Genomic DNA, 57,072 nt, shown 5'->3' on the forward strand with positions numbered 1-57,072 from the left:
CTTGTGGGTTTCACCGGCTCGACCGAAGTCGGCAAGATCTTGATGCGGCAAGCTGCTGGCACGGTCAAGAAAGTGGCGCTCGAACTGGGCGGCAATGCGCCCTTCATTGTCTTTGACGACGCCGATATCGATGCGGCCGTGGAGGGCGCCATGCTCTCCAAATTCCGCAATATGGGCCAGACCTGCGTCTGCACCAACCGCATCTATGTGCAGGACAAGGTGCATGACGCCTTTGTCGCCAAATTGGTGGAACGGGTCCGCGCCTTGAAGGTTGGCGACGGTTTTACCGAAGGCGTCGTGCAGGGGCCGCTGATCACCGAGGACGCCGTCACCAAGGTCGAGACCCACATAGCCGACGCTGTCGCCAAGGGCGCTTCGATTGCGCTGGGCGGAAAACGGCATGCGCTGGGTGGCACCTTCTTTGAGCCTACAGTGCTGACCGGGGTCACCGCGTCATCGCAGCTGGCGCAGGAAGAAACCTTCGGGCCTCTCGCTCCGGTCTTCCGCTTTTCGAACGAAGACGACGTCATCGCCGCCGCCAATGCCACCGAAACCGGCCTTGCCGCCTATTTCTACTCCCAAAACGCCGCCCGCCTGTTCCGGGTCATGGAGCGCCTGGAATACGGCATGGTCGGCGTCAATACCGGCCTGATCTCCACCGAACTCGCCCCCTTCGGCGGCGTCAAGGAAAGCGGGAATTCCCGCGAGGGCTCATCCCATGGCATCCTGGAATTCACCGAACTCAAATATGCCTGCATCGGCGGACTGGGCTAGTTAGTCAGGAGCCGACGCCGCCAGACGCAGCGTCGGCTCCATTGATCGGTGCGCTCGGACTAGAGCGCATCTTGTGGAGTGCGATTGATCGCAGCCGCGCGATACGATCGCACATAGGCGCGCACCTTGGATTCCATCCAGTTGTAGATTCGCGCGAAGACGATGCCGAATGCGATTGCCGCAAACAGGGCAATCCACGGCTTGGGGCCGTGAAATATCCGGGTGATCAGCGAATTGACCTGGAAATGGCTGAGATACATGAACATCGACGCGCCAGCGATCTCACCGACGATCGCCTTGACCGGCGCAGGAACCGAAATTTCGGGCACGAACAGCACCAGGGCCGTACCGCCCAGGATGTAGGCGCTGGCCGAACTCATGCCGTGATGCATGAACACCGCAACGGCAATGATCGCCATGGCAATGAGGCGGTCCTGCATGTCACGCGCGCTTGCCATCAGCATGCCGGCGCCTATCGTCCACAGATACCAGATCGGCGTGCGATGGTAGAGATAGTTGGTGTCCCAGACCTGATCAACCATCCAGCTGACCACCATCGCCACAACGATGAGCGCGGTGCAGGTCATCATCGGTCGCGCTCGCAAAACGTCCCGAATTTTGGGGATCGCTAGCAGTGCGGCAATGACCAGCAGCAGCTGCATGTAGATCTCGGCGAAATAGTAATAGGCGATATGGTACTGGCTTGGGTCGAACCAGTTGGATATCAGCAGCGGTGGCATCAGTTCGAAGGTCCTGGCCAGCAGCTGCATAGCGAAAATGACCATCACTGTCGGGATGGCAACGCGCAGAACGGTCCCGAAAATCGTATTGACCTTGCCGGTTCGGCTGATTTCGGGCCACTGGAAACGCATGACGCTGTAGCCGGCCAGCATGAACAGGAAATAGGCCGCACCCCAGGTGCTGCTGTAAACAAATGTATCAAGGTGCAGCGCGACGATGCAGATCATGAAGAATGCGCGCGTCAATGTGGCGGACTCCAACAAGCGCCACGACGATCCGCCATCGACCGCCCTGATCTTTTCCAGTTGCGCGACGGTCAGCCCCTCCCACCCGCTGGGAAGCGGGCCAAAGCGATCCTCAAATCCTAGCGAAAACTGGATGTAGCTGAGCGAGTCCCCGCCCATGGTCTCGAAGCTGTCGTCCGGGCCGATGTCTTCTCCGGGAAAGAATTTCTGGAAGAATGACAGCACATCGTCTGCTCCCGATTCAGGAACTGGATCGACAATGCCAGCCGCCGCGGCGGCATCACGCTGCTGGGCGAATGCCTCGGTGAGCAGGCGACGCAATGGCTTGCCGGTGGCAGTGCGTGGAATTGTCGCCATGACCTGAACGTGCAGGGCATCGCCCGCGTTCACCCCAAGCTCGCTCAGGGCTTCAACTGAAGCGTCACGGAGCCGGTTCTCGGAGAGATCTGCCGACTCGGCCGCAACGAGAACGCCTTCTCCGCGCAGCGCATCTGGCACCTTGGCCACGACGATCCTGCCGCCGAGCCCCAGAAGCCCGCCAATCCGCGCCTCGAGCATGTCGGGATTGATCTTGATGCCACCGCTATTGATGAGGTCGTCCGCTCGGCCATCGTAATACAGGTAGCCGTCACTGATGTGGCCGAGGTCGCTGGTTTCCAGCCAGCCATCCGGGCTGGCCAGGTCCACGAGCTGATCGGCATCGACGCGCCAGCGCGCGACATGGGGGCCGCGAATTTGGATCCGCCCTTTTGGGGATATCTCGATCTCGGTCTTGCCGACGGCGCGGCCGACCGATTCCAGAAGGTCATCCGGGACGTCCGAGATCTGCAGGAAGGTGCTGCGGGACGCCTCGGTGAGGCCATAGTGCTGAACAATCCGGGCATTGGGAAAAAGCGCGCGCACCGCACTTTTCTCAGCGGCCGACATGTACTGCGAACCGATCTCCAGCCAGCGCAGGTTCTTGCCGGCATCGGCAAGCACGGTCGGCGTCTGCAGCACAATTCGCAGAAGCGTCGGCACCGCAGACAGGGCGTTGACCTCCCCTGACTTGAGCATTCGGGCCAGCTCATGCGGATCGAAGCCGCGGGGCGGCACATAGCATTGGCCGCCTGCCGCACTGACAGCACGGACGCGGCCGATGCCGAAACTGTAGGTGACAGGCACGCCGACATATTCGCGGACCTCGGAGGTCAGACCCATCTGGTCGATAATCCGCTCTGCCGCATCGGCGAGATTGGAATATGTGAGGACGATACCCTTTGGCATGCCCTCGGTGCCGGAGGTGTAAGTGACCTGAGCGGGGCGGTCCTCGTGGATCAGGGGGTGGTTCGCAGTGAACCAGCCGCTGCCTTCATCGGGGACAATACAGTTCTCGATGGTTATGCCGGTCAAGGCCGCGGCGAACGCCTCGTCCGGAACGTTGACCAGTGGCTCTCGCGCCGCGTTGAGCGCAAATACATGCTCGATGTAGGAAAGTGAGTTCCGCGTAACGAGCGCGGTGGCCGTCAACTTGGCATGTGTCACTTTTTATCACTCTTTACTGACAGCCCGAAGGCTAAGTCAAATCAGCGTAGCACCAGACGCGCCGCCCATCCAAGACGTCGACTAAGAAATCACAGTTGATTGTTAATTGGCGCGGGCCGGCAAGCAAAGCCGGAGAATTGCCGGGCAATAAATGATGCCGTTCCGCGCCCCGCGCATCTCTGGTGATCGGGCCGGAAACTGCGGTTCCATCCTTTGAGCTTAATCGAATTTTTCGCGTGGGGCAGGCTGGTACTGGTCGGCGTACCGGGCCTCGCATAACGGGTGTGGAATTTCGCGTGCCCCGGAAATCCGGCGGCACCTGCTATTGGTGATCCTGCCTCCGGTCTGGACGCCGGGCTGCCGCGCCGGGCCGGTGCCAATCCCGGCCCAGGTGAGAACGCCGTGCGTATGGACCACAAGACAAAGCGTCCGCCTCAGGTCGAAGCGGACGCTTTCGCTGTGACGCATGGGCTGGCGGTCGCCGTCAGCTGGGCAGGCAGGCCGGACCGGCGGGTTCAAAGGACTTGTAGGTCAGGATGAATTCGCGGTGCCCCAGCGCCTCGGACTTGGTCTGGGCCCCGGCGGCGACGGACTGGATCAACTCGAAAATCTCGGCCCCGACCTCATCGAGGCTGGCAGCGCCTTCCAGAATGCGGCCGGCATCGACGTCCATGTCGTCTTCCATCCGCCGATAGGTGTCTGGATTGGCGCAGACCTTGATGACCGGGGCAATCGCGGAGCCGACCACCGAACCACGGCCGGTGACGAACAGCGTCATATGGCTGCCCGAGGCGATCAGCTCGACGATTTCGGCGGTGTCGGAGATATTGGGGAAGCCGTAGCGGACCTCGCCATCAGGAACCACGTCCATCAGATAGAGCCCGCCACGCGGCGGCACGGTGCCCGGCTTGACGATGCCCGAGATGGGCGATGAGCCCGACTTGGCATAGGCGCCCATCGATTTCTCCTCGATGGTGGACAGACCGCCATCGGCATTGCCGGGAGCAAAGCTGCCATAGCCCAGGGTGGCGTAATAGGTCGCGGCCTTGGCCACCGATGCGCGCAGCTCGTCGCCCAGCTCCGGCGTGACGGCGCGGCTGGCCATGATCTCTTCGCAACCGATCAGTTCGCCGGTTTCCTCGAAGATGCAGGTAGCGCCGGCCGATACCAAGGTGTCGAAGGCGCGGCCAACAGCCGGATTGCCGGTGAGGCCGCTGGTGCCATCGGAGCCGCCGCAGACAGTGCCGATGATCAATTCTTCCACGGCCATCGGCACCGTGGGCGCATCACGCAGCGCCGCGAGCTGTTCCTGAACCCAGGCCTGGCCGGCCTTGATGGTCTTGAGCGAGCCGCCGTCATTTTGAATGGTGAGCGTGTGTACGGGCCGGCCGCTCTTTTCGACGATATCGGCGAGCGAGAACTTGTTGAAGCTCTCGCAGCCGAGCGACAGCAGCAGCACCGCCCCGATATTGGGGTGGGTGCAGAGCTTTTCCATCATCTGCTGCGCATAGGCATTCGGGTAGCAGCCCGGAAAGCCGATCAGATGCACGTCGCCATCGCGGGCCGATGCTACGATTTCGCGGCTGACATGGTGGGCGCATTCGACCAGATAGGCGACGGCCACCACATTGCGGATGCCCTTGCGTCCGTCCGCGCGCGGATATCCGCGCATTGGTGAGCTCATGGCTTGGCCTCCGTGGTGGGTTTGGCGATCACATGGGTGGCCGTGTAGTCGCTCTTGATATTGTGGATATGCACCGAATCCCCGATGGCGATGGCCTGGGTGGCCGAGCCGATCGGGGCACCGTATTTGAGGATTTTCTCGCCGGTGCGGATCGCCTGCCGGGCGATCTTGTGGCCGCGGTCGAGCCGGGCGGCGAGCGTCACCGGATGATCCCCGACGACAACGGCTTCGCCGGCCGGGATCGGTTCGCGGGCAACCAGAATATTGTCCTGGGGCGAGAGCAGCAGCAGACGGGGGTCGGTCATGCCAGCTCCTTACATCACGCCGAACGTGCGGAAGGCCTCGGTGGCGCTCATGCCGTTCTTGATGGCCTCTGCGACCTGGTTCTCGGTGCTGACCTTTTCCAGGGCCTTGGTGACGACCTCATCGACGATTGCAGCCGGGATGATCAGCACGCCCTCGTCATCGCCATAGACCAGGTCGCCCGGATTGATGGTGATGCCGCCGATTTCAATGGTGGTGCGATAGTCGATCACCTTGCCGCGCGGTCCCTGATCCTGGGCGTAGACGCCGCGGCAGAAGGTGGGGAAACCCAGGGCCTGGATTTCGCCGACGTCACGCACATAGCCATCCAGCACAGCGCCAGCAGCCTTGAGGTGAGTGGCGCGGGTCGACATCAGCCCGCCCCAGATGGCGTAGTTCAGCGAAGCGCCGGTGGCGATGTAGATTTCGCCTTCCTTGAGATCGTCCAGTGCTTCCAGCATCAGCCCGAACGGCTTGTGCGCGAGCGGACCGGCCGAAGTATCGAGGCCCATGCTGAATACGTCAGCCTCCAGCACCGGCATGGCGCGCCCGGCAATGCGGGTGCCTAGCTCCAGAGGGGCGAGACCGGCCGGCAGGAACTGCTTGCGATAGCCCAGTACATCCAGGATGTCGCCCACCACGGCAGTGAACAGATCCTGCTTGAGAATACGGATGGTCTCCGCCTCGGTACGAATAGTCATGGTCAAATTTCCGTCGGTACTAGCTGCCGCTCGACAGCAGCAGGGAGATTTCGGGGACATAGGTGATGAGCAAGAGGCCGATGACCAGCGCTGCATAAAGGCCCAGCGACTGGCGGGTGAATTCGGCGACGTTGACCTTGGTGATGTTGCAGACCACCAGCATCACAGTGCCGATCGGCGGTGTGAGAGTGCCAACCGAGAGGTTGACGATGAGAATAATGCCGAAATGGACGGGGTCGATCCCCATGGCCAGAACGGTCGGCATCAGCAAGGGCACCAGCACGATCATCAGCGCCGTGCCTTCCAGGAGGCACCCGAGCCCCAGAAACAGGACATTGAGCAGCAGCAGGAACAGGTACTTGTTGTCGCTGATGGCGACGATGCTGGCGGCGAGGGACTGGCCAACCTGCTCGAGCGAGAACACCCAGGCCAGGGCCGAGCTGGCCATGATGATCAACATGACCGACGCCGTCGACTTGGCGGTTTCGACCAGCGCATTGCCCACATGGGACAGCCGCATTTCGCGATAGACGATGAAGCCGATGAAGATCACGAAGGCCACGGCAAAGGCACCGGCCTCGGTGGGGGTGAAGATATTGGCGCGGATGCCGCCGATAACAGCGAACACCAGCAATACCGCCGGCCAGGCCGAGAACAGGGTGGCGCCGACTTCAGCGCTTTTGGGCCAGCTGGTGCGGGTCGGCTTGTAGCCACGGCGCACCGAAATCCAGTAGGTGGCGATCAGCAGCAGCACGGCCAGCATCAGGCCGGGCAGAATGCCGGCCATGAACATGCGGCCCACCGAGACGTTGGCGAGCAGGGCATAGATGATCAGCGCGATGCCGGGCGGGATGATCGGGGTGATCAGCGAACCAAAGGCGGTGACCGCCGCTGCGAAGCCGCGATCATAACCCTGCTTTTCCATTTCCGGCACCATCATGCGCGCGGTCATGGCAGCATCGGCAAGGTTGGAGGCGCTGAGGCCGCCCATCAGGGTCGAGAGCATTACGTTTGCCATGGCCATGCCGCCGCGGAAGCGGCCGACCAGCAGGTCTGCAACGCTGAGCATGCGGCGCGCAATGCCGGTATGGCCCATCAGGGTGCCGAGCAGGATGAAGAACGGGATCGCCAGCAGCGAGACGTTCTGCGTCGGGCTGATCAGGCGCTGAATGGCGATGGTGATGGGGACCTGATTGAAGAACAGGAAATAGACCAGCACGGCCACAAGAATGGCAATGTAGAGGCGCATATTGAGGGCAATAAGCGCCAGCATGACGAGAATTACGGTGGTCAGGGTCATTCTGCGTCGTCCTTGGCGAGGGCGCGGAAGCCCTTGATGGCGTCGATCAGCATGTAGAAGGCGATGCCGACGGCCCCTACGGGAATGGCGATATCGATCCAGAGCCAGGAAATGCGCAGGATGGAGGTGACCTTGAACTGCACCGACAGCGCCAGTTGCAGACCGATCCATCCGACATAGAGAATGACAGCGACCGAGACGAGGCCGACAACGGCGTTGACGAGAAGGCGTGCCCGCCGGGGCAGGGCATCGGTCACAAGCGAGATGGAAAGATGCTGGCCGTCGCGTTCGGCGGCGATGGCGCCAATCATCACGATCCAGATCAACAGCATGCCGCTGACTTCTTCAGACCAGTGAACGGGCTGTCCGACCGCGTAGCGCATGATCACCGCGTAGTTGGCGATGCCAACCAGCACCAGCAGCGGAATGGCCGCCAGCCAGTTGATCGGCTTTTCTAGGAACTTCATTGTCGTCTCCGGAACAGCAACCGACCCGACTGGGGCGCGCAGCTTGGGGGATGCGGCGGGCAGGGCGCCCGCCGCGCACGAATTACTGGATTTCGGCCTGGATCAGGTCGTAAAGGCCAGGGGTCCATTCCGGGAACTCGGAGTAGACCTTCATGCTCAGTTCCTTGAAGGGTGCGGTGTCGACTTCGATGACTTCGACCCCGGCAGCCTTCATTTCGTCGACCATCTTGGCGTCCAGATCGGTGATGAGCTTCTGGCTGTAAAGGCCGGCTTCGTAAGCCGTTTCCTGGATCAGTGCTGCATCTTCAGGCGCCAGCGTCGAGAAATAGGCCTCGCCGCCGATGAACATCGCCGTATTGGTCAGGTAGTTGATCATCGAGAGGTACTTGGCCTCTTCGTGGAACTTCTGGCCGTAAAGCACGGCAATCGGGTTTTCCACGCCGTCGATCACGCCCTGCGCCAGGGCGCCAAAGGTTTCGCCCAGCGGCATTGGGGTCGCGGTTGCGCCCATCGCCTCAAGAATCTTGATCTGCATGATGTTATTGGGAACGCGGATCTTCATGCCCTGCAGGTCGGCAGGGGTGCGAACCGGCTTGGTGGTGATCAGTTGGCGCACGCCATAGAGCAGGTTCGGCATCACGATCCGCACGCCCTTGGCGCGCAGGGCTTCGTCCTTGGCCTTGAACCACTCGCCGTCATAGATGGCGAACAGCTTTGCCGGATCATCGGTCAGATAGGGCCCGAACAGCACGCCCAGGTCGGGCTCGTAATCGGCGAGGAAGCCGACATCGCTGATCTGCACCACGTTGAGACCGGCAATGGCCTGCTCGGTCACGTCGGCCTTGGAGCCCATCTGCGAGCTGGGATAGAGCTCCAGCGCGATGCGGCCGCCGCTCTTTTCGGCAACCAGGTCTTTCCAGTAATTGGCGACGATATCGACCGGCTCGCCTGGATTGTTTTCATAGGCCACGCGCAGCTTGACGTCCTGAGCAGCAGCACCGGTGATGCCCAGGGCAAGGACGCAGACAGCGACGCTGCCGGCAAGTTTCTTCAACATGTATTCGTTCCTCCAGCTAGATTTTTCGGCAGAATGCCGCGGGCTTAAAACCCGATGACTCCCCCACCGTCGACGACGAGGGTTTGTCCAGTCACATAGGCAGCAGCGGGGGATGCGAGATAAACGCAGGCCCAGCCTATGTCGTCCGGCTGCCCCAAAGTGTTGGTTTGGATGCGGCCAAGGATTTTTGCCTTGCGCGCCGGATCGGCGGCAGTGGCGGCGCGGAACAGATCGGTGTCGATCCAGCCCGGCGCGACGGCATTGACGCGGATGCCTCGTCCGGCGAATTCCGCCGACAGGCCACGCACAATGCCGGTAATGGCGGTTTTTGAGGCGGTGTAGCCCAGCACCATCGGCTGCCCGATAAACGAGGTCATCGAGGCGGTGAAGATCACCGAACCGGTGCCGCGTTCGAGCTGCGGACCGAGCAGGGCGCGGGTCAGTTCCAGCGCGCCGCGCACATGCACGTCGAACACCTGATCGAAATCAGCCATGGTCGACTGCTCGAACGGCTTCTTGACGGTGTTGCCGGCATTATTGACCAGAATATCGATTGGTCCCTGCCGTTCGAGAATTCCGGCGGCCGTTGCCGCAACGCTGTCCACATCGGCAAGGTCGATCGTTTCAGCCACGGCCATGTCGCCGATATCGGCCACGGCGGCGTCCAGTACGTCGCGCCGGCGACCGGCAAGGATGACGCGCGCCCCGGCGCTGGCCATGCAGCGGGCAATGGCGAGGCCGAGGCCCGAACCGCCACCGGTGACAAGCGCTGTCTTTCCCGCCAGACCAAAGGCCTGGCTCCAATTCGGCAGTGTCATGGGGCGGTCCTAGACTTCGATCATGATCTTGAGCGCGTCGGGATGGCTGGCCCAATGGGGCAGCGCCTGATCGGCCTGGGCGAAGGGGAAGGTGCGCGTTACCAGCCCATCAGCGGCGTCGCCCAGCGTTTCGAGATAGGCGATCACAGCCTCGAAATCGGCCATGGTCGCATTGCGCGAGCCCATGATGTCGAGTTCCTTGAGATTGAAGAACCGCGTCTCATAGGTGACCGGGGCCTTGGAATAGCCAACATAGACCACCCGCCCGGCAAAGCCCGCCAGATCGATGGCCTGGGTGAACGTCACCGGCAGGCCGACGGCTTCCACCACCACGTCGGCACCGTCGCCATTGGTCAGCGCCTCGATGCGCTCAGCCACGTTCTCGCTGGAAGCATCAACGGCATGGGCCGCGCCAAAACGGGTGGCGTAGGCGGCCTTGTCGGCGTTGACGTCAATGGCAATCACCCGGGCGCCGCGGGCTGCAGCGGCGACGATAGCGCCCATCCCGATCATGCCACAGCCGATCACAACGACAGTGTCGCCTGCACCTACCGTCCCGCGGGCAACGGCATGAAAACCCACCGAGAGCGGTTCGACTAGCGCCAGATGGCGCGCCGCCAGAGTGTCGTTGGTGATGAGCTTGCCATAGGGCAGCACGATCGACTCGGCGAGCCCACCATCCTGCTGCACGCCCAGCGTCTTGTTGTAGCGGCAGGCATTGGTGCGGCCCTTGCGGCAGGACGAACACGTGCCGCAACTGGTGTAAGGCAGCACGACGACGCGCTGGCCAATGGCGTAACCAGCCGGAACTTCAGGCCCCAGGGCGGCGATCTCTCCGCCAATTTCATGGCCGGGAATGCGCGGCAGGGTGACGAGCGGGTTCAACCCCCGAAAGGTGTTCAGATCGCTGCCGCAGAGGCCGACATGGCGCACGCGCACCAGCACCTCGCCCGGTCCGGGCGTGCGTTCGGCAACGTCGTGCAGGGCGGAGCGCCCTTCGGCTTCGATCATCAACGCTTTCATGGGGCAGGCTCCGTAGTGACAGGCAAGGCCATGTCGCGGGTCATAGTTTCCTCCAGCACCCCTTCGCTATAGCGATAGTGATCGGTGCAGGCGGCGAGCAGTTCGGGATAGGAACGACGCCGCAGGGCGTCGACGATGGAGAGGTGGTTGTCGGCCGACGCAATGTCGTGGCGCGGCACGTGCTTGCCGATCTCCATGTAGAAAACGATGCTCTGGGCGAGGACGCGGTAGAGCTTGCGGATCACCGCATTGCCCGAGGCTTCGACCATCATATTGTGGAAGGCATAGTCGGCCTCGGCTGCCTGCCGGGCCGTCAACGCCCGCTCCATGCGCCGCACCAGATCCTCCAGCTTGTCGATATCGGCGTCGGAAATATTGGTGACGACGGACGGCAGGATCCCGAGCTCGATGATGCGGCGGAACTCCAGCAGGTCCTTGCAGGTGTTCAGGCTGCGGTCGAAATACTGCGCGAAAACGTTGAACGCCACCGCGATGTCTGGGGTGCAGACCCGCGGCCCCCGCTGGGTCTTTTCCACATAGCCATAGGCCTCCAGCACGATCAGGGCTTCGCGCACGGTATTGCGCCCAACCCCGAAACGTTCGGCGAAAAGCCGCTCGTTGGGCAGGTAGTCGCCTGGCTGATATTGCGTCTGGATTTCGGTTTTAAGCGCCTCCAGCACGCTTTGAACCGCCGATACGCGAACCATTCCTCACTCCATGGTCCAACAATGGTACCAATGTGTGGTATGGAAGATGCAAAGCGGTGTCAATGCCCGCTTTGGGCCTGCTCGACACATTATCCACGGGGGAATCTGGGGCCGTGCCCTCGCCGAAAAGCCGGCTGAATGCATCTGGACGCCGGAGAAATCTCTGGCCGTCGATCATGAGCGCGACCGTTTCAACGGACATAAAAAAGGCCTCAGCGAGAGGCTGAGGCCGTCATTCATGCGGTCTGTGGCGCGCTATTCGTGCGCGTCTCAGAGCGAGCTTTTGAACCAATCGACCGTTAACTGGGAGAGCCTGTCGAAGGCGGCCATGTCGCCGGAGAAGATGTTGAACGTGTGATCGGCCCCGGCAATGATCTCCTTCTGCTTGTTCGCCGAGCCAACGGCAGCAAGAATGGTGTCGGTCACAGCGGGCGCGACGACATCATCATTGGCGCCGGCAATCGCCAACACCGCGCCACTGTAACCCGCGAGGTCCTTGGCGAGATCGAGGGCGCGCACTTCATCATACCAGGCCAGCGAACGGTTCAGGGCCGGGCGCCAGTCAAACTCGACGACGGCAAAACCATTCTTCTGCGCCTCGGCATATTCCTCTGGGCTGAAACCGGTCATATCGACCACACCGGCCCAGGTCACGAGGCTGCGCACATCCGGCGTGTGGCTCGCGGTCAGCATCGCGACCAGACCACCCTGGCTCCACCCCAACAGACCCAGTCGGGCATCATCAATTTGCTCAAGCCCACGCATATGGGCGATGACGTCGAGCCCATCCTGCATGCCGCTGCTCGGCGTATATTCAAGATATTCAGCGGGGCTGTCGCCATTTCCGGCGAAGTCGAAGCGGGCGCTGGCGATCCCTGCCGCCGCCAGTTTGGGCGCCAGCAGGTCATAACCCCCACCGGCCTCGTGGCGGTCAGATCCAGTGCCATGGAACATCACGACAAATGGAAACGGTCCATCGCCTTCCGGTAGCGTGATCGTCGCCGGAATCTGGCGGTCCGTTCCCGCGATCATTACTGTCTCATCGGCGGCCTGCGCCAGTGTCGGCAGCGCAAGTAGGGCGATCGATAGTGCCGTGAACATCTTCATTGCAGCCTGTCCCTCAAACAGTTGGATTGCATCGTAAATCTACCTGCTAATCGCCGTCATACAAGCGTGGTCACAAGCCGCCATGGCGCAGCGGCAGGCCGCCCGATTGCTTGAGCGTCGTCAACACGATCTCGGAACGAACCTGACCGATCCGGCCATAGGGCAACAGGTGACGGTGGATGAACTCGGCGAAATGCTCAAGGTCGCGCGCCGTAACATGCAGGACATAGTCGGCGTCGCCCGAAACCGAATAGGCGGCTCGCACCTGCGGAAACGCCTCGAGATAGGTTGCGAAATCCTCGGCCTGGGCCTTGCCGTGTGACGACAGATTAACCCGCACAAAGGCCTCCACCGTAAACCCGAGCTTTGCAGTATTGAGCCGCGCCGTGTAGCCCTCGATATAGCCGGAGGCCTCCAGCGCCGCCTTGCGCCGGGAGCATTGCGAAGCCGACAGATTGACGCGTTCGGCAAGCTGCGCATTGGTCAGCGACCCATCTGCCTGTAGTGCCGACAAGATTGCGTAGTCGAATGCATCCAGCGTGATTTCTTGCATCAAACAGCCCATTCATGCGTCGATTATGCAGATTTCGAGCCAGATGACCGCAGAATGCAAGCCAAATCTGCTCGCCCCAGTGCATCCTCGTTCCATCCTGGAGTAGGATCATATGGGCCCTTACCCGCACGACGCGCCGCCGCCGACCATCAGCGAAGCCAACCCGGCTGGTACCGATGGCTTTGAATTCGTTGAATTCGCCCACCCCCAAGCCGGCAAGCTCGAAACCCTGTTCGAGGCCATGGGCTATGAACTGGTGGCGCGACACCGCAGCAAGGATATTGTCGTCTACCGCCAGGGCGACATCAATTATGTGATCAACCGCGAGCCGGGCACGCACGCTGCCGCCTTCGTGGCCGAGAAGGGCCCTTGCGCCCCCGGCATGGCCTGGCGGGTCGTTGACGCACAGGTCGCGCTCAGGCGGGCGCTCGATCTGGGCGCCAGGGAATATACCGGCAATGGCAAGGCGCTCGACGTGCCCGCCGTCTACGGCATTGGTGGCTCGCTGCTCTACTTCGTCGCTACCTATGGCGCCAAAGGGTCGCCCTATGCGGCGGAGTTCGAATGGACCGGCGCTGTCGATCCCAGGCCCGAGGGCGTCGGTTTCTACTATCTCGATCACCTGACCCACAACGTGATCCGCGGCAACATGGACACCTGGTATCGCTTCTATGCCGACACCTTCAAGTTCCGCGAAATCCGCTATTTCGACATCGCCGGCAAGATGACTGGCCTCACCAGTCGCGCCTTGACGTCGCCCTGCGGCAAAATCCGTATCCCGATCAACGAGAGCGCCGACGACAAGAGCCAGATCGAAGAATATCTGCGCGAGTACAAGGGCGAGGGCATCCAGCACATCGCCGTGGCATCGGAGGATATTTACGCCTCAACTGACGCCATCGCAGCGCGCGGCGTTGAATTTATGCCCGGCCCACCAGACACATATTACGAAATGTCGAAGCGTCGAGTGAAGGGGCATACCGAACCGCTGGACCGGCTGAAGGCGCGCGGCATTCTCATCGATGGCGAAGGCGTCGTCGATGGCGGCACCACGCGCATCCTGCTGCAGATCTTCTCCAAGACCGTGATCGGCCCGATCTTCTTCGAGTTCATCCAGCGCAAGGGTGACGACGGCTTCGGCGAGGGTAACTTCAAGGCCCTGTTTGAGTCGATCGAGGAAGATCAGATTCGTCGTGGCGTGCTCAAATCGGCATGAATCTGGGCTCCGAGACCAGTGAGCCAGACGCGGCGGTGGGCTTTGCCGCCGCCGGTCTGGTAGAGGGTGGGTTACGCATTCTGCAGCTGACAGAGGATGATCAGATCTGGTCGGTGCTGGTCACGCGCCGCAATGGTCAGCTACGGGCCTTCCTCAATGCCTGCCCGCATCAATATCTGCCGCTCGACTTTGCCGGCCCCAATATCCTGAGCGCCGATGGCGCCACGTTGATGTGCTCCATGCATGGGGCGATGTTTGCCATCGAGGACGGGCATTGCGTGACAGGGCCGGCCATGCCCTGCGCGCTGACCGCCGTCGATGTGCTTGAAAAGGATGGCATGGTGCGCCTCGGCGCCATCCGCTGGTAGCCGGAACGGCGGGCCCCCCGCTGCCTATTCTACAACGCCGAGAATCGGGCCAAAGCCACCATGCCAGGACCGGTCATTGCGGCCCATATCCGGGCTGTAGATGCCCACGCCACGGCCACCGTCGAGGAACAGGGCATTGGGGCAAGCCAGTTGATCACGGAACAACCGCGCGAAGTCATGGAAATTGACGCTGGATTCGCTGATGGCAATGCGCACCAGCCCATTCTCGCAAACCCCGACGCCACTGCGCCGGGTTCGATCCGACGAGCCAGCGATAAAGGCCGGATGCAACTGGTTGTCGATGACCAGCATCGGGCCCGATTGCGTCGCCAGTCGCGCAGCGGGCCGCTGTTCGAGAAATGCCTCGGTCGGTAGAACGCCGGCGCCGTTGGCATCGATGAAGAACACGCCATTGGGCTTCTTGAAGAAGTTCGGCACCTTGGCCGGCGGGCCTTCGACGCTGGCGGTGTTGGCGGGGCGCAGCTCCTGCCCATTCTCGATGTAGAGCCCGCTCGGGGAGTAGTCGGGCAGATACATGCCAGCATTCACCCCCAGGCTCAGCGTCCGGCCACCGGCACTGACCGCCTCGGCCACGCTGGAGAAATACCGATGCGGCGCGCCATCGGCATTCTTCCAGAACAGCTGCAGATCATCGACCTGCGGATCGATCGTGCAGACAATATAGCGCTCGCCCTCGAAGGTGTCCGGCGCGCAGAGGCGATCGGCAGCCGCAGCAGGCTGCGGCACCAGCAGCATCGTCACCAGCACCGCCGCAAGGCCCCGCGCGCTGTGGTCAAGAGAGTTCGTCAGCAATGAGCTTTCCTTCATGTCGGCATGCGTCAGCTATTGCGACGGCACTAGCGCCCGATTGCGACCATTTTTGCACCGCCGGGGGACGTCGAGCGAACTCATCGGCTGTCGCGATTGCTCGATCCTGCGCTGAAGTCCGGTGGCGGCTTCCAGCGGATATGGCGGGCAGGGCGCTCGTTCACGTTCTGCTTCATTTCGCTGTGAGGGCGGTGAACTTTTTCCGGCCAGCGACCATATTGGGTCTATCCAAGTTGATGTTTCATCCAAGGTGCCAGCCATGATCCGTCCTGTCGTTCGTGCCGCCAGCCTCTCGCCCAGCAGATCGCTCTGGGCGGCAATCGTGGTTCTGCCCCTGTTGATGGTTGCCGCCTGGAGCGTGTCGGCCCGCGCAGCCGAGGAACCGGTGGTTATTCCCGCGCCGGCGGTCGACATTGCCGATAGCGGGACAAGTGCGGTGGCGGTCTTTGCCGGCGGCTGCTTCTGGGGTGTGCAGGGCGTGTTCCAGCACGTCAAAGGCGTGAGTAATGCGGTTTCGGGCTATTCAGGTGGCGCAGCCGAGACGGCAACCTATCAGCAGACCGGCTCCGGCCAGACCGGCCATGCCGAGACCGTAGAGGTGACCTACGATCCCAGCGTCGTGAGCTATGGCGACCTGCTGCAGATCTATTTTTCGGTGGCCCATAACCCTACGCAGCTGAACTTCCAGGGCCCCGATCACGGCACCCAATATCGTTCGACCATTTTTCCCGTCACCGATGAACAGGCCAAGGTCGCGGCCGATTATATCGCGCAACTGGACGCTGCAAAGCTGTTCTCGGGGCCCATCGTGACCACGATCGAGCCGTTCAAGGCCTTCTATCCTGCCGAGCAGTATCATCAGGATTTTCTGACCCTGAACCCGACCTATCCTTATATCGTCTATAACGACCTGCCCAAGATCGCCGCCCTGCGCGAGCTGTTCCCCAACGAGTATCGCGAGGAGCCGGCGCTGGTCGGCCAGCTCTGATTGAAGCGACCTCCGGCGCCAAATGCACCGGAGGTCGTTTGTCCTAGCGGTTGTCGAAGGCTGTCATCATCCTGATGCCGTCCCGCGTGATGCGGTAAGGCTTGCCGCCCGTTGATGCGATGGCTTTCTTGGCCTTGAGCTGCTTGAACATCGACAGATCGCAATTGGTCATCAGCCAGCCGTCGCGATTGTAGAGTTCAGCATTGAGCAGTTTGCGGTTGTCGTCACGCAGCAGCATGATGCGACCGCCCTGGGCGAGTGCCGTCAGCACCCGGTGTTCCCGTTTGGAGATATTCATTTGAGTTTATCAGCCCGATAGCGGCGGGCGGCGGTCGCGCTGTGACGACTGCAAATCCGGCCCGCGAACAAACGAAATCGACCGCCCGCATCACGCTGGACGGCAGATTGGGTTCATTCCTGCCCCGTCACCGAAGTGTACGGGGCCTCAGCAGGACTCAAATGAATTAGACATAAAGCGTAGCCTTGATTTGCCCGGCCTGTGTAGCGCCGCGCGGGCGGCGATGCCAGAATGGACGACCAGACTTATTGAAATTGCCGTCCTGCCGGTGCAAACCAGCAACAGACATTCTTAGATTGGAAGACGCCGTGACCGCACTCAAGATGCCCGCCCAGTGCACAACCAAGGACGATGTCCGGGTCGAGATCGACCGCATCGATCAGGCCCTGCTCAACCTGTTTGCCGAGCGGCACCGCTACGTGACGCGCATGGCCGAGATCAAGACCGATCCGCACGAGGCGAACGACCCCGCCCGCATCGCCGCGGTGATCGATCGCGTCAGAACCCGGAGTTTGGCTCTTGATCTTGATGAAGATCAGGCCGAACTTGTGTGGCGGACCCTGATCGACTGGAACATCAACTACGAGAAGGGCATCATCGCGGCGCGGCGACGCGCTGACTAGCGAACGGAGTACGGGACATGCCTGGCGTCGTTATTCGCAAAGCCGAAACCGCAGATGCCAGGCGCCTGGCCGATATCTCCTACCGCGCCTGGGAAAGCGGCATCCTGCCGCTTTTGACCGAGCGGCTGGGCATGCGGGAAGCCGAGCAACGCCGCTTGGCCCAGGCAGTTTCCGAAACGCTGGGACGGATCATTGTGGCCGAGGTCGACGGCATTGTCGTCGCCTGGTGCTCGCGGGCAGCCCATCGGGCCTACATTCCTTATCTCTTCGTCATGCCTGAGCTGCAAGGTCATGGCCTGGGCTCGCGCCTGCTGCGCCGCATGGAGACCATGCTGGAGCTGGAGGGCGCCGAGCGGGTGCATCTGGAAACGCCTGCCGATAATGTGCGCGCCGTGCGCTTCTACGAAAAGCAGGGCTATCGCATCCTCGCCATGCGCCCGGACGGTCGCGCGGCCCATGAGCCCTTCATGAGCGTGCGGCTGGAAAAGGTGCTGATGCCCTTTGAAGGCGATATCGACGAGGACTGATGGCTTCCCCGATTATCGTTCGCCCAGCCCGGATTGACGAAGCCGAGGCCCTGGGTGCAATCGGCTTTGATGCCTGGTGTAACAGCGCCTTTGCCGAGCACGACGCCGGCCGGGCCGACCGCGCGGCGCTGCGGGCTGAATTCATCGCCTTCTGCCGGCAATGCCATGCGCGGACCCTGGTTGCCGAACGCGCCGGCGTTCTGTTGGGCTGGGGCGCGCGCGAAAATGACGACTTCCTGATCTCGGATTTGTGGGTCGGTGCCCATGCGCAGGGTCAAGGCGCGGGCGCGGCCTTGCTAGACGCGCTGGAAGTCGGTATCGCCAAGGCAGGATTTGATCATGTCGAACTGGAAACCTATGCCGGCAACACTGGCGCGGTGCGGTTCTACCATCGGCATGGATACCAGACGATCTGGCGCGGGTTGAAGCACTCGCCCAGCCTGAACTACGCATTGGACAAAGTGCGGCTGGCCAAGACACTGGCCGCGCAACCGGACACAGGATTGCCGACAGCATGACCCTTATCGACACTCGCACGCCCAATCCCAAGAGCTTCATCTCCGGTTCGACCGGCGACTGGGAGATCGTCATCGGCATGGAAGTGCACGCCCAGGTGACCAGCGAGAGCAAGTTGTTCTCGGGTTCGTCGACCCAGTTCGGCAATCCGCCCAATGCAAATGTGTCCTTTGTCGATGCTGCCATGCCGGGCATGCTCCCCGTGATCAACGAGGAATGCGTGCGCCAGGCCGTGCGCACCGGCCTCGGCCTCAAGGCGCAGATCAACAAGCGCAGCGTGTTCGACCGCAAGAACTACTTCTATCCCGATCTGCCGCAGGGCTATCAGATCAGCCAGTTCAAGGACCCCATTGTCGGCGAGGGCAAAATCCTGCTCGACATGGGCGAGGATGGCGAGATCGAGATCGGCATCGAGCGCCTGCACCTCGAGCAGGACGCCGGCAAGTCGATCCACGACCAGCACCCGAACATGAGCTTTGTCGATCTGAACCGCTCCGGCGTGGCGCTGATGGAAATCGTCAGCAAGCCCGACCTGCGCTCGTCGGAAGAAGCCAAGACCTATCTGTCCAAGCTGCGCACCATCCTGCGCTATCTCGGCACCTGCGACGGCAATATGGAGCAGGGCTCCATGCGCGCCGACGTCAACGTCTCGGTTCGCCGCCCCGGTGGCGAATTCGGCACCCGCTGCGAAATCAAGAACGTCAACTCCGTGCGCTTTGCCGGGCAGGCGATCGAGTATGAAGCGCGCCGCCAGATCGACATTCTGGAAGACGGCGGCAAGATCGACCAGGAAACCCGCCTGTTCGATCCCAAGCTGGGCGAAACCCGCTCGATGCGCTCCAAGGAAGAAGCCCACGATTATCGCTACTTCCCCGATCCCGACCTGCTGCCGCTGGAGTTCGACCAGGCCTTCATCGATGCGCTGGCCGACAAGCTCCCGGAACTGCCGGACGAGAAGCGCGCTCGCTTCATCGCCGATTACGGCGTCTCGGCCTATGACGCGATGGTGCTGACGCTGGACCGCGAAGCGGCCGATTTCTACGAGACTACCGTCAAGTTCGGTGGCAAGGCGCGGGATGGCAAGCAGGTGGTCAACCTGATCATGGGTGACCTGTCGGCCTATGCCAACACCCAGCAGGTGACCTTCGCCGAGACCCACGTGACGCCCAGCCAGATCGCAGGAATTGCCGATCTGATCGCTGACGGCACGATCTCGACCAAGATCGCCAAGGACGTTCTGGCCCTGATCCTGACCGAGGAAAAGGCTGCCGATCCGGCCGAGCTGGTCGAACGTCGCGGTCTCAAGCAGGTTACCGATCTCGGCGCCATCGAGGCGATCATCGATGAAATCATCGCTGCCAATCCAGATCAGGTCGCCAAGGTCCTGGCTAAGCCAACCATGATCGGCTGGTTTGTCGGTCAGGCCATGAAGGCTTCGGGTGGCAAGGCTAATCCGCAGGCGCTCAACGAATTGATGAAGAAGAAGCTCGGCATCGAATAGCGTAAGCCACGGCCCCACCTGCGCGTTGGTTCAGAGATTGGGGTCGTTGCCCGGCTCGGGCGGCAGTTCCGGCTGGATCGGCGGTTGCGGATCCTCAATGGGCGCCGGATCGTCCGGAAACTCGGCCGGCTGCGGGGTCGGCAGATGCACCGGCATGGGCGGCGCCGGTTCGGGTTGCGGAACAATCTCGGGCTGGCGGCGCGGATCGATATCTGGCTGGGGGCGGTTGGGCTGGTTCATGGGGCACCAACGGATACCGGTCCACCCGGTTCCATAGGGAACCGTGGCGTGTCGCCATCGTTGATGAGGATACTCATGCAGCGAGGGGCACAGATGGCCGTCTTCATCGATCGTGTGATGTTCAACATTCTGGTCAAGGATTTGACCACCAGTGCCGCGTTCTATCGGCAGCTGGCCGATTTTGAGCAGACCTATACCAGCGACTGGTACATCGTCATGACTGCGCCCGGGCTGGCCGGGCTTGAGATCGGGCTGATCGATCAGGTGAGCGAATTCACGCCGCGCTCGGCGGGGGGCATACCCGCAGGCGGCTTCCTGACACTGGTGGTGGACGATGTGTTCGCCGCCTATCAGCGGGCGGGAGAGCTTGGGGTCGAACAGATCGAGCCACCCACGGCGCAGGCCTATGGCCAGACGCGAGCGCTGATCCGCGACCCCAATGGCATCGTCATCGACCTGTCGACGCCCACCGATGCGTTGCCGGTGGGCCTAAGCGGCGGCGGGACGCCCAATCCTGAGGATCCGCCCGTCGATCAGCAATAGGCCCAGGAAGACCACCAGCATGCCGATAATGTGCACGGGCAGGATGGTCTCGCCCAGCAGCGTCACCCCCAGGATAATCGCCACCACCGGCGAGACGAATGTGTTGGAAGCAAAATTGGTGGCGCCGACCCGTGGCAGCATGCGGTACATGATCTGGAAGGTCAGGGCGGTTGAAACTACGGCGAGTGCGAGCCATGCGGCCCAGGTCTCCACCCGCGTGACATGGGGCACGCCCTCGACGACGAAGGCCATGGGCAGCGAAGCGACGGCGGCGCCGGTCAGTGCAATAGTGGCGATTGTGGTGGGATCGATTGCCCGGAAGTTGCGCGCCACATTGAGCGTGATGGCATAGAGGATCGTCGCCAGGAGGCAGACGCCGATGGCCCAGAGCTGACCATTGCCATTGCCGGCTGACAGGGCAGGCGACGCCAGCAGCGCCGCACCTACAAAGCCAGCCAATACGCCCAAGCCCTTGTTAAAGCGGGCTTTCTCGCCACCCGGCCAGAAGTGCGACACGATCACCGTCATGATCGGCGTCAGCGCGTTGATGATGGCGGTCAGCCCACTCGGAATATGTGCCTGGCCGAGTGGGAACAGCGTGAAGGGGATGGCATAGCTGAAAATGCCAAGCAGGCCGAGCTTGATGTAAAGCATGGGGTCACGCGGCAGCGTCTTCTTCATGCCGAAAAAGAAGATCCAGCTGACCACTGCAGCCATGCTGACGCGACCGGCTGCGACCCAGATCGGCCCCAGCTCGCGGATCAGCACTGCATTGAACAGGAAAGAGCAGCCCCAGATGCTGCCGACAAACAAGATCAGCAGCCAGTCCCGTAACGCCATTTGATTCCACTCCATGGAAGCGGCGACGCTATGCCTGTGCGGAACAAAGGTCGAACCGATTCTGACGATCCCATCCATCAATTCTGGTGATGAGCGGAAAGGCGCACCTCGGCCAGTTCCGCAGCCGTAACGGGACGCTCCCACTTTACGGGTGGACGCCGCCCATGGCCGCACTTCTCCGGGCAATATCGGTGCGGAGAAATAGAAGAAATCTAAAGTCCGGCGGAGATGACCGCCACGCGCCTAGCTGTTGAACGCAACTTCACCGGCAGCCAGCATGCGCAGCGCCTCGGGATAGATCCGGTGCTCCTCGACCAGCACCCGGGCCGAGAGTGTGTCCACATCATCGCCCGGCAGGACCGGCACCTCGGCCGCCAGGATCGGCGCTCCTTCGTCCAGTCCCGGGGTAACGAAATGCACTGTGCAACCATGCCTGCTCGCCCCATCGGCGAGCGCGCGTGCGTGTGTGTCCAGTCCCTTGTAGAGCGGCAACAGGGATGGGTGGATGTTGATCATCCGCCCCGCCCAGTGCAGCGTGAATTCAGGGGTCAGGATGCGCATGAAGCCGGCAAGGCAGACAATGTCCACCTCCCAGCTTTCCAGCACCCGGGTCATCACGTCCTCGAATGCCTCGCGGGTCGGGAACTTGCTCTGCGCCAGCGATGCCGTGGCAATGCCCTGCGCGGCAGCGATCTCCAGCCCCTTGGCGGCGGCGCGATTGGACAGCACCCCGACCACCTCGGCCGGATAATCCGGTGCCTTGGTGGCTTCGATCAGGGCGGACATGTTTGAGCCGCGACCAGAGATCAGGATGCCGACCTTCTTGCGGCTCACAGCGACAGCGAACCCTGGAAGGTCACCGGCTCGCCAGTGCGTTCGGTCAGCTTGCCGACGATAGCAGCAGTTTCGCCATCTGCCGTCAGCTGGGCAACGAGCTGCTCTGCATCCTCGGGGGTAACAGCGACCAGCATGCCGACGCCGCAATTGAAGGTGCGCAACATTTCGGGCTCGGATATGCCACCAACATGCGCCAGCCAGCCGAACACCTTGGGAACGGTGATGGCGCCGAGATCGACATGGGCCGCCAGATGCTCGGGCAGCACCCGTGGAATATTGTCGATGAAACCGCCACCGGTAATATGGGCCAGCGCCTTGATGCCGAGGCCCGCCTTGAGCGCGGCCAGCAACGGCTTCACATAGATGCGGGTCGGGGTCAGCAGCGCCTGTGACAGCGACATGCCCGGCGCGAAGGGCGCGTCCATGAACCAGTCGATGCCGGAGAGATCGACAATCTTGCGGACCAGCGAATAGCCATTGGAATGCACGCCCGACGAGGCAATCGCAACCAGCACATCACCCGCGGCGATATCGCGGCGCGGCAGCAGCGTGCCACGCTCTGCGGCACCGACCGCAAAGCCGGCCAGGTCATAGTCATTGCCGTGATACATGCCCGGCATTTCGGCGGTTTCGCCGCCAATCAGCGCGCAGCCCGCAATACGGCAGCCCTCGGCAATGCCTTCGACAATCGCTGTGCCCTGGGCAACGTCCAGCTTGCCGGTGGCAAAGTAGTCGAGGAAGAACAGCGGCTCGGCGCCCTGCACGATGATGTCGTTGACGCACATGGCGACAAGGTCCTGGCCGATCGTGCTGTGATTGCCGGTATCGATGGCGATCTTGAGCTTGGTGCCGACGCCGTCATTGGCCGCCACGAGGACCGGGTCGGTGAACCCGGCCGCCTTGAGGTCGAACAACCCGCCAAATCCGCCAATCTCGCCATCCGCACCGGGACGGCGCGTCGACCGAACAGCCGGCTTGATGGCTTCCACAAGGGCATTGCCAGCATCGATGTCGACGCCCGCCTGCTTGTATGAGAGCCCGTTTGGTGGCAGGTTTTGCTGGTCGGACATGAGCCTCTTGCCAAATTTGGGGAAACCGTGTGCAACCGCACCACGGGAGTCCAAGTCGGTTGAACTTTCCGGAGCCGGCCGCTACACGGCCTGATAGCTTCTCCACCACACTGACGCAAGGGTCGGCTGGCGCAATGTCACTGCGAAATCAAGTCCTGATCTGGATCGCGTTCTTTGTGGTCCTCATCCTCATTCTCTGGCTCTTCCGCGGCATCCTCTTGCCCTTCGTCGTGGGCGCCGCACTGGCCTATCTGCTCAACCCGCTGGTCAACCACCTGCAGAAGTTGCACCTCGGCCGCGGCTGGGCCACGGCCCTGGTGCTGTTCTGTTTCGTTGCCATCATTCTCGGGCTGTTCTTCATGCTGGTGCCGTTGGTGGTCCAGCAGGTCGGCGGGCTGATCCAGCGCCTGCCGGGCTATACGGCCGATCTGCAGAGCCTGGCGCGCCGCTGGGCTCCCGAACTCAATGAATGGCTGGGCCCGGAACGGGCCGCGCAGCTCGAGGCGACGATCACCGATATGCTGGGCCGCCTGGTTGGCATTGTCGGGGTGATCACCGGCGAGGTCGTGGCCAGCAGCATGACGCTGATCAGCGCCATCGGGTTCATCATCTTCACCCCAGTGGTGACCTTTTACCTGCTGCTCGACTGGGAAGGCATGGAGCGGGGCCTGCAGGGGCTACTGCCGCGCCAGTACAAGGACGAGATCAACGGCATTCTGCGCGATATCGATAGCTCCATGGCTGGCGTTATTCGCGGGCAGGGCGGCGTGGTGCTGATCCTGGCGGCCTTCTACGCGACGTCGCTGACGCTGGCCGGGTTGAATTTCGGCCTCGCCATCGGCTTGATCGGCGGCTTGTTCAGCTTCGTGCCGTTTGTGGGCTTTGCGCTCGGGTTCGTGCTGTCCATGGGCATTGCCATCGTCCAGTTCTGGCCGAATTGGTGGATGGTCGTGTTGATCTTCTCGATCTACATGGTCGGCCAGTTCATCGAAGGCAATATTCTGTACCCCAAGCTTGTCGGCTCCTCGATCAACATCAACCCGGTCTGGCTGATGTTCGCCTTGCTGGCGTTCGGCGCTCTGTTCGGCTTTGTGGGCCTGCTGCTGGCTGTGCCGCTGGCGGCAATTGGCGGGGTGCTGGTGCGCTTTGCAGTAGCCAAGTACAAGGCGAGCTCGCTCTATCGCGGGCCAGATGGTGACGCCGGTGGCGATGCCAGCGCGGTCTGATACCGATCCGGAGATCGATCCGGCGGGCGATGCGCCCGGTCAGCTGGCGTTCGAGCTCGGTCACACGCCCGCGCATGGCGAAGCTGACTTCATGGTCGGGGAAGGGAATGCTCTTGCGCATGGCCGGATCATGGCTTTCCCCAACTGGCCCGATCCGCTGACCCTTGTCAGTGGTCCCGCCAAGGCCGGCAAGTCGCATTTGGCGCGGATTTTCGCCGATCGCAGCGGCGCGGTGTTTGCCGGACCCGACGATCTGGAGCGCCTGGCGCGCGACGGCGGGCGCCAGCCGGTGGTCATCGAGGATGTCGATCGCGGCGGCTATGACGAGGCGGGGCTGTTCCATTTGCTCAACCAGTCGATGCGCGATCACCGGCCGGTGCTCATGACCGCGCGCGAGGATGTTGCGAACTGGCCGTTCTCGACCGATGATGTGCGCTCGCGGGCGCGGCGGGCGACCGCGTTCGGCGTGGCGATGACGGATGACATTCAATTGTCACAGATGTTCGTGAAACTGTTCGGGGATCGCCAGGTTGCGGTCGATCCCAGGATCATCGGCTATCTGGTGGCGCGCATGGAGCGGTCGACCGAGGAAGCGGTGATCCTTGTCGACCTCATGGACCGGCTGGCCCTGGCGAAGGGGACCGCCATCACCCGCAGCATCGCCGCCGATGCGCTCCACCGCCGCAGCTTGGCGAGCGGGGACGCGCAGCACGAACAGGACTGGGACACCCAAGACGATGAATGAGATGAGCGAAATTCCCGAGGCGGATGCCGGCGTTCCCGACATCGAGGCGCTGCGTCGCAGCCCGGCCCGGTTCGTCAATCGTGAAGTCAGCTGGCTGCAGTTCAACATGCGGGTGTTGGAAGAAGCCGGCAACGAGGCCCATCCATTGCTGGAACGCCTGCGTTTCGTCTCGATCTCGGCGAACAATCTCGATGAGTTCTTCATGGTGCGTGTCGCCGGCCTCAAGGGGCAGGTGCGTGCCGGGCTGTCCAAGCAGAGCGCCGATGGTCTGACCCCGGCCGAGCAGCTCGAAGAGATTGCAACGCTGGCCCAGCACCTGCAGCTCGAGCAGCAGGACCAGTGGCAGACGATGCGCGAGGAACTGTTTGCGCAAAACGTCGTCATCCACGAGAGCAATGACCTCTCGACCGAGCAGATCAACTATCTGCAGAAGCTGTTCCGTGAGGAAATCTTCCCCGTACTGACGCCGATCGCGGTCGATCCGGCCCACCCATTCCCGTTCATCCCCAATCTGGGTTTGGCGCTCGCCTTCGAGCTGAAGCGCCCGAACAATGACAGTCCGCTGACCGCCCTGGTGCGTATCCCCGGCAATCTCGATCGCTTCATCACGCTGCCTTCGGGTCTCGTGTCGGAAGGGCGGACCGAGGTCGTTACCATCGACACCCTGGTCAAGCTGTTCTTCCACAAGATGTTCCCCGGCCATGAAGTGGTCGGTTCGGGTGCCTTCCGGGTCATCCGCGACAGTGAAATCGAAATCGACGACGAAGCTGCCGATCTTGTGGTGGAGTTCGAGTCGGCCCTGCGCCAGCGCCGGCGCGGCCAGGTGATCCGGCTCGAGATCGAACGCACCATGCCGCGCGCTCTCAAGCGCCAGATCAGCGAGCAACTCGGCGTCAAGGAAGGCGACATCTTCGAGGTACAAGGCTTCCTCGGTCTCGCCGATGCCAGCAAGATCTGCAATCTGGACCGCCCGGACCTCAAGTTCACGCCGTATCACGCGCGTTTCCCGGAGCGGATTCGTGACTATAATGGCGATAGCTTCGCCGCGATCCGGGCCAAGGACATCCTCGTCCACCATCCGTTCGAGAGCTTTGACGTAGTCGCCCAGTTCCTGATGCAGGCAGCCCGCGATCCCGACGTTGTTGCCATCAAGCAGACGCTCTATCGCACCTCGGCCGATAGCCCGATCATCAAGGCGCTGGTGCTGGCAGCCGAAGCCGGCAAGTCGGTGACCTGCCTGGTCGAGCTCAAGGCGCGCTTCGACGAAGAAGCCAATATCCGCTGGGCGCGCGATCTGGAACGGGCAGGGGCGCAGGTGGTGTTCGGGTTCATCGAGCTCAAGACTCACGCCAAGCTCAGCCAGGTGGTGCGCCGGGAAAAGGGCAAGCTGGTCAGCTATTGCCATATCGGCACCGGCAATTATCACCCGATCACCGCCAAGATCTATACCGACCTCAGCTACTTCACCATCGATCCGGCGATTACGCGCGACGTGGCGCGCGTGTTCAATTTCATCACCGGCTATGCCCGCCCGACCGAGCTCGAGACCATTGCCGTCTCGCCGGTCAACCTGCGCGAAACGCTGATGGAGAGCATTCGTCGCGAAATCGACTTCGCCAGGGAAGGCCAGCCGGCCAGCATCCTGCTGAAGATGAATTCGCTCGTCGATCCCGAAATCATCGATGGGCTCTATGACGCCAGCCAGGCCGGCGTAAAGGTCGATCTGCTCGTGCGCGGCATCTGCTGCCTGCGGCCCGGCATTCCCGGGTTTTCGGACAATATCCGGGTCAAATCCATCGTCGGCCGCTTCCTCGAGCACAGCCGCATCTATTGCTTCGGCAATGGCGAGGCCATGCCCAATCCGCGTGCCACGGTCTATATTTCCTCGGCCGACCTGATGGGGCGTAACCTCGATGGCCGCGTCGAGGTGATGGTGCCGATCCTCAACAAGACCGTGCATAAGCAAATCCTCGACCGGATTCTGGTTGCCTATCTCCGCGACAATCAGCAGAGCTGGGAAGTGCTGCCCGATGGCAGTTCACACCGTGTGCGCACCGCCGAGGGTGAGGAAGCCTTCAACGCGCACGACTACTTCATGACCAATCCGTCACTGTCCGGCCGCGGCAGCGCCGGGATAGACGATGGCGATGAGGGCTTCGATTGAACAAGTTCTGGGGCGTAGATGCCGATCCGACGGCCCAAGGGCGCATCAAGGGCGCCAAGCCGGTCGCGGTTCTCGATATTGGCTCCAACTCGGTTCGTCTGGTCGTCTATGAGCGTCACGCGCGCTCGCTGACCCCGCTCTACAACGAAAAGTCTGCCTGCGCCCTCGGGCGCGGGATCGCGGCGAGCGGCCGGCTGGCCGACAGCAACGTCAAGCGCGCGCTGACGGCGATCCAGCGCTTTGCGCTGGTGGCCCGCCTGATGCGCGTCGGCAAGGTGCATATCCTGGCCACCTCGGCTGTCCGTGACGCCGCCAACCGCGACGAATTCGTCAGCGCGGTCGAGGCCATCATGGATGCCAAGGTCAATGTGCTGAGCGGCGAGCAGGAAGCCCATTTCGCCGCCCTCGGCGTCGTCGCCGGCATTCCCGGATTTGTCGGCCTGGTCGGCGATCTCGGCGGCGGCAGCCTCGAACTCTCCACCATCAATAACGGCACCGATGTCGACGGGGAAACCTTTGAACTCGGCGTCATCCGCTTGCAGGACGACAGCGACGGCTCGCCCAGCAAGGCTGCCGAAATCGTGCGCGAGCGGCTCAAGAGTTCGATCCTGGCGCGCCGCGACGGCGGCGGGGACTTTGCCGCGATTGGCGGCACCTGGCGGTCCATGGCCAAGATGCACCAGATTTTGCGCGGTTATCCGCTGCACATGGTGCAGCATTACGTCGTTCCGGCCGCAGACATGATCGCCCTCTGCGACGAGATCGTTGCCGCCGGCTCGCTCAAGCATTATCCCGGCTCCGACAATGTCAGCTCATCGCGCCGCGATCTGGTGCCATTCGGCGCCGCCGTGCTGGGCGAAGTGCTCAAGGCCGGACGTTTCGACAACCTGGTCTTCTCTGCGCTCGGGGTACGCGAAGGCTATCTCTTCGGCCTTCTTGACGCGCGAGAGCAGCAGATTGATCCGCTGATCCAGGGCGCTGAGGAATTGTCCGTGCTGCGCTCGCGCTCTCCGGCCCATGCCAGCGACCTCGTCGCGTTTACCGGACAATACCTCGCCGCGGCCGGCGTCACCGAGACTGATGAGGGCATGCGCCTGCGCACGGTTGCCTGCCTGCTCGCCGATATCGGCTGGCGCGCCCATCCCGATTATCGCGGCCAGCAAAGCATCGAGGCCGTGGCCTATGGGTCGCTGACCGGGGTCGATCATCCGAGCCGGGCCTTTCTGTCGCATGTGATTTCGGTGCGGTATGGCGGGCTCAAGACTAAGCAGTCCCAGCAAAAACTGCTCGCACTGGCGGACCCCGCCGCGACCGCGCAGGCCCGTCTGATCGGCGCACTGTTCCGCGTCGCCTATCCCATGTCCGCCGCCATGCCGGGAATCCTTCCCCGCATCCGCTTCGCCGTGGAGGGCAATGAGCTGGTGCTGGGTCTGCCTACCGATCTGGCCTTCCTTGACGGCGAACATCTGCGCGGCCGCCTCGACCAGTTCGCCAACGTCGCCGGCTACAAGCGCGCTTCGATCCGAGTATAGTTGCGTCGGTCAGCGTTCCGTTACGGATCCTGATGCTGCGGGACGGTACTGACCACGCCATCCTTGTGGCGGCTCCACCCCCATCGTCATCACCCGGCGTTTCCGGATGATCCATCTTGTCAGATCACGAGATCATTTCCCGAACCACGGGGGCAGTGTGTGTGGCAAGCCGTGCGCACCACGCGTCCGCGTCACTCGACAGCAACCGCATCCTTCACCGCGAATTCGATCACCCCCTTGCGGGTCGCGACCAGACCAACGCGGCCGTGCTTGATGTCCAGCGCCTTTTCGCCGAACAGCTTGCGGCGCCAGCCCTTTAGGGCAGGGACGTCCGCCGCGTCGTCCAGCACCAGCGAGTCGATATCGTCCGAAGTGGCAATGATGCGCGCGGCGACGCCATGCTGCTCGGCGACCGACTTGAGCAGCACCCGGATCAGATCGCCAACCGCGCCCTTGGGGGATGGGCCGCGATAACGCTCCGGCATGACCGGCAGCTCTGCCTTGGAGAGCGCCTCGACCTCCTTGAGGATGGTCATGATCTCGGCAGCGGCGCTGCTGCGGCCAAAGCCACGCGGCACGGCGCGGAGCTTCTCGAAGGCGTCAGGCGTCAACGGACGCTGCATGGCCAACTCGAACAGCACGTCGTCCTTGAGCACACGGCTGCGCGGCTGATCGCTGTCCTGGGCGCGTTTTTCCCGCCAGGCGGCGAGGCGCTTGAGCGCTGCCAGGTCGCGCGGCCGGTTGATCTTCATCTTCAGCCGTTCCCAGGCCTGCTCAGGCTGGACGACATAGGTATCGATGCTGCGCAGCACGCCGAGTTCGTCCTCGACCCAGTCCCAGCGCTTGGTGGCGTCGACCTGCTTGCGCAGTTCCTTATAGATATCGCGGAGATGGGTGACGTCGGCTACCGCATAACGGCGCTGCTTCTCGCTAAGCGGGCGCGCCGACCAGTCGGTAAACCGGGAGGACTTGTCGAGTTCGACATTGGTGATCGAACGCACCAGATTGTCATAGGAGACGCTGTCGCCGAAACCACAGACGCTGGCGGCGATCTGGGTGTCGAAGATATTGACCGGCACCTTGCCGGTAAACTTGACGAAGATTTCGATATCCTGCCGCGCGGCGTGGAAAACCTTGGTCACCTGCGGATTGGCCAACAGGTCGAAGAAGGACGTCAGGTCCAATCCTGGCGCCAGTGGATCAATCAATACCGCTTCGTCTTCGGTCGCCGCCTGGATGAGGCAAAGCTTTGGCCAATAGGTGGTTTCGCGCAGAAATTCGGTATCGACCGTTACGTAATCAAACTTGGAAGCGCGCTCGCAAAATGCGGCGAGCACGTCTGTGGAAATAACTAGGTCCATACCGGCTTCCGTCTCAAAAAGGTCAAGATTGTTCCTAGCAGGTGAGGCACCGTCACTCCAGAAGGGATTTGTTAAGCATTGGGAATTGGTTACTCCTTATGCCTTCACAAGTCCCGTTCACCGGCTGCGCTGCTTGACAAGCGGGGCTCCCCATGCGCTTTTCCCGCCCAAGATTCCGGCCTTTTTCAACGGTTACGCCATGACATCACATCGCTATCGCTCGCACACCTGCGGGGAATTGACTGCTCAAAATGCGGGGCAGACAGTCCGGCTCAGCGGATGGGCCCATCGTATTCGCGACCACGGCGGCCTGCTGTTTATCGATCTGCGCGACCATTATGGCCTCACCCAGATCGTTGTGGACCCTGATTCCCCCGCTTTCGCGGCCGTGGAACATGTCCGTTCGGAATGGGTCATCCGTATTGATGGTGAAGTGAAGCTGCGCGATGCGGCTGCCGTGAACCCAAACCTGCCGACCGGCGCGATTGAAGTGTTCATCCGCGAAATCGAGATTCTCTCGGCCGCCAGGGAATTGCCGCTCCCGGTGTTCGGCGATCAGGAATATCCCGAGGACGTGCGCCTCAAGTACCGCTTCGTCGATCTGCGTCGCGAAAAGCTCCATGCCAATATCGTCAAGCGCACCAAAGTGATCGCGGCGATGCGCAATGGCATGACCGAGCAGGGCTTTGCCGAGTACTCGACCCCCATCCTGACCGCGTCCTCGCCCGAAGGCGCCCGCGACTTCCTGGTGCCCAGCCGTATCCATCCCGGAAAGTTCTTCGCGCTGCCGCAGGCACCCCAGCAGTACAAGCAGCTGCTGATGGTGGCTGGCTTTGATCGCTACTTCCAGATTGCGCCATGCTTCCGCGACGAAGACCCGCGCGCCGACCGTCTGCCGGGCGAGTTCTATCAGCTCGACATGGAAATGAGCTTCGTCACGCAGGAAGACGTCTGGAACACCATGACCCCGGTCATCACCAGCATCTTCGAGCAGTTTGCCGACGGCAAGAAGGTCAACAAGGAATGGCCGCGCATTCCCTATGACACCGCCATCCGCAAATACGGCTCCGACAAGCCCGATCTGCGTAACCCCATCGAAATGCAGGCCGTGACCGAGCACTTTGCCGGTTCGGGCTTCAAGGTGTTTGCCGGCCAGATCGAAGCCGATGCCAAGGTCGAAGTCTGGGCCATCCCGGCCAAGAACAAGGCCGGCGCCGAACCGATCGGCCGCGCCTTCTGCGATCGCATGAATGCCTGGGCCCAGGGCGAAGGCCAGCCGGGCCTTGGATACATCTTCTTCAAGGACGGGCAGGGCTCCGGCCCGATCGCCAAGAACATCGGTGAGGAACGCACTGCCGCCCTCAAGGCGCAACTCGGTCTCGATGATGGCGATGCCGTATTCTTCGTCTGCGGTCGCCCCGAGAAGTTCTACAAGTTCGCTGGCGAAGCCCGCACCAAGGCTGGCACCGATATTGGTGTCATCGATACCGAACGATTCGCCCTGTGCTGGATCGTCGACTTCCCCTTCTACGAATGGGACGAAGAGGAAAAGCGCGTCGACTTTGCGCACAATCCCTTCTCCATGCCGCAGGGCGGGATCGACGCACTCAACAGCCAGGATCCGCTGACCATCAAGGCGTATCAGTATGACGCTGTCTGCAATGGGTACGAAATCGCCTCCGGCTCGATCCGTAACCAGCTGCCCGAGACCATGGTTCGCGCCTTCGAGCTGACCGGCAAGTCGCGCGACGAAGTCGAAGAGCAGTTCGGCGGCCTTTACCGCGCCTTCCAGTATGGCGCTCCCCCGCATGGTGGTGCTGCCTTCGGCGTCGATCGCATCGTCATGCTGATCTGTGGCGTGCAGAACCTGCGCGAGATCACTGCGTTCCCGATGAACCAGCAGGCAGAAGACCTGTTGATGGGGGCGCCGAGCCCGGCTGCCCCCAAGCAGCTGCGCGAGCTGAGCATCCGGCTGAACGTTCAGGACAAGTAAGCCAAGCAGGCATCTGCCAGATATTGACTGGGGGCGGGCACCGAATGGATGCCCGCCCTTGTTGTTTGTGCTGCCCCATTGGTTTCCGGCGGTTAACCAGCGTTAATGATCCGTTAAATGCTGATTGCTAGTGAGGGGGAGTATTTTCTGCACATTGGATTCGTCCGTTGAAATCCAGGTATTCCCATATCCTCATGCTGCTGGGTGCGCTTCTGGCGTTCATCCCCATCATTGCAGTGGACTACCTGCTGGATGCCTATGTTCGGGTGACAGAGAAAAATAAGGTACAACAATCTGTTGTAGCCGTTACCTCTCAAGTTGAACTCGGTGTGGACGACGCTATTGCCTCCCTGCGCCGAATTCTCGCCGAGAGCCCGTCGCTCTGTACGCCGACCTTTGTCGCCAATGTGCAGCGCGAGATCGAATCCAGTCTCAATATGAAGCAGGTGCTGGTCGAGAACGTTGATGGCGTTCAGTACTGCGACGCTTTCGGACTCACGGTAACCTATTCGCCGCTTTCGGGCAGCTTGCCTATTCCGGGGCACACCGAGACCATCACCTTGGTCAAGCTGGGCGATCTGGCAATGCCGGCGCTCAAGATCACCCAGGTCTTTGGGCAGGGACGCCGGGTGTCGGCCTTTGTGCCGCTTCTGGGCCAGATGCCAACGGCGCAGTCAACCGGCCTAGGGCCATCAGGCATGATGCGGGTGCTGCTGACCAATGGTGCACAGGTGCTCACCGTTGGGGATTCCCAATCCTTCGATAATCGCACCACCAGGACCGAGTTTGTCTATGCGCAGGCCTTTGCCGGCGAACTGCCGCTGCGTGGCGAAGCCGCCATTCCATTCGCCATTGCGCGCGCCGGCTATTCCGACCTTGATGTGGGTTTCACCCTTGTCGCCGGCCTGATGAGCGCCGGGCTGCTGTTCATGGCGCTGCAATATGTGCGCCGCTCCCGCGTGCCGGCCTTCGACCTCGAGCGCGCCATCGCCCATGGCGAGATCAAGCCCTATTACCAGCCGGTGATCAACCTGCGCACCGGCGAACTGGTCGGCTGCGAAGTGCTGTGCCGCTGGGAAAAGAAGAACGGCAAGGTCATCCCGCCCGGCGCCTTTATCGACTATGCCGAAGTCACCGGCCTTGCCATTCCGATGACGCTGTCGCTGATGCAGCAGGTGCGCGCCGATCTTGGCGAACTCTGCCAGCTGATGCCCGAGATCAAGGTTTCCATCAACCTGTTCGAGGGTCATTTCCGCGACGGCAGCATTGTCGAGGACGTCCAGGCCATCTTTGGCGGCTCGCTGATCGATTTCCGCCAGCTGGTGTTCGAAATCACCGAGCGCCGGCCGCTGGAGAACTCTGTGCAGGTCAATAGCGTCATCGCGGGTCTGCATGCCCTTGGTTCGCGCCTCGCCATGGACGATGCCGGCACCGGCCACTCCAATCTCGCCTATCTCGCCACTTTGGGCGTCGACGTCATCAAGATCGACCGGATCTTCGTCGATATGGTCAAGGCCGATACCAAGCAGGTGCCGGTGCTCGATGGGCTGATCACCATGTCGCACGATCTGGGCTGTGAAATCGTCGCCGAGGGCGTCGAGACCGAAGCACAGGCGCTGTATCTGCGGGCCCGCGGCGTACTGCATGCGCAGGGTTTCATTTTCGCTCCAGCGCTCAAGGTAGGGGCGTTCAAGGAGCTGGCGATGGCGCTGCACGCCACCAAGAACCCGCGCAGCGGCGTCGATGGTATCGTTGACAGCGCTGCCTGAGCCACATTTGCCACTTTAGTTGCGCCCCTGCACGGACATAGGCCCTTTTCATCTGGCGCGATTGGTGGCACCAACGCTGGCTCAAGCTTGGCTTTCACTTGTCGAGGAAGGCCGTCCGTTCGTGCGTGAGGAGCAATTCAGTGTCATCTGACATCAACGAGCAACGCAAAGCCCTGCGCGAAGCGGCGCTGCATTTCCATGAATTCCCCAAGCCCGGCAAGCTCGAAATCCAGGCAACCAAGCCCCTTGGCAACCAGCGCGACCTGGCCTTGGCCTATTCGCCCGGCGTTGCCGCGCCTTGCGAGGAAATCGCCGAGCACCCCGATGCCGTGGCGCGCTACACCTCGCGCCAGAATCTGGTGGCCGTCATCTCCAATGGCACTGCCGTGCTCGGCCTCGGCAATATCGGCGCGCTGGCCAGCAAGCCGGTGATGGAAGGCAAGGCGGTTCTGTTCAAGAAATTCGCCGGCATCGATGTGTTCGACATTGAAATCGACGAACTCGACCCCAAGAAATTCATTGAGGTTGTGGCCCCGCTCTGGCCGACTTTTGGCGGCATCAATCTGGAGGACATCCGCGCCCCGGACTGCTTCGAGATCGAGGAAGTCCTGCGCGAGCGCATGAATATCCCGGTGTTCCATGACGATCAGCACGGCACCGCGATCATTGTCGGCGCCGCTGTGCTGAACGGCCTGGAACTGGCCGGCAAGAAGATCGAGGACGTCAAGATCTGCACCTCCGGTGCCGGTGCGGCGGCAATCGCCTGCCTCAACGTTCTCGTCGCCCTTGGCGCAAAATACGACAACATCTGGGTCGCCGACAAGGATGGTCTGGTCACCCACAAGCGCAACGACGTCAATGACAAGTGGCGCGGCCAGTTCCGCCGCCAGAGCGATGCCACCACGCTCGCCGAAGTCATCGACGGCGCCGACGTGTTCCTCGGCCTGTCGGCCGCCGGCGCGCTGAAGCCCGAAATGCTGCTCAAGATGGCCCCCAAGCCGCTGATCCTGGCGCTGGCCAATCCCAATCCAGAGATCATGCCCGAACTGGCCAAGTCGACCCGTCCGGACGCCATGGTCTGCACCGGTCGTTCGGACTATCCCAACCAGGTCAACAACGTCCTCTGCTTCCCGTTCATCTTCCGCGGCGCGCTCGACGTCCACGCCTCGACCATCAACGAGGAAATGAAGCTGGCCGCCGTGCGCGCCATCGCCAAGCTGGCGCATGAGCCGGGCCTGGAAGTCTCGCCCTCGGGCGCGCCCGCCGTTTACGGTCCCGACCACATCATTCCCAATCCATTCGATCAGCGCCTGATGCTGCGCATAGCGCCTGCCGTGGCGCGCGCCGCCATGGAATCGGGTGTAGCCAAGAAGCCGATCGCCGATTTCGACGCCTATGACGACACGCTGAACCGCTTCGTGTTCCGCTCGGGTCTGGTGATGAAGCCGATCATCGATCGCGCCCAGGGCCAGAACAAGCGCATTGCCTTTGCCGATGGCGAGGACGAACGCGTGCTGCGCGCCACCCAGGTGCTGCTGGAGGAGCGTATTGCCCGCCCGATCCTGATCGGTCGTCCCGCCGTCATCGAGCAGCGCATCGAGCGCTTCGGCCTCAATCTGCGCCCCGGCACCGATTTCGAGGTCATCAACCCCGAAGACGATCCGCGCTACCGCGACTATGTCAGCCTGTTCCACTCACTGGTCGGCCGCAACGGCGTGACACCGGACACGGCCCGCCAGGTGGTCCGCACCAATACCACCGTCATTGGTGCGCTGGCCGTCAAGCGCGGCGAAGCCGATGCGCTGATCTGCGGCCTCCAGGGTCGTTTCATCAAGCATGTCCGCGACATCCGCTCGATCATCGGGCTGCAGGACGGTGTGCAGGACGTTTCGGCGCTCTCCATGCTGATCATGCCGCGCGGCGCGTTCTTCCTGGCCGATACCTATGTGAACCAGGACCCGACCGCCGACGAGATTGTCGAAATCGCCCTTCAGGCCCGCAACCATCTCAAGCGCTTCAACATCGAAGCCCGCGTGGCGCTGCTCAGCTATTCGAACTTCGGTTCGCGCGACGGCGATAGCGCCTACAAGATGCGCGAGGCCTATCAGAAGCTGAAGGCCATCGCGCCCGAGATGATCGTCGAAGGCGAAATGCAGGGCGATCTGGCGCTCAATCAGGACCTGCGCGAGCGCTACGTCCCCGACTCGGTGCTGAGCGGCGAAGCCAACCTGCTGATCTTCCCGAACCTCGACGCCGCCAACCTGTCGATGACGCTGCTCAAGGAAATGAACAACGGCCTGTCCGTTGGTCCCATCCTGATGGGTCCGCAATCGCCGGCGCATATCCTCGCGCCCTCGACCACCAGCCGCGGCATCGTCAACATGGCTGCCATCGCCGCCACCGAGGCGATGGGCTCGGAGTAGGGCACTCTGGCCCCGGTTTTTCCGGGGCCAATTCACAGCCACGGAGACATTCCCGCGCAGGCTGGAAACTCCTCCCCGCACCGGACTTTTGTCCGCCACGCAAAATGCCCGCCTCCCACCACGTCATCCCGGCGAAAGCCGGGATCCAGTTTCGGACCGCCCCAGCGAACTGGTTTCCGCTTCCGCCGGAATGACGGCTGATGGTCAGGCGCCCCCCAAACCACCCCCAAATCAACCCCGATCCTCACACCCCTCACCGGGTCATTCCCGCGCAGGCGGGAATCCATTCTGCCCTCCGCGCATCAAAACGAACCTATTCCCGCCTGCGCGGGGATGACTCCGTGGCTGGCCAAATCCTCCACGCCGCGCGCCACCTCCATCAAATCCCCACCCATCCCATCGGAAACCTTGCAGCGACTGGCTCAGTGCGGTAAGTCGCAGTTCCAGCCCCCAAGAGCCAGGATAACCCCGATGAACCAGATCGCCGTATTCGGTGGTAGCGCTCATCCTCAACTTGCTCGGGACATCTGCGCCAAACTCGGCGTGCCGCTGCACCCCACGCTGGTGAAGCGCTTCTCCAATGACTGCCTCGAAGTACATCTGCAGGCAAATTGCCGCGAGCAGGATGTGTTCCTGATCCAGACCTTGAGCGCCCCGGTGCAGGATCACCTGGTGGAGCTGCTGCTGATGCTGGATGCGGCCCGAGGGGCCTCCGCGGCGCGCATCACCGCCGTCATCCCGCACTATTCCTATGCCCGCTCCGACAAGAAGGATGCGCCGCGCATTTCCATTGGTGGCCGTCTGGTTGCCGATCTGCTCAAGACTGCTGGCGCCGACCGCGTGCTGACCATGACGCTGCATTCCCCGCAGGTGCATGGCTTCTTCAGCGTCCCCGTCGATCATCTCCACGCGCTGAGCGAACTGGCGGATTACTTCCGGCGCTACGATCTCAGCAATGCCGTGGTGGTGTCTCCCGATCTCGGCAATGCCAAGACCGCCGCCGCCTTTGCGCGTCGCCTCGGGACGCCCGTTGCCGCCGGCGCCAAGGAGCGCATCAGCGACACCGAAGTCCGCATCTCGGCGATTATCGGCGACGTGCATGACCGCGACGTCATCGTGCTGGACGATGAGATCGCCAGCGGCGGCTCGATGATCGAGCTGCTGGCCCATCTGCGGGCCAGCAATGTGCGCTCCATTCGCATCGCCTGCACTCATGGCATCTTCGCTGGCTCTGCCCTCGAGCGTTTGTCCGCGCAAGCCGGCCTGGACGAAATTGTCTGCACCGATACCCTGCCGGTCGCGGTGGGGGCGGCGAGTGAGAAGCTCACCATATTGTCGATTGCGCCGGCACTGGCCGAGGCGATGCGGCGCATTAATAGCGGCGAGTCCGTCAGTGCGCTATTTCACGAAACCACGGCGGCTGAGCGGCGCGCAGCGGAATAGCGAAACTCGGCGTTAAACCCTTGTCAGCCATACTGGGGCGGTTCAGTCCCGGTTTGCTCATGCCCACCCGTCTCAAACGTCCTCCCATCTGGCGCCCCCTCGGCCTCACGCTCGCCTTGCTCGGCTTTCAGGGCTATCTTGGTTTTTCAGCCATTGGGGGGCAGTTCGGCATCGAGAGTCGCGCGGAGATCATTTCCGACATCGGGGTTCTCAAGGGCCAGTCTTCGGCCCTGCAGGCCGAGATCGATGCCTTTCGTCACCGTGCTTCGCTGATGGATACGCGCCGCCTGGACCCCGACATCGTCACCGAGCGCGCCCGTGCGCTGCTGAACATGGCGCATGCCGACGACATTATCGTCATGGTCGATCCAAAGACTGGTAAACCGACTTCAGGTTCATATTCAGAATTATCTGAAAACGAGTTAAACACGAATCCTGCTGATAGTTCAGATATTTAGCGGGCGCAATTTCATGCGTTAGCCCATTGCTCTGCGTGCGCAGCTTGCGTTATTGTCCCGATCTGTGGCCAACTCGGCCACGCGACAATTCCCACCCCAGCGGAGCGTGAACGATGGCGCGTAAAGCGACGGCCACTAAGGCCCAGGCGCAATCCAATGTCCCTGAATTTTCCAAGGAACAGGAGCTCGACGCGTATCGCGAGATGCTGCTGATCCGGCGCTTCGAGGAAAAAGCCGGCCAGATGTATGGCATGGGCCTGATTGGTGGCTTCTGCCATCTCTATATCGGCCAGGAAGCTGTCGTGACCGGCATCACCATGGCCAGCGAGAAGGGCAAGGATGCCCAGATCACCGGCTATCGTGATCACGGCCACATGCTGGTCATGGGCCTCGACCCCAAGGGCGTCATGGCCGAGCTGACCGGTCGCGCTGGCGGTCTCAGCCGCGGCAAGGGCGGCTCCATGCACATGTTCTCCAATGAGCATCGCTTCTATGGCGGCAACGGCATTGTTGGCGCCCAGGCGTCGCTCGGCACTGGCCTGGCATTCGCCGCCAAGTACAAGGGCGACGGTTCGGTTTCGCTGGCCTATTTCGGCGACGGCGCGGCCAATCAGGGCCAGGTCTATGAGAGCTTCAACATGGCCAAGCTGTGGAAGCTGCCGGTTGTGTTCATCATCGAAAACAACAAGTACGCCATGGGCACTTCGATTGAGCGCGCTTCCGCGACCACCGATTTCTCCCAGCGCGGTGCCTCGTTCGATATCCCGGGCGAGCAGGTCGACGGCATGGACGTGCGGCTGGTCTATGATGCAGCCAAGCGCGCCATTGAATATGCACGTTCGGGCAATGGCCCCTACATCCTGGAAATGCTGACCTATCGCTATCGCGGCCACTCCATGTCCGATCCGGCGAAGTATCGCTCCAAGGACGAAGTGACCAAGTACCGTCAGGAGCGTGATCCGATCGAACAGGTCAAGGCACGGCTGCTGGAAGGCAAGCTGGCCACCGAGGAAGATCTCAAGGCCATTGAAAGCGAAATTCGCGCCATCGTCACCGAGGCTGCCGATTTTGCCACAAATGATCCAGAACCGGATGCCGCAGAGCTCTGGACCGACATCACCGTCAGCGCCTGACCTCGGTCAGGCGCTTGCGCGCTGAACATTCACCTATCTGTCCGCCGCGTGGCGACTACGCCCGGCGTCTCATTGCTGGAGAGCTCATATGCCTCAAATCCTGATGCCTGCGCTGTCGCCCACCATGGAAGAAGGCAAGCTTGCCAAGTGGCTGGTCAAGGTTGGTGATACCGTCAAGTCCGGTGACGTGCTGGCCGAGATCGAAACCGACAAGGCGACCATGGAAGTCGAGTCGGTCGATGAGGGCGTGGTCAAGGAACTGCTGGTCGCCGAAGGCACCGAAGGCGTGAAGGTCAATACGCCGATCGCACTGGTTCTGGCCGAAGGCGAAACTGCAGATGCAGCGCCGGCTGCCAAGACCGCGCCCGAGCCTGCCGAGGCGCCTGTCGTTCCGGCCGAGAAGGCCGCAGAAGTGGCGCCATCGCAGGCGACGGTTCCTGCCGCTCCCAAGTTCGAAGCCCAGTCCGATCCCGATCTGCCGGCTGGTGTCGAAATGGTCGAAATGACCGTCCGGCAGGCGCTGAACGAGGCCATGGCCGAAGAACTGCGCCGCGACAAGGACGTCTTCGTCATCGGCGAGGAAGTCGCCGAATATCAGGGCGCCTACAAGATCACCCAGAACCTGCTGCAGGAATTCGGGCCAGAGCGCATCATCGACACACCGATCACCGAGCACGGCTTTGCCGGTCTGGCCGTCGGCGCCGCCTTTGCCGGCCTCAAGCCGATCGTTGAGTTCATGACCTGGAACTTCGCCATGCAGGCGATCGACCAGATCATCAACTCCGCCGCCAAGCAGCTCTATATGTCGGGTGGTCAGGTCAAGGCGCCGATGGTGTTCCGCGGCCCCAACGGCGTGGCCTCGCGCGTCGGTGCCCAGCACAGCCAGGACTATTCGGCCTGGTACAGCCACGTTCCCGGCCTCACCGTCATCGCGCCCTATAGCGCCGCCGATGCCAAGGGCCTGCTCAAGGCTGCTATCCGTTCGCCCAACCCGGTGATTTTCCTCGAAAACGAAATCCTCTACGGCTCCACCGGCCTCGTGCCGCAGGTCGAGGACTTTGTCCTGCCGATTGGCAAGGCCCGCATTGCCCGCAAGGGCGCCGACGTGACCATCGTCTCGTTCTCGATGGGCATGCGCTACGCCACCCAGGCGACCGAAAAGCTGGTTGCTGCCGGCGTCGATGTCGAACTGATCGATCTGCGCACCCTGCGTCCGCTGGACAGCGACACGGTCATCGAGTCGGTCAAGAAGACCGGCCGTCTGGTTACCGTGGAAGAAGGCTGGCCGCAGGGCGGTATCGGCGCCGAGCTGTCGGCCCGCGTCATGGAACAGGCTTTCGATTACCTCGACGCCCCGGTGATGCGCGTCACCGGCAAGGACGTGCCGATGCCCTACGCCGCCAACCTCGAAAAGCTGGCGCTGCCAAACGTCGATGAAGTGATCGCGGCCGTCAATGCCGTGACCTACCGCTCGTAAGGAGAGACGCCATGCCAATTGAAATCACCATGCCGGCGCTCTCTCCCACCATGGAAGAGGGCAAGCTTGCCAAGTGGCACGTCAAGGAAGGCGACACCGTCTCCTCCGGCGACGTGATCGCTGAAATCGAGACCGATAAGGCCACGATGGAAGTCGAGGCCGTCGACGAGGGCAAGATCGGCAAGATCATGGTCGCCGAAGGCACTGACAACGTGAAGGTCAACGCCGTCATTGCCATCCTGCTGCAGGAAGGCGAAAGCGCCGATGCGGCCGTAGCGCCCAAACCCGCTCCGGCAGCCGAAACGCCAAAGGCCGAGGCCCCCAAGGCCGCCGCACCCGCTGAATCCCCCAAGCCCGAGGCCGTCGCTGCGCCTGCCGCGGCACCCGCTCCAGCCAAGGCTGCCGCGCCAGCGCCAAAGTCTGCCAATGGCAAGGTCTTCGCCTCGCCACTGGCCCGCCGCCTGGCCAAGGAAGCCGGCATCGACGTATCAGCCATTTCCGGCTCCGGTCCCAAGGGCCGCGTCGTCAAATCCGACGTCGAAGCCGCCAAGTCCGGCAAGACCCCGCTCAAGGCCGCTGCCACTGCACCCGCCGCCGGCGGCGTTGCCGCAACCGGCATGACCAAGGCTCAGGTGCTCGCACTCTACCCAGAGGGCAGCTACGAACTCGTGCCGAACGATGGCATGCGCAAGGTCGTGGCCGCGCGCCTCACCGAGAGCAAGCAGACCGTTCCGCATTTCTATCTCTCGCTCGATTGCAGGATCGATGGCCTGATGGCCGCCCGCGAGCAGATCAACGCCCAGGCCCCCAAGGGCAAGGACGGCAAGCCGGGCTACAAGCTCTCGGTCAATGATTTCGTCATGAAGGCCTGGGCCGTGGCCCTGCAGCGCGTTCCCGCCGCCAACGCCACCTGGGCCGGTGACTCCATCCTCTACCACAAGCGCAGCGACGTCGCTGTTGCCGTGGCAGTGCCGGGTGGCCTGTTCACTCCGGTAGTCAAGTCCTGCGATACCAAGACGCTTCGGGAAATCTCCGAAGAGGTCAAGGATCTCGCCGGTCGCGCCAAGTCCAAGAAGCTCGCTCCCCATGAATACCTGGGCGGCGCTTCCTCGGTGTCCAATCTCGGCATGTTCGGCATCAAGAACTTCCAGGCCGTGATCAATCCGCCCCATGGCACTATCCTTGCCGTCGGCGTCGGTGAAGAACGGGTCTATCCGGAAAACGGCCAGATCAAGATCGGCACCTTCATGACCGTCACCCTCAGCTGCGATCACCGCGCCGTCGATGGCGCGCTCGGCGCCGAAGTGCTGGGCGTGTTCAAGGGCCTGATCGAAAATCCCGTGATGATGCTGGCCTAAGGGGCAGGGCGCATGAAGACCATTCTTGCCTATGGCGACAGCCTGACTTATGGCGCAAATCCGCAGCCCGATGGGCTGCGGCATGCCTATGAAAACCGCTGGCCGACCGTTCTGGAGCAGGGGCTCGACGGCAATGCGCGGGTGATCGCCGAAGGCCTGGGTGGTCGCACCACCGCCTTCGATGATGGCTCGGCTTCGTCCGACCGCAATGGCGCCCGCATTCTTCCGGTGCTGCTTGATACCCACAAGCCGCTCGACATCGTCATCATCATGCTGGGCTCCAACGATCTCAAGCCGGCGATCCATGGCCGCGCCCTGACGGCGTCCTATGGCATTCGCAAGCTGATGCAGGTGGTCCGCGGCCACTTCATCCAGCCGGGCGACGTCATGCCCAAGCTGCTGATCGTCAGCCCGCCCCATCTGATCCCGACCCGGCATGCGGAGATGGGCCAGCATTTCGGTGGCGAAGCGGCGATTGCCGAATCCAAGCTGATGGCCGGTCACTACCGGACGCGTGCCGCCGAATACGGCGCGGAGTTCTATGACGCCGCCGACGTCGCCCACGCTGATCCGCTCGATGGGGTCCATCTCGACGCCGCCAATACCCGCGCGATCGGCACCGGCCTGATCCCGGTCGTCAAATCCATGCTGGGTCTCTGACCCGCTCATAATATCTCGGAGGCCCAAATGGCTGACCAATACGATCTCCTCGTCATCGGCGCCGGTCCCGGCGGCTATATCGCCGCCATCCGTGGCGCGCAGCTGGGTATGAAGGTTGCCATCGTCGAGCGTGAACACATGGCGGGCATCTGCTCCAACTGGGGCTGCATTCCCACCAAGGCGCTGCTGCGCACCGCCGAGGTCTACGGCCATATGAGCCACGCCAAGGATTACGGCCTTACCGCCGACAGCTTCGGCTTCGACATCGACGCCATCGTCAAGCGCTCGCGCGGTATCGCGGCGCAGATGAACAATGGTGTCCAGTTCCTGATGAAGAAGAACAAGGTCGACATCATCTGGGGCGAAGCCACGATCACCAAGCCGGGTGAGATCAAGGTTGCGCCGACCAAGAAGGCCATTGTTCAGCCGCAGGGCCCCGTGCCCAAGAATGCGCTGGGCGAAGGCACCTACAAGGCCAGGAACATCATCATCGCCACCGGCGCCCGCCCGCGCGTGCTGCCCGGCATCGAGCCCGATGGCGACAGGATCTGGACCTATTTCGAGGCAATGAAGCCGGCCACCATGCCCAAATCGCTTGTGGTCATGGGCTCGGGCGCCATTGGAGTCGAGTTCGCCTCGTTCTATCGCTCAATGGGCGCCGAGGTTACCATCATCGAATTGCTGCCCCAGATCATGCCCGTGGAAGATGCCGAGATTTCGGCCCTGGCCCGCAAGCGCCTGGAAAAGCGCGGCATCAAGATCCTGACCGATGCCAAGGTCGCCAAGGTCGAAAAGACCAAGGACGGCGTCATCGCCCATGTCGAGCTCAAGTCCGGCGAAAAGCAGCAGGTCACTGGCGACAAGCTGATCTCCGCCGTCGGCGTGCAGTGCAATATCGAAGGCCTTGGCCTTGAGACCGTCGGCGTCAAGACCGAGCGCGGCGCCATCGTCATCGACAATTACGGCAAGACCAATATCGACGGAATCTGGGCGATTGGCGACGTCGCCGGCCCGCCGATGCTGGCCCACAAGGCCGAGCATGAAGCCGTCATCACCGTCGAAAAGATCGCCGGCCTGCCGGTCCATGGCCTCGACAAGCTCAAGGTCCCGGGCTGCACCTATTGCGAGCCACAGGTGGCCAGCGTCGGCCTCACCGAGGCCAAGGCCAAGGAAGCCGGGCGCGAGATCAAGGTCGGCCGCTTCCCCTTCGTCGGCAATGGCAAGGCTATCGCCCTGGGCGAACCCGATGGGCTGGTGAAGACCATTTTCGATGCCAAGACCGGCGAATTGCTGGGCGCCCACATGGTCGGTGCCGAAGTCACCGAGTTGATCCAGGGCTTCGTCATCGCCATGAACCTGGAAACCACCGAGGAAGAACTGATCCACACCATCTTCCCGCATCCGACCCTGTCGGAAACGATGAAGGAAAGCGTCCTCGACGCCTATGGCCGCGTTCTGAATATGTAGGCGTGAGCGGCGCCAACACACGCGATGTCACCCCGGCGCAGGCCGGGGTCCATTCTGAAGGCCTTCAACCCGCAACAGCGACACGGCACGGATCCCGGCTTCGCCGGAATGGCCCGGTGGGTCACTGCAACGACGAACCTGCAAACGGCGAACCCTGAAGGAGTTATCCACATGGTCAAAGCTATCCAGATCGGTCTCGGACACTGGGGTTTCAGCTGGACCAAGGATGTTATCCCCAAAGTTCCCAATATTGAGATGGTCGGCTATGTCGACAGCAATCCGGATGCCACAGCTCGCGTCCAGGCCGAACTGGGCGTTCCCGAAAGCCTGTGTTTCAACGACCTGGAAACCGCAGCCGGCGCCGTAAAAGCCGAACTGGCCATCTGCACGCTGCGCACTGAAGCCCATTATCCGGTGGTCAGGCGCTGCCTGGAACTGGGCCTGAGCGTCATCGTCGAAAAGCCCTTCGCCACGACCATTGCCCAGGCCAAGGAACTCGTCGCTCTCGCCAAGGCCAATGGCCGGGTGCTGATGGTCAGCCAGAACTACCGCTTCCAGCCCGGTCCGATTGCCGCTGCCGAACTGATCGGCGCGCAGAAATTCGGGCCGGTCAACCTGGTCTCCATTGATTTCCGCCGCCATGCCCCCAGCCAGGGCTATCGCTATTGGGACATGCCCGATCCACTGCTGGCCGATATGTCCATCCACCATTTCGATCTGATGCGCATGGTGCTGAGCGATAACCCCAGGCGCGTTTCCTGCCGCACCTGGAACCCGCCTGCCAGCCCCTTCGGCCACCACCCCATCGGCGTCGCCACGCTGGAATTCGAGCGCGGCACCATCGTGTCCTATCGCGGCAGCTGGATGAGTAGCGGCCCGGTTACCCCTTGGTCGGGGGAATGGGTGATGGATTGCTCGGAAGGTGAAATCCTCTGGAGCTCACGCGACCACTTCATGGGCAAGTCCGGCCCCGACCGGTTGAGCCTGCGCCCCCTGGACGGTGAACTGACCCCGGTTCCGCTGGAGCCGGTGCAATATGCCGACCGGGTCGGCACGCTGGCCGCCATCGCCAGGGTGATCGAAACCGGCACCGTGCCAGCGCGGTTCAGCTCGGGCGAAGACAATCTCCATTCCCTGGCCCTGGTTCAGGCGACCATTCTCTCGGCCTCGCGTGGCGGAGACTGGGTCGAGATCGCCGAAGTTCTGCAATAGTTAAAAAGGCCGGGTTGAACCGGCTGCCTTTGGGAGCGATATAGAGGGCACTTGCCCAGTCAGGACCAACAATTGGTTACGCTCATCGATAATTCGGCGCTCAAGCCGCGCCACCCCGAAAAGGCCAATCGGCCCGATACCGTAGTTCTGCGCAAGCCCGACTGGATCCGCGTCAAGGCGCCGGGCTCCCCCGTCTACAAGGAAACCCAGCAGATCGTGCGCGAGCACGGGCTGGTGACGGTTTGCGAGGAAGCGGGTTGCCCCAATATTGGCGAGTGCTGGTCCAAGAAGCACGCCACCATGATGATCATGGGCGAAATCTGCACGCGCGCCTGCGCTTTCTGCAATGTGCGCACCGGCATGCCCGGGCCGCTGGACCCCAACGAGCCCGAAAATGTTGCCAGTGCCGTCCACAAGCTCGGCCTCGAGCACGTGGTCATCACTTCGGTCGATCGTGACGATCTCGCCGATGGCGGCGCCCAGCACTTTGCCGACGTGATCCTGGCGATCCGCGCCCGCAATCCCAAGACGACCATCGAAATCCTGACCCCGGACTTCCTGCGCAAGGAAGGCGCACTGGAGATCGTCGTGGCCGCCAAGCCCGACGTCTTCAACCACAATCTGGAAACAGTGCCGTCCAAATACCTCAAGGTCCGTCCGGGCGCGCGCTACTTCCACTCGATCCGGCTGCTGCAGAAGGTCAAGGAACTCGATCCCACAATGTTCACCAAGTCGGGGATCATGGTGGGCCTCGGCGAGGAGCGCAACGAGGTGCTCCAGCTGATGGATGACCTGCGGTCCGCCGATGTGGACTTTCTCACCATCGGCCAGTACCTGCAGCCGACCAAGAAGCACTATCCGCTGCAGCGCTTCGTCACCCCCGACGAATTCAAGTCGTTCGCAACGGTTGCCACGGCCAAGGGTTTCTCGCTGGTGTCGTCCAGCCCGCTCACCCGGTCGTCCCACCATGCCGGCGAAGACTTTGCCGCGCTCAAAGCAGCACGTATGGCGAAGCTCGGTCACTGATGAAGCGATTTTTCGAGCGGCACGTGCCGCACCTGCCTGAGCGGATGTACGGCATCGTAGCCGACCTCAACGACTATCCGCGCTTCGTGCCCAACTGCAAGGCGATGGATGTCCGCCCGGACCCTGCATCGCCCGATGACACGCGGCTGGCCCGCATGACGCTGTTCTTCGGCCCGATCACCCAGGCCTATACCAGCCGCGTCGTGCTCGATCCGGTCGCCCGCACCATCAAGGCCAAGGCCATCGACGGCCCCTTCGCCTATCTCGACAGCGTCTGGAGCTTCGAGCCCGAAGGCATGGGCACCCGCGTGCGCTTCGAGATCGACTTCAAGATCTCCAACCCGCTGATTGCAGCACTCGCCGAACCTGCCTTCGCCGCCAAGCAGGAAGAGATCATGCGCGCCTTCGCCGACGAAGCCGACCGCCGCTACGGGGATTAGTCGCGCCGCTCTCTCGCCGCGCGTCGCCACCAGGTCATTCCCGCGCGGGCTGGAATCCATTCTTCATGCTGGTCGCCGCCTCAATCCTCTCACCCCCGCCGCGCTGCCCACGGGCTCGACCCGTGGGCCACCCTCAACCCGACACGGCGCGGGCAGTGATTCCCAGACCAAGTCCTGGAACGGCCCGGTGCTTGGACATCCAGCCACCGGGCAGGGACGCTACCCCTCAGTCGTGCTCGTCAACACCTGCACCACCAGATCCAGCGCCGCCTTGACGCTGGCCTCGCGCACCGGCAACCGCCCAAGGTCCCCAAACTGGTGCTCGATGACCACGGTCGCCAGTTCCGAAGACACCGCCACGTAAACCAGTCCAACCGGCTTCTTCTCGCTACCGCCATCGGGCCCGGCAATGCCGGTCACCGCCACGGCGAAGTCGGCGCGGGCCGTGTTGCGCGCCCCATCGGCCATGGCCCGGGCCACCTGGTTGGAAACCGCACCATAATCGCGGATCAGCCGGGGCTGCACGTGGATCATGCGCGACTTGGCGAGGTTGGAATAGGTGACATAGCCGCCGATGAACGACGCCGAGGCGCCGGGGATGTCGGTTAAAGCTGCTGCAATCATGCCGCCAGTGCAGCTTTCTGCGGTAACGATGGTCTTACCGGTTTCGGTCAGCAGTTGAATGATCCGTTTGGCCGGATCGGGCGCTGCTTTTGCCGCTGCCATCAATCGTTCCTCGGTAGTTCAATGCTCGCACTGGCCATAGCCACCATGCCTTCCTCCCGCCCGATAAACCCAAGCTTCTCGCTCGTTGTCGCCTTGATCGCGATCCGTGAGGTCACGATGCCCAATGCCTCGGCGATGACCGCACGCATCGCCGGAACATGTTCGGCGATCCTCGGCGCTTCGCAGACGATTGTCACGTCCAGATTGACGATGCGGCCGCCAGCATTGGCAACCAGCAAACCAGCATGCTTGAGAAAAACCACCGATGCGGTGCCGCGCCACTGCATATCGCTGGGTGGGAAGTGAATACCGATATCCCCCTCGCCAATGGCCCCCAGAATCGCGTCGGTGAGCGCGTGCAATGCCACGTCGGCGTCGGAGTGCCCCTTGAGCTTGGCCGTATGGGGAATGCGCACACCGCCCAGCCAGACTGCATCGCCGGCCTCGAACTGATGCACGTCATAGCCAGTGCCGATACGGGTTTCCATGCGACTATCTCCAAGTACGATCCGCTCGGCCCGCGCGAAATCTTCGGGATGCGTAATCTTGATATTATCGGTGCTGCCCATGACCATGCCGACGCGCAGCCCCGCCCATTCTGCGATCTCCGCATCATCGGTAAACTGCCGCCGCACCGTCGCTGCGCGCATATGCGCAGAAAAGATTTGCCCGAATCGGAAGCCCTGCGGGGTCTGCGCCGCGAACAATTGATGCCGGTCCTCGGTGGTGGCCACCAGCGCGCCGTCCAGCGATCGCTTGATCGTGTCGGTCAACGGTAAGGCGGGCAGGGCGCCATCATGGGTTTGCAGCACCGTCAGGACGTCGCTTATGAGCGCCGGGGAGGCAAAGGGGCGGGCAGCGTCCTGGATCAGCACCAGGTCCGGCTTGTGCGGCGCCAGGGCCTTGAGCCCCTCCAACACCGACGCTTGCCGCGAGTCGCCGCCGATGACCGGAGCCATCAGGCGCTTATCGCTGAGGCCCAGTCCCGCATAGCGTTCGCTGTGATCGGGGTGAATGACGGGGACAATCCGCGCGATCTCTGGCACGTCCAGAAACGCCGCTACGGTACGCGACAGCACGGGAGCGCCAGCCACGGGCCGGTATTGCTTGGGATCGGGCTCTCCGCCGACACTGGCACGTTCGCCACGACCGGCGGCGACGATGATGACGGCGATGGATTTGGGAGGCATGGAGGAGGGTACTCAAACAAGAAATTGTCACACACAGGTGGTCTAGCGCTGCCATGGGCGAGCGGCAAGGCTGAGCCCGGTGCACAGGAGCCGTGCAGCGATAAGGTGTTGCGCGCGACTTGGTTTTGATTATTGTGCAGGCATTATTGGGACAGTGACCATTTCTGGGGCAGATTGTGTCTGAGTTTGCCTGCGGCTTGAGCATCGGGAGTCATGTGGTTCGCAACAATGCGTTCCTGGCGCCCATGGCCGGAATCACCGACCGGCCTTTCCGCGAAATCGCTGAAAAGTTCGGCGCCGGATTGGTCGTATCCGAAATGATCGCTAGCGCTGCCCTCGGCACCGGCCACCATGACATGGTGCGCAAGCTCGGCAAGGCCGGCAAACTGCCGCATGTTGTGCAATTGGCCGGTTGCGAAGCCGAGTGGATGGCCGCCGGCGCCAGGATCGCCCATGAAGCGGGCGCCGATATCATCGACATCAACTTTGGCTGCCCGTCCAAGCGGGTTACCAACGGCTATGCCGGCTCGGCGCTTATGCGCGTGCCCGACCAGGCAATGACCCTGATCGATGCTGTCGTAGGGGCAACGCCGCTCCCGGTCACCGTCAAGATGCGCTTGGGCTGGGACGACGATAGCCTCAATGCGCCGCTGATGGCCCGCCGCGCCGTCGATGCTGGTGCGCAGATGATCACCGTGCATGGTCGCACGCGGCAACAATTCTACAAGGGCAGCGCCCGCTGGGAACTGGTCCGTGCCGTCGTCGAGGCGGTTGATGTGCCAGTGGTCGTCAATGGCGACATCATCGACTTTGCCAGCGCCCAGGAAGCCCTGAGCCTGTCGGGCGCCGCGGCAGTCATGCTCGGCCGCGGTGCACAGGGGCGGCCGTGGGCCGTCGGCCAGATTGGCGCGCAATTGCGCGGCGAGACCCCGCAAGCGGCCCCGACAGGACAGGACCTCGTGGCACTGATCTCCGCTCATTACGAACAGATCCTCTACGAATACGGCATCGCTGTCGGCGTCCGTGCCGCGCGCAAGCATCTCGATTGGTATGCCCAAGCCATGGGGCTGACGCTCGACAAGCCGACAAGGCTTGCCTTTCTCAATGCCGAGGAGCCCGCAGCGGTCCTGGCGATGATTGGCGAAATTTATTCGGGCGACTGGAAAACTGCCGCATGAACGACACTCTCGCAGCCATTCCGTCAACCGCAGTGCTGCAGGCACTGCCGCAACCCATTGTTGTCGTTGGGGAAGAGCATCAGATCATCTTCGTCAATTACGCCGCCGAAGCCTTCTTTGGCGCCTCGCTGAGCGTACTCACCCGCCAAAGGCTGGATGACCTGATCGCCTTCGGATCGCCCATCATCAGCCTGGTCGAAACCGTCGCGCTACGGCGCGCGCCAATGACCGAGTACCGGGTTCGGGTCGGCTCATCGCGCTTTGGTGACGAGCGGGTCGCAGACGTCTTCGCCAGCCCGATTTCCGATACCGATGGCCGCGTGGCGCTCCTGATCCAGGAGCGCACCATGGCCGACAAGATCGACAGGCAGATGGTGTCCCGCGGTGCAGCGCGCTCGGTAACGGGCCTGGCCTCCATGCTGGCTCATGAAATCAAGAACCCGCTCTCAGGCATTCGCGGCGCCGCGCAGTTGCTCGAACAGAGCATTGCCGCCGACGAGGTCCCCCTGGCGCGGCTGATCCGCGATGAAACGGACCGCATTGTCGGCCTGCTCGACCGCGTGGAAGTGTTCGGCGATGACCGGCCGCTGGAACGGGAGCCGATCAATATCCACGTCGTGCTCGACCGGGTGAAACTGTTGGCCCGCAATGGCGTGGCGCGTGGTGTGACGTTTTCGGAAGAGTACGATCCGTCGCTGCCGCCGGTCTTCGGCAACCGCGACCAGCTGATCCAGGTCTTCCTTAACCTGGTCAAGAATGCCTCCGAAGCGCTTGAACGCACACAGAAACCTGAGATTCGACTGACGACCGCCTTCCGACCTGGCATTCGCATCAGCGTGCTGGGCGTGTCCGAACGTATCTCGCTGCCGCTTGAGATCGTCATCGAGGATAATGGCCCCGGCGTGCCGCCTGATATCCTGCCATTCCTGTTCGATCCGTTCATCACCACCAAGACGAATGGCTCCGGACTCGGCCTGGCGCTGGTTGCCAAGATCGTGGGCGACCATGGTGGGGTGATCGATTGCGAAAGCCGGCCGGGGCGCACCCGTTTCCGTATCCTGCTGCCAGTGGCTAGCGGGGCATTTACGACGTCCACTGAAGAGGGTACGGCCCGATGAGCCATGTTGTTCTGCTTGCCGATGACGATGCAGCCATCCGCATGGTCCTGAACCAGGCGCTCACGCGCGCCGGCTATGAGGTGCGTCCCACCGGCAATATCTCAACGATGTGGAACTGGATCAGTCGTGGCGAAGGCGATGTGTTGATCACCGACGTCGCCATGCCGGACGGCAATGCCTTTGAGGTGATGCCCAAGATCAAAAAGCTGCGTCCCGATCTGCCGATGATCGTGATGTCGGCCCAGAACACTTTCATGACCGCCATCCGGGCCAATGAAGTTGGCGCCTACGAATACCTGCCCAAGCCCTTCGACATTACCGAAGTGCTCTCGGTGGTAGCCCGGGCGCTGGCCGATGCCAAAAAGCCGACCACCGGCGATCGCAAGGCCGAGGAGCCCGGCGAGACCATGCCGCTGGTCGGTCGCTCGACGGCCATGCAGGACATCTACCGCGCCTTGGCCCGCCTGATGCAGACCGATCTCACGGTGATGATCACCGGCGAAAGCGGCACCGGCAAGGAACTGGTGGCTCGGGCGCTGCATGACTTTGGCAAACGCCGCAACGGCCCCTTCGTGGCCATCAACATGGCCGCCATTCCGCGCGACTTGATCGAGGCGGAGCTGTTCGGCCATGAGAAGGGCGCCTTTACCGGCGCCAATTCGCGCACATCCGGCCGCTTCGAGCAAGCCGAGGGTGGTACGCTGTTCCTCGATGAAATCGGCGACATGCCGATGGATGCACAGACCCGCCTGCTGCGCGTGCTGCAGGAAGGCGAGTATACGATGGTCGGGGGGCGCTCCTCGATCAAGACCAATGTCCGCATCGTCGCCGCCACGCACCGCGATCTCAGCCAGATGATCCGGCAGGGACTGTTCCGCGAGGATCTTTATTATCGCCTGAACGTGGTGCCGATCCGCCTGCCACCACTGCGTGAGCGCGTCGATGATGTCGGCGATCTTGCCGCCCACTTCCTCAAGGCGGCACAGCGCGAAGGCGAGCCCATCAAGTCGATCGCGCCCGAAGCCATCAAACTGATGCAGAACTACTCCTGGCCGGGCAATGTCCGCGAGCTGGAGAACCTTGTCCGCCGCCTGTCAGCGCTCTATGCCGACGAGAGCATCTCGGCCGAGATTGTCCAGAACGAACTCAACATTACCGATCGTCCGCAGGTCACCGGCAGTTCCGGAACCATGGATGTCTCAATGGCAGTCGAAACCCATGTTGGGCAGTTGCTGCGCGAATACGAACCGAATCTGCCGCCAGCAGGTCTCTATCAGCGTGTGATCGACCGCGTGGAAGCGCCGCTGATCGCCATGACGCTCAATGCCTGTGGCGGCAATCAGATCAAGGCGGCGGATTTGCTGGGATTAAATCGCAACACGCTGCGCAAGAAAATCCGCACGCACAGCATCGAGATTGTGAAGCATAGCCGGCGGAACTGAACGAGCGACAATCCATGGCCGCTCGCCTAAAAACTCCAGGTTATGCGGGGGTTTGGGGATCGAATGTGCGGGGCTTCTGGGCCCTGCGAGCGTAGCCCTTCGGGCGTCCGGTCCTGAAAACACGCCACCGGCGTGTTTTCGCGCCCACGGGGCGCCGGACCGGACTGTCACATTTTGGCAACAATTGTCTTGAAGGGTCTGTCTCATTGGGGCAGACTCTGCCTTTGATTTGGCAGAAGAGGGAAAGCCTTGCGGCTTTTTGAATGACCGAGACTTCGGCACACAGTGACGAGCCCCGCGATATGGAGCGGGAAGACACGGGCAAGTCTGCGCGCCCGGCGTTTCTGGGTGCGCAGAATAATGGCCCGCTGCGGGTCGTCGGCTTCTTCGTCGTCGTCGCCTCCGTGCTCATGTCGTCGGTTTCGTTCCTGATCCTGATCGGCGCGACCAATATCGAGCCTTCCGCCGAGGTCTGGACCATCATCTGGATCTGCACCGGCGTGCTGGTGCTGCTGGTGATTGCCCTGGTGGTCACCGAAGCGGCGCTGCTGATCCAGGCTCGCCTGCAGCGGCAGCCCGGCGCTGGCCTGCAAATCCGCATGGTCACCATGTTCGCGCTCGTCGCTGCCATCCCTGCGGCCATTGTTGCCGTGGTGGCGACCATCTCGCTCAATCAGGGCCTCGATCAATGGTTCTCCGAACGAACCCGCGCCATGGTGGAAAGCTCCCGGCTGGTGGCGCGCTCCTACATGCTCGAACACGCGCAGGTCCTACGCGATGACATCATCTGGGTTGCCACCGAACTCGAGCAGGCTCGTGGCACCTTCGAGACCGATCGTGATCGTTTTGGACGCATCCTGACAGCGCTTGCGGTAACGCGTTCGCTACCATTCACCTCGCTGATCTCAGCCGACGGCGATACGCTGATGCGCGCCCAGATCGCGGTGCAGGGGGCTTATCCCAAACTGCCCGAAGGCATCACCCAGGGCGTCTCCGAAGGCATTCCCACCCAGATTTCGCCTGGTCAGACCAACCTCGTCGGCTCCATCGTCAAGCTGCGCGGCTACGAGGATACTTTCCTGTTTGTAGCCCGGCCAGTCGATGCCGAAGTGCTCGAATATATGCGGCTGACCGATGAGAACATCACCGAGTATCGCGAATACGCGTCAAACCGGCTGGTGTTCCAGATCACCTTCACCATCATGTATGTCGGCCTGGCCGTGGTGCTGCTGCTGGCCGCACTGTGGATCGGCATCGCGCTGGCCAATCGCTTCGTTGACCCGATCCGAAACCTGATGATCGCCTCCAACCGCGTCAGCAAGGGCGATCTCGACGTGCGCGTTCCGGTGCAACAGGGACGGGGTGATCTGCGCGATCTGTCCAATCGCTTCAACCGGATGACCCAGCAGCTCAAGAGCCAGCGCGAAGCCCTGCTGACTGCAAGCGAAATGAACGAAAAGCGCCGCCAGTTCACCGAGGCGGTAGTGGAAGGCGTGTCGGCCGGCATCATCGGCCTCGACCCGTTTGGGGCCGTGACCCTGGTCAATGCGCGTGCCTGTGAAATGCTGGGCAAAGACGAAATAGCGCTGATGGGCGAACGCATCGAAGAAGTGCTGCCACAACTGGCGCCAGTGCTCGAGCGCACCCGCTCGGCCCGCCGCGGCCAGGTGCGCGACCAGATCTATCTCGGCAACGAGACCGACCGGCGCACCTATCAGGTGCAGTTGACGCGCGAGGGGTCCATCACCGAATCCAAAGGCTACGTGCTGACCTTTGACGATATTACCGATCTGGAATCAGCCCAGCGCACCAGCGCCTGGGCCGACGTCGCGCGCCGGATCGCCCACGAAATCAAGAACCCGCTCACCCCGATCCAGCTTTCGGCCGAGCGCCTGCGCCGCCGCTATGGCGCCAAGCTGGAAGACGATCGCGAGGTCTTCGACAAGTGCATCAATACGATTGTGCGCCAGGTCGGCGATATCGGGCGTATGGTGGACGAATTCTCGGCCTTTGCCCGGATGCCCGAAGCGGCGCCCGAAATCGCTGATCTCTCCGACACCATCCGCCAGGCGGTTTTCCTGGAAAGCGTGCGCCTGCCGGAAATAACCATCAATACGGAACTACCGAACGAGCCCATTCGTGCCTATTTCGATAGTCGGTTGATTGCCCAGAGTCTGACCAACCTCATCAAGAATGCCGTGGAGGCATTTGAAACGGTCGATATTTCGGCTTCATACCGACCCACCATAAGGGTGCAGGCCCAGATCGAAGGCGATCACGCACGGGTTGCCGTGTCTGACAATGGCAAGGGTTGGCCCAAGGATAACCGCCAGCGTCTGCTGGAACCCTATATGACGACGCGCGAGAAGGGCACCGGCCTTGGTCTTGCCATCGTCGCCAAGATTATCGAGCAGCACGGCGGAATCGTTGAGCTGGTCGATGCCGAACCTGACGACAATGGGCGAATTGGCGCTTGCGTAACCTTTACGCTGCCGCTGCGTTCGCCCACCAAGATTTCAGAGGAAGCCGGTACTGCCCGCGGGCATGCCGAGCCATCCCAAAATGAGGAGCCGCCATACGAGGCGGTCGTTCACACATAATGGCACTCGACATTCTGATTATCGATGACGAAGACGATATCCGTGACCTGATCGCGGGTATTCTCGATGACGAGGGCTTTGAGACCCGTCAGGCCCACGACGCCGATAGCGGCCTCAACGAGATCGCGCGCCGCCGGCCCAGTCTGGTGTTCCTCGATATCTGGATGCAGGGCTCGCGGCTGGATGGCCTGCAACTGCTCGACGTGTTCCAGAGCCAGCACCCCGATATGCCGGTGGTGATGATCTCGGGCCACGGCAATGTCGAAACGGCGGTCTCCGCCATTCGGCGCGGCGCCTATGACTATATCGAGAAGCCGTTCAAGATTGATCGGCTGCTGCACATTACCCAGCGGGCGATGGAAGCCACCCGGCTGCGCAGTGAGGTCGCCGAACTCAAGGAACGCTCGGCGACCAAGAGCGCCGACCTGGTTGGCACGTCGCCGGCGCTGCAGCAGATTCGCGGCATCATCGAGAAGTCCGCGCCGACCAATTCGCGCATCTTTATCTCCGGGCCATCGGGCGCCGGCAAGGGCCTCGTCGCCCGCATGATCCATCAGCGCAGCCCCCGGGCCGACGCGCCATTTGTCGAGATCAACGCCTCACTCTACGCACCCGAGGAAGTGCCGGTGGTGCTCTTTGGCCGTGAAGTTCGCGAGAAGACCGGCATTTTGCGCGCCGAAGTCGGTGCGCTGGAAAAAGCCCATGGTGGCACCCTGTATCTGTCGGAAGTGACGGCGCTACCGGCCCAAACCCAGGCTGCATTGCTGCGCACGCTCGTCGAAAACCGGTTCAACCGCGTCGGGGGCACCCAGGCCGTGCCGATCGACGTTCGCATCATCGCGGCAAGTTCGCAGAATGTCGCCGCCCAGATCGAGGCCGGCGAGTTCCGTTCGGACCTGTTCCATCGGCTGTCCATCGTGCCGCTGCCGCTAACCCCGCTCAAGGAGCGCCGCGAAGACGTGCCACCGCTGGTTTCTGTGTTCATCGAACAGGTGTGCCGCATGCACAACCTGCAACGCATGACAGTCGGCGATGACGCCATTGCGGTGCTCCAGGCGCAGGAATGGCCGGGCAATGCCCGCCAATTGCGCAATTCCATCGAGCGCCTTCTGATTCTGATGAAGGATCAGCAGCCCGAGAATGGCATCATCACGGCTGCCATGCTGCCCTCCGATATCGGCGAAGTCCTGCCAACAGTGGGCGATACCGATGCCTCGGCCCATTTGATGAGCTTGCCCCTGCGCGATGCTCGAGAAGTGTTCGAGCGGCAATACCTGCTGGCGCAGATCGAAAGGTTCGGCGGCAACATCTCCAAGACAGCCGAGTTCGTCGGCATGGAGCGCAGCGCATTGCACCGCAAGATCAAATCGCTCGGTCTGTAAATGGAATGAAAAAAACGCAGGCCGCACCTGCGGCCCGCGGGTAGGCACGAAAAGTCTTCTGTGCCATAGTGCTCAATGTGTGACGAACACACCTCTGGACCCAGAGCGGGGCGGCAGCTCTGGTGTCAGCCTGGGTCAACCAGCGCAACC

The 57,072-nt window shown here is 62.2% G+C and carries 52 protein-coding genes (1 of these 52 cut by a window edge); 31 read left to right on the plus strand and 21 right to left on the minus strand.

The window, feature by feature from the left end; translation table 11 throughout:
• Positions 1–774 carry the 3' portion of an NAD-dependent succinate-semialdehyde dehydrogenase gene (locus BUA69_RS13785; RefSeq protein WP_046136057.1) on the plus strand. 675 nt of this gene lie to the left of the window's left edge, so 774 of the gene's 1,449 nt are visible here — the last part of the coding sequence; the start codon falls outside the window, past its left edge; its stop codon occupies positions 772–774.
• Positions 775–833: 59 nt separating this feature from the next.
• Here BUA69_RS13785 and BUA69_RS13790 read toward each other — a convergent pair whose 3' ends face one another.
• From BUA69_RS13790 to BUA69_RS13845, 12 genes are all read right to left on the minus strand, one after another.
• Positions 834–3,284, minus strand: coding sequence for an AMP-binding protein (locus BUA69_RS13790; RefSeq protein ID WP_046136058.1), 2,451 nt, complete (start codon positions 3,282–3,284; stop codon positions 834–836).
• A 484-nt stretch (positions 3,285–3,768) separates the two neighbouring features.
• Positions 3,769–4,968: a UxaA family hydrolase gene (locus BUA69_RS13795; RefSeq protein WP_046136059.1), complete on the minus strand. Its 1,200-nt coding sequence runs from the start codon at positions 4,966–4,968 to the stop codon at positions 3,769–3,771.
• A complete protein-coding gene (locus tag BUA69_RS13800; RefSeq protein WP_046136060.1) occupies positions 4,965–5,273 on the minus strand; it encodes a UxaA family hydrolase in 309 nt (102 codons plus the stop codon). The genes BUA69_RS13795 and BUA69_RS13800 overlap by 4 nt, the downstream gene beginning before the upstream one ends.
• Before the next feature lie 9 nt (positions 5,274–5,282).
• Positions 5,283–5,972, minus strand: a complete 690-nt coding sequence (locus BUA69_RS13805; protein WP_046136061.1) for an RraA family protein — start codon at positions 5,970–5,972, stop codon at positions 5,283–5,285.
• A 19-nt stretch (positions 5,973–5,991) separates the two neighbouring features.
• Positions 5,992–7,272, minus strand: a complete 1,281-nt coding sequence (locus BUA69_RS13810) for a TRAP transporter large permease (RefSeq protein ID WP_046136062.1) — start codon at positions 7,270–7,272, stop codon at positions 5,992–5,994.
• Complete coding sequence (locus BUA69_RS13815) at positions 7,269–7,739, minus strand: TRAP transporter small permease (RefSeq protein WP_046136063.1); 471 nt, start codon at positions 7,737–7,739, stop codon at positions 7,269–7,271. Before BUA69_RS13815 ends, BUA69_RS13810 begins: the two co-directional genes overlap by 4 nt.
• 82 nt (positions 7,740–7,821) lie before the next feature.
• Entirely contained in the window at positions 7,822–8,796 is a 975-nt protein-coding gene (locus tag BUA69_RS13820) for a C4-dicarboxylate TRAP transporter substrate-binding protein (RefSeq protein WP_046136064.1), read from the minus strand.
• 44 nt (positions 8,797–8,840) lie between these two features.
• Positions 8,841–9,614: an SDR family NAD(P)-dependent oxidoreductase gene (locus tag BUA69_RS13825; protein WP_046136065.1), complete on the minus strand. Its 774-nt coding sequence runs from the start codon at positions 9,612–9,614 to the stop codon at positions 8,841–8,843.
• 9 nt (positions 9,615–9,623) lie between these two features.
• Entirely contained in the window at positions 9,624–10,637 is a 1,014-nt protein-coding gene (locus tag BUA69_RS13830) for a zinc-binding alcohol dehydrogenase family protein (protein WP_046136066.1), read from the minus strand.
• Positions 10,634–11,344, minus strand: coding sequence for a FadR/GntR family transcriptional regulator (locus BUA69_RS13835; protein WP_046136067.1), 711 nt, complete (start codon positions 11,342–11,344; stop codon positions 10,634–10,636). The genes BUA69_RS13830 and BUA69_RS13835 overlap by 4 nt, the downstream gene beginning before the upstream one ends.
• A gap of 270 nt (positions 11,345–11,614) precedes the next feature.
• Entirely contained in the window at positions 11,615–12,451 is an 837-nt protein-coding gene (locus tag BUA69_RS13840) for an alpha/beta hydrolase family protein (RefSeq protein ID WP_052950645.1), read from the minus strand.
• A 70-nt stretch (positions 12,452–12,521) separates the two neighbouring features.
• Positions 12,522–13,004: an Lrp/AsnC family transcriptional regulator gene (locus BUA69_RS13845; RefSeq protein WP_046136068.1), complete on the minus strand. Its 483-nt coding sequence runs from the start codon at positions 13,002–13,004 to the stop codon at positions 12,522–12,524.
• A 112-nt stretch (positions 13,005–13,116) separates the two neighbouring features.
• Between BUA69_RS13845 and hppD the strand changes: the two genes are divergently transcribed.
• Both hppD and BUA69_RS13855 read left to right on the plus strand, forming a co-directional pair.
• On the plus strand, positions 13,117–14,220 hold the full coding sequence (hppD, locus tag BUA69_RS13850) for a 4-hydroxyphenylpyruvate dioxygenase (protein ID WP_046136069.1): 1,104 nt from the start codon (positions 13,117–13,119) through the stop codon (positions 14,218–14,220).
• Positions 14,217–14,588: a Rieske (2Fe-2S) protein gene (locus BUA69_RS13855; RefSeq protein ID WP_052950646.1), complete on the plus strand. Its 372-nt coding sequence runs from the start codon at positions 14,217–14,219 to the stop codon at positions 14,586–14,588. The genes hppD and BUA69_RS13855 overlap by 4 nt, the downstream gene beginning before the upstream one ends.
• 24 nt (positions 14,589–14,612) lie before the next feature.
• On the opposite strand, the gene BUA69_RS13860 is transcribed toward BUA69_RS13855, so the two are convergent.
• Positions 14,613–15,344 (minus strand): phosphodiester glycosidase family protein, encoded by a 732-nt coding sequence (locus BUA69_RS13860; RefSeq protein ID WP_046136158.1) that lies wholly within the window; start codon positions 15,342–15,344, stop codon positions 14,613–14,615.
• A 331-nt stretch (positions 15,345–15,675) separates the two neighbouring features.
• Here BUA69_RS13860 and msrA point away from each other — a divergent pair, with 331 nt between their 5' ends.
• Positions 15,676–16,404, plus strand: a complete 729-nt coding sequence (gene msrA, locus BUA69_RS13865) for a peptide-methionine (S)-S-oxide reductase MsrA (RefSeq protein WP_046136070.1) — start codon at positions 15,676–15,678, stop codon at positions 16,402–16,404.
• Between the two features lie 43 nt (positions 16,405–16,447).
• Here msrA and BUA69_RS13870 read toward each other — a convergent pair whose 3' ends face one another.
• Positions 16,448–16,702 carry a YjhX family toxin gene (locus BUA69_RS13870; RefSeq protein WP_046136071.1) on the minus strand — a complete coding sequence of 85 codons (255 nt, stop codon included), beginning with the start codon at positions 16,700–16,702 and terminating at the stop codon, positions 16,448–16,450.
• A gap of 308 nt (positions 16,703–17,010) precedes the next feature.
• On the opposite strand from BUA69_RS13870, the gene BUA69_RS13875 reads away from it, so the two are divergent.
• The 4 genes from BUA69_RS13875 to gatB are packed head-to-tail and all read left to right on the plus strand — an operon-like array spanning position 17,011 to position 19,869.
• Positions 17,011–17,325, plus strand: a complete 315-nt coding sequence (locus tag BUA69_RS13875) for a chorismate mutase (RefSeq protein WP_082093900.1) — start codon at positions 17,011–17,013, stop codon at positions 17,323–17,325.
• 17 nt (positions 17,326–17,342) lie between these two features.
• The gene (locus BUA69_RS13880; protein WP_046136072.1) at positions 17,343–17,852 is read left to right on the plus strand and encodes a GNAT family N-acetyltransferase; all 510 of its coding nucleotides are present in this window, start codon (positions 17,343–17,345) and stop codon (positions 17,850–17,852) included.
• Entirely contained in the window at positions 17,852–18,370 is a 519-nt protein-coding gene (locus BUA69_RS13885) for a GNAT family N-acetyltransferase (RefSeq protein WP_052950647.1), read from the plus strand. Before BUA69_RS13880 ends, BUA69_RS13885 begins: the two co-directional genes overlap by 1 nt.
• Positions 18,367–19,869, plus strand: a complete 1,503-nt coding sequence (gene gatB, locus BUA69_RS13890; RefSeq protein WP_046136074.1) for an Asp-tRNA(Asn)/Glu-tRNA(Gln) amidotransferase subunit GatB — start codon at positions 18,367–18,369, stop codon at positions 19,867–19,869. Before BUA69_RS13885 ends, gatB begins: the two co-directional genes overlap by 4 nt.
• Before the next feature lie 30 nt (positions 19,870–19,899).
• On the opposite strand, the gene BUA69_RS21020 is transcribed toward gatB, so the two are convergent.
• On the minus strand, positions 19,900–20,109 hold the full coding sequence (locus tag BUA69_RS21020) for a hypothetical protein (protein ID WP_046136075.1): 210 nt from the start codon (positions 20,107–20,109) through the stop codon (positions 19,900–19,902).
• 93 nt (positions 20,110–20,202) lie between these two features.
• On the opposite strand from BUA69_RS21020, the gene BUA69_RS13900 reads away from it, so the two are divergent.
• A complete protein-coding gene (locus tag BUA69_RS13900) occupies positions 20,203–20,652 on the plus strand; it encodes a VOC family protein (RefSeq protein ID WP_046136076.1) in 450 nt (149 codons plus the stop codon).
• Here BUA69_RS13900 and BUA69_RS13905 read toward each other — a convergent pair.
• The 3 genes from BUA69_RS13905 to purM all read right to left on the minus strand — a co-directional run bounded on the left by BUA69_RS13905 (position 20,599) and on the right by purM (position 23,399).
• The gene (locus tag BUA69_RS13905) at positions 20,599–21,492 is read right to left on the minus strand and encodes a DMT family transporter (RefSeq protein WP_046136077.1); all 894 of its coding nucleotides are present in this window, start codon (positions 21,490–21,492) and stop codon (positions 20,599–20,601) included. The two genes, BUA69_RS13900 and BUA69_RS13905, sit on opposite strands and share 54 nt — an antisense overlap.
• Before the next feature lie 243 nt (positions 21,493–21,735).
• Complete coding sequence (gene purN / locus BUA69_RS13910; protein WP_244468789.1) at positions 21,736–22,326, minus strand: phosphoribosylglycinamide formyltransferase; 591 nt, start codon at positions 22,324–22,326, stop codon at positions 21,736–21,738.
• Positions 22,323–23,399, minus strand: a complete 1,077-nt coding sequence (gene purM / locus BUA69_RS13915) for a phosphoribosylformylglycinamidine cyclo-ligase (RefSeq protein ID WP_046136078.1) — start codon at positions 23,397–23,399, stop codon at positions 22,323–22,325. Before purM ends, purN begins: the two co-directional genes overlap by 4 nt.
• A gap of 134 nt (positions 23,400–23,533) precedes the next feature.
• Between purM and BUA69_RS13920 the strand changes: the two genes are divergently transcribed.
• The 4 genes from BUA69_RS13920 to BUA69_RS13935 are packed head-to-tail and all read left to right on the plus strand — an operon-like array spanning position 23,534 to position 29,066.
• A complete protein-coding gene (locus BUA69_RS13920) occupies positions 23,534–24,625 on the plus strand; it encodes an AI-2E family transporter (RefSeq protein WP_046136079.1) in 1,092 nt (363 codons plus the stop codon).
• Positions 24,609–25,370: a P-loop NTPase family protein gene (locus BUA69_RS13925; RefSeq protein WP_072866566.1), complete on the plus strand. Its 762-nt coding sequence runs from the start codon at positions 24,609–24,611 to the stop codon at positions 25,368–25,370. Before BUA69_RS13920 ends, BUA69_RS13925 begins: the two co-directional genes overlap by 17 nt.
• The gene (locus BUA69_RS13930; RefSeq protein ID WP_046136080.1) at positions 25,363–27,534 is read left to right on the plus strand and encodes an RNA degradosome polyphosphate kinase; all 2,172 of its coding nucleotides are present in this window, start codon (positions 25,363–25,365) and stop codon (positions 27,532–27,534) included. The genes BUA69_RS13925 and BUA69_RS13930 overlap by 8 nt, the downstream gene beginning before the upstream one ends.
• Positions 27,531–29,066 carry a Ppx/GppA phosphatase family protein gene (locus BUA69_RS13935; protein ID WP_046136081.1) on the plus strand — a complete coding sequence of 512 codons (1,536 nt, stop codon included), beginning with the start codon at positions 27,531–27,533 and terminating at the stop codon, positions 29,064–29,066. The genes BUA69_RS13930 and BUA69_RS13935 overlap by 4 nt, the downstream gene beginning before the upstream one ends.
• A gap of 191 nt (positions 29,067–29,257) precedes the next feature.
• Here the strand turns inward: BUA69_RS13935 and rnd are convergent, their stop codons facing one another.
• On the minus strand, positions 29,258–30,427 hold the full coding sequence (rnd, locus tag BUA69_RS13940) for a ribonuclease D (protein WP_046136082.1): 1,170 nt from the start codon (positions 30,425–30,427) through the stop codon (positions 29,258–29,260).
• Between the two features lie 199 nt (positions 30,428–30,626).
• Between rnd and aspS the strand changes: the two genes are divergently transcribed.
• The 13 genes from aspS (at position 30,627) to BUA69_RS14005 (ending at position 47,286) form a co-directional block, all read left to right on the plus strand.
• Positions 30,627–32,420 carry an aspartate--tRNA ligase gene (gene aspS, locus BUA69_RS13945; RefSeq protein WP_046136162.1) on the plus strand — a complete coding sequence of 598 codons (1,794 nt, stop codon included), beginning with the start codon at positions 30,627–30,629 and terminating at the stop codon, positions 32,418–32,420.
• A gap of 167 nt (positions 32,421–32,587) precedes the next feature.
• On the plus strand, positions 32,588–34,189 hold the full coding sequence (locus BUA69_RS13950) for an EAL domain-containing protein (RefSeq protein WP_143154521.1): 1,602 nt from the start codon (positions 32,588–32,590) through the stop codon (positions 34,187–34,189).
• 140 nt (positions 34,190–34,329) lie between these two features.
• Complete coding sequence (locus tag BUA69_RS13955) at positions 34,330–36,612, plus strand: NADP-dependent malic enzyme (RefSeq protein ID WP_046136083.1); 2,283 nt, start codon at positions 34,330–34,332, stop codon at positions 36,610–36,612.
• Positions 36,613–37,083: 471 nt separating this feature from the next.
• Entirely contained in the window at positions 37,084–38,055 is a 972-nt protein-coding gene (locus BUA69_RS13960) for a ribose-phosphate diphosphokinase (RefSeq protein WP_046136084.1), read from the plus strand.
• 59 nt (positions 38,056–38,114) lie between these two features.
• Positions 38,115–38,513 (plus strand): FtsB family cell division protein, encoded by a 399-nt coding sequence (locus tag BUA69_RS13965; RefSeq protein WP_046136085.1) that lies wholly within the window; start codon positions 38,115–38,117, stop codon positions 38,511–38,513.
• 113 nt (positions 38,514–38,626) lie between these two features.
• On the plus strand, positions 38,627–39,646 hold the full coding sequence (gene pdhA, locus BUA69_RS13970; RefSeq protein ID WP_046136086.1) for a pyruvate dehydrogenase (acetyl-transferring) E1 component subunit alpha: 1,020 nt from the start codon (positions 38,627–38,629) through the stop codon (positions 39,644–39,646).
• Between the two features lie 88 nt (positions 39,647–39,734).
• Positions 39,735–41,123 (plus strand): pyruvate dehydrogenase complex E1 component subunit beta, encoded by a 1,389-nt coding sequence (locus tag BUA69_RS13975; RefSeq protein WP_046136087.1) that lies wholly within the window; start codon positions 39,735–39,737, stop codon positions 41,121–41,123.
• Between the two features lie 11 nt (positions 41,124–41,134).
• Entirely contained in the window at positions 41,135–42,481 is a 1,347-nt protein-coding gene (locus tag BUA69_RS13980; RefSeq protein WP_046136088.1) for a pyruvate dehydrogenase complex dihydrolipoamide acetyltransferase, read from the plus strand.
• A 12-nt stretch (positions 42,482–42,493) separates the two neighbouring features.
• Complete coding sequence (locus tag BUA69_RS13985; protein WP_046136089.1) at positions 42,494–43,141, plus strand: SGNH/GDSL hydrolase family protein; 648 nt, start codon at positions 42,494–42,496, stop codon at positions 43,139–43,141.
• Positions 43,142–43,168: 27 nt separating this feature from the next.
• On the plus strand, positions 43,169–44,608 hold the full coding sequence (lpdA, locus tag BUA69_RS13990) for a dihydrolipoyl dehydrogenase (protein ID WP_046136090.1): 1,440 nt from the start codon (positions 43,169–43,171) through the stop codon (positions 44,606–44,608).
• A gap of 171 nt (positions 44,609–44,779) precedes the next feature.
• A complete protein-coding gene (locus BUA69_RS13995; RefSeq protein ID WP_046136091.1) occupies positions 44,780–45,820 on the plus strand; it encodes a Gfo/Idh/MocA family protein in 1,041 nt (346 codons plus the stop codon).
• 72 nt (positions 45,821–45,892) lie between these two features.
• Positions 45,893–46,846, plus strand: coding sequence for a lipoyl synthase (lipA, locus tag BUA69_RS14000; RefSeq protein WP_046136092.1), 954 nt, complete (start codon positions 45,893–45,895; stop codon positions 46,844–46,846).
• Positions 46,846–47,286 carry a type II toxin-antitoxin system RatA family toxin gene (locus BUA69_RS14005; protein ID WP_052950650.1) on the plus strand — a complete coding sequence of 147 codons (441 nt, stop codon included), beginning with the start codon at positions 46,846–46,848 and terminating at the stop codon, positions 47,284–47,286. Before lipA ends, BUA69_RS14005 begins: the two co-directional genes overlap by 1 nt.
• Before the next feature lie 219 nt (positions 47,287–47,505).
• Here the strand turns inward: BUA69_RS14005 and BUA69_RS14010 are convergent, their stop codons facing one another.
• Both BUA69_RS14010 and BUA69_RS14015 read right to left on the minus strand, forming a co-directional pair.
• On the minus strand, positions 47,506–48,012 hold the full coding sequence (locus BUA69_RS14010) for a CinA family protein (RefSeq protein ID WP_046136093.1): 507 nt from the start codon (positions 48,010–48,012) through the stop codon (positions 47,506–47,508).
• Complete coding sequence (locus tag BUA69_RS14015; protein WP_046136094.1) at positions 48,012–49,202, minus strand: bifunctional 2-C-methyl-D-erythritol 4-phosphate cytidylyltransferase/2-C-methyl-D-erythritol 2,4-cyclodiphosphate synthase; 1,191 nt, start codon at positions 49,200–49,202, stop codon at positions 48,012–48,014. Before BUA69_RS14015 ends, BUA69_RS14010 begins: the two co-directional genes overlap by 1 nt.
• 215 nt (positions 49,203–49,417) lie before the next feature.
• Here BUA69_RS14015 and dusB point away from each other — a divergent pair, with 215 nt between their 5' ends.
• The 5 genes from dusB to ntrX all read left to right on the plus strand — a co-directional run bounded on the left by dusB (position 49,418) and on the right by ntrX (position 56,922).
• On the plus strand, positions 49,418–50,380 hold the full coding sequence (dusB, locus tag BUA69_RS14020; RefSeq protein ID WP_244468790.1) for a tRNA dihydrouridine synthase DusB: 963 nt from the start codon (positions 49,418–49,420) through the stop codon (positions 50,378–50,380).
• A complete protein-coding gene (locus BUA69_RS14025) occupies positions 50,377–51,498 on the plus strand; it encodes a two-component system sensor histidine kinase NtrB (RefSeq protein WP_046136096.1) in 1,122 nt (373 codons plus the stop codon). The genes dusB and BUA69_RS14025 overlap by 4 nt, the downstream gene beginning before the upstream one ends.
• The gene (gene ntrC, locus BUA69_RS14030) at positions 51,495–52,940 is read left to right on the plus strand and encodes a nitrogen regulation protein NR(I) (protein WP_046136097.1); all 1,446 of its coding nucleotides are present in this window, start codon (positions 51,495–51,497) and stop codon (positions 52,938–52,940) included. Before BUA69_RS14025 ends, ntrC begins: the two co-directional genes overlap by 4 nt.
• A gap of 263 nt (positions 52,941–53,203) precedes the next feature.
• Entirely contained in the window at positions 53,204–55,540 is a 2,337-nt protein-coding gene (locus BUA69_RS14035) for a sensor histidine kinase NtrY-like (protein ID WP_052950652.1), read from the plus strand.
• Entirely contained in the window at positions 55,540–56,922 is a 1,383-nt protein-coding gene (ntrX, locus tag BUA69_RS14040; protein WP_046136098.1) for a nitrogen assimilation response regulator NtrX, read from the plus strand. Before BUA69_RS14035 ends, ntrX begins: the two co-directional genes overlap by 1 nt.
• Positions 56,923–57,072 lie beyond the last annotated feature (150 nt).

The organism is Devosia limi DSM 17137 (genome assembly GCF_900128975.1).
Classification (GTDB): domain Bacteria; phylum Pseudomonadota; class Alphaproteobacteria; order Rhizobiales; family Devosiaceae; genus Devosia; species Devosia limi.

Excerpts from the sequence above, each read along its gene's own strand:
- BUA69_RS14025 (WP_046136096.1), top strand. The coding sequence starts at position 50,377 with ATGAACGACACTCTCGCAGCCATTCCGTCAACCGCAGTGCTGCAGGCA.
- BUA69_RS13920 (WP_046136079.1), top strand. The coding sequence starts at position 23,534 with ATGTCACTGCGAAATCAAGTCCTGATCTGGATCGCGTTCTTTGTGGTC.
- msrA (WP_046136070.1), top strand. The coding sequence starts at position 15,676 with ATGATCCGTCCTGTCGTTCGTGCCGCCAGCCTCTCGCCCAGCAGATCG.
- BUA69_RS13925 (WP_072866566.1), top strand. The coding sequence starts at position 24,609 with ATGCCAGCGCGGTCTGATACCGATCCGGAGATCGATCCGGCGGGCGAT.
- BUA69_RS13885 (WP_052950647.1), top strand. The coding sequence starts at position 17,852 with ATGGCTTCCCCGATTATCGTTCGCCCAGCCCGGATTGACGAAGCCGAG.
- aspS (WP_046136162.1), top strand. The coding sequence starts at position 30,627 with ATGACATCACATCGCTATCGCTCGCACACCTGCGGGGAATTGACTGCT.
- BUA69_RS13825 (WP_046136065.1), bottom strand. The coding sequence starts at position 9,614 with ATGACACTGCCGAATTGGAGCCAGGCCTTTGGTCTGGCGGGAAAGACA.
- pdhA (WP_046136086.1), top strand. The coding sequence starts at position 38,627 with ATGGCGCGTAAAGCGACGGCCACTAAGGCCCAGGCGCAATCCAATGTC.
- BUA69_RS13835 (WP_046136067.1), bottom strand. The coding sequence starts at position 11,344 with ATGGTTCGCGTATCGGCGGTTCAAAGCGTGCTGGAGGCGCTTAAAACC.
- BUA69_RS13855 (WP_052950646.1), top strand. The coding sequence starts at position 14,217 with ATGAATCTGGGCTCCGAGACCAGTGAGCCAGACGCGGCGGTGGGCTTT.
- BUA69_RS13810 (WP_046136062.1), bottom strand. The coding sequence starts at position 7,272 with ATGACCCTGACCACCGTAATTCTCGTCATGCTGGCGCTTATTGCCCTC.
- BUA69_RS13995 (WP_046136091.1), top strand. The coding sequence starts at position 44,780 with ATGGTCAAAGCTATCCAGATCGGTCTCGGACACTGGGGTTTCAGCTGG.
- BUA69_RS13980 (WP_046136088.1), top strand. The coding sequence starts at position 41,135 with ATGCCAATTGAAATCACCATGCCGGCGCTCTCTCCCACCATGGAAGAG.
- BUA69_RS13805 (WP_046136061.1), bottom strand. The coding sequence starts at position 5,972 with ATGACTATTCGTACCGAGGCGGAGACCATCCGTATTCTCAAGCAGGAT.
- BUA69_RS13975 (WP_046136087.1), top strand. The coding sequence starts at position 39,735 with ATGCCTCAAATCCTGATGCCTGCGCTGTCGCCCACCATGGAAGAAGGC.
- lpdA (WP_046136090.1), top strand. The coding sequence starts at position 43,169 with ATGGCTGACCAATACGATCTCCTCGTCATCGGCGCCGGTCCCGGCGGC.
- BUA69_RS13905 (WP_046136077.1), bottom strand. The coding sequence starts at position 21,492 with ATGGCGTTACGGGACTGGCTGCTGATCTTGTTTGTCGGCAGCATCTGG.
- BUA69_RS13815 (WP_046136063.1), bottom strand. The coding sequence starts at position 7,739 with ATGAAGTTCCTAGAAAAGCCGATCAACTGGCTGGCGGCCATTCCGCTG.
- BUA69_RS13845 (WP_046136068.1), bottom strand. The coding sequence starts at position 13,004 with ATGCAAGAAATCACGCTGGATGCATTCGACTACGCAATCTTGTCGGCA.
- BUA69_RS21020 (WP_046136075.1), bottom strand. The coding sequence starts at position 20,109 with ATGAACCAGCCCAACCGCCCCCAGCCAGATATCGATCCGCGCCGCCAG.
- BUA69_RS13830 (WP_046136066.1), bottom strand. The coding sequence starts at position 10,637 with ATGAAAGCGTTGATGATCGAAGCCGAAGGGCGCTCCGCCCTGCACGAC.
- rnd (WP_046136082.1), bottom strand. The coding sequence starts at position 30,427 with ATGGACCTAGTTATTTCCACAGACGTGCTCGCCGCATTTTGCGAGCGC.
- BUA69_RS13795 (WP_046136059.1), bottom strand. The coding sequence starts at position 4,968 with ATGAGCTCACCAATGCGCGGATATCCGCGCGCGGACGGACGCAAGGGC.
- BUA69_RS14010 (WP_046136093.1), bottom strand. The coding sequence starts at position 48,012 with ATGGCAGCGGCAAAAGCAGCGCCCGATCCGGCCAAACGGATCATTCAA.
- BUA69_RS14015 (WP_046136094.1), bottom strand. The coding sequence starts at position 49,202 with ATGCCTCCCAAATCCATCGCCGTCATCATCGTCGCCGCCGGTCGTGGC.
- BUA69_RS13860 (WP_046136158.1), bottom strand. The coding sequence starts at position 15,344 with ATGCTGCTGGTGCCGCAGCCTGCTGCGGCTGCCGATCGCCTCTGCGCG.
- ntrC (WP_046136097.1), top strand. The coding sequence starts at position 51,495 with ATGAGCCATGTTGTTCTGCTTGCCGATGACGATGCAGCCATCCGCATG.
- BUA69_RS13930 (WP_046136080.1), top strand. The coding sequence starts at position 25,363 with ATGAATGAGATGAGCGAAATTCCCGAGGCGGATGCCGGCGTTCCCGAC.
- BUA69_RS13820 (WP_046136064.1), bottom strand. The coding sequence starts at position 8,796 with ATGTTGAAGAAACTTGCCGGCAGCGTCGCTGTCTGCGTCCTTGCCCTG.
- BUA69_RS14005 (WP_052950650.1), top strand. The coding sequence starts at position 46,846 with ATGAAGCGATTTTTCGAGCGGCACGTGCCGCACCTGCCTGAGCGGATG.
- BUA69_RS14035 (WP_052950652.1), top strand. The coding sequence starts at position 53,204 with ATGACCGAGACTTCGGCACACAGTGACGAGCCCCGCGATATGGAGCGG.
- BUA69_RS13900 (WP_046136076.1), top strand. The coding sequence starts at position 20,203 with ATGGCCGTCTTCATCGATCGTGTGATGTTCAACATTCTGGTCAAGGAT.
- BUA69_RS13800 (WP_046136060.1), bottom strand. The coding sequence starts at position 5,273 with ATGACCGACCCCCGTCTGCTGCTGCTCTCGCCCCAGGACAATATTCTG.
- ntrX (WP_046136098.1), top strand. The coding sequence starts at position 55,540 with ATGGCACTCGACATTCTGATTATCGATGACGAAGACGATATCCGTGAC.
- gatB (WP_046136074.1), top strand. The coding sequence starts at position 18,367 with ATGACCCTTATCGACACTCGCACGCCCAATCCCAAGAGCTTCATCTCC.
- BUA69_RS13880 (WP_046136072.1), top strand. The coding sequence starts at position 17,343 with ATGCCTGGCGTCGTTATTCGCAAAGCCGAAACCGCAGATGCCAGGCGC.
- hppD (WP_046136069.1), top strand. The coding sequence starts at position 13,117 with ATGGGCCCTTACCCGCACGACGCGCCGCCGCCGACCATCAGCGAAGCC.
- BUA69_RS13985 (WP_046136089.1), top strand. The coding sequence starts at position 42,494 with ATGAAGACCATTCTTGCCTATGGCGACAGCCTGACTTATGGCGCAAAT.
- BUA69_RS13870 (WP_046136071.1), bottom strand. The coding sequence starts at position 16,702 with ATGAATATCTCCAAACGGGAACACCGGGTGCTGACGGCACTCGCCCAG.
- BUA69_RS13840 (WP_052950645.1), bottom strand. The coding sequence starts at position 12,451 with ATGAAGATGTTCACGGCACTATCGATCGCCCTACTTGCGCTGCCGACA.
- purM (WP_046136078.1), bottom strand. The coding sequence starts at position 23,399 with ATGTCCGACCAGCAAAACCTGCCACCAAACGGGCTCTCATACAAGCAG.
- BUA69_RS13965 (WP_046136085.1), top strand. The coding sequence starts at position 38,115 with ATGCCCACCCGTCTCAAACGTCCTCCCATCTGGCGCCCCCTCGGCCTC.
- BUA69_RS13960 (WP_046136084.1), top strand. The coding sequence starts at position 37,084 with ATGAACCAGATCGCCGTATTCGGTGGTAGCGCTCATCCTCAACTTGCT.